This is a genomic window from Saccharopolyspora montiporae, assembly GCF_015209505.1.
Classification (GTDB): domain Bacteria; phylum Actinomycetota; class Actinomycetes; order Mycobacteriales; family Pseudonocardiaceae; genus Saccharopolyspora; species Saccharopolyspora montiporae.
The window spans coordinates 1-55198 of the sequence record NZ_JADEYC010000030.1; the positions used below are offsets into that span (position 1 = coordinate 1).

The following is a 55198-nucleotide window of genomic DNA, read 5'->3' on the forward strand; positions in this document are numbered from 1 at the left end:
GGATTCCGCGGTTGCGTCCGGTGACCTTGTTGTAGACCACGAGCACGATGACCGCACCGATCACCGAGCCGATCCACCCGGCGGGTGCGAACCCGCGGAGCCCACCGGTGAGCGCCCCGACCACCAGACCACCCACCACGGATCCGACGACGCCGAGCACGATCGTCATCACCAGGCCGATGTTGTCCTTGCCCGGGACAAGCGCTCGTGCGATGAACCCGGCGATGAGGCCGAACACCAGCCACCCGAGAATCGTGAAGAACATCCTCGAAAAACCACCTAACCGTGCTGGGAATGCTGCGGACCGCCCTGCACCGACGGCAGCGGCGGCGCACCGAATCCTGTCCCGTCCGGGGTGGCCGCAGCAATGACCGAGATCATCCGGGTGGGGTGAAACGCAGGCAGGTGCTCAGCGCAGCTCGCCGCTGCTGACCGTGAACTGCTCGATGAGCATCTGGTGGCGGCGCAGCCTGCGCGACTGCTCGGCCACGCAGCGCACGAGGATCACCACCACACCGCTGACCAGCAGCAGCAGTCCCATCGCCAGCAGTGCCACGAACATCGGCAGGCCGGCGGGCTGCTGCCAGGCCAGGAACGCGAGCAGGAACGCGATCGGCGACGCGCCCATGCACAGCGCGTAGACGAACACCGACAACCGACGCATCGCGAACGGGCTACGAGAGGTTCGCTGATCGCGGACCGGCCCCGGTTGTGCCGGGGCCCGGGAGCGGGACCGGTGGTCGCAGCGGTGGGCGCTGTCGTCCGGATACCGCGTGCGGACGCGGGTTCCCGAACCGGATTCGCCGTACACGCCAATCCCCTCTTTCGGCAGGCGCTGTTGATCAGCCCACATTTTCGCCGCGATCTCGGGATCCGGCCACTCGGGAACTTCAGATGGTGAACGTCCCGGCCCGGCGGCGGTCTTCACAACGGCGCGCCCCGCCAGCAGAGTGGTCTTGGCTTCCACCGCGCGGTGGGAGCCACCGAGCACGGGAGGCACGATGGCACCGGTCCGGCTGTCCGCGCAGGCCGAAACTCTCCTGATCACCCTCTACTCGCGAGCGCTGGACAGCCGGTCGCCCGAGCCGGTGCTCGGTGACCCGGCGGCCGCCGAGGCCGTGCACCGCATCGACTACGACTTCTCCCGGCTGCAGATCGGCACCGACGAAGTCGTGGGCACCGCGCTGCGCAGCCGACCGCTGGATGCCTGGACCCGACGATTCCTCGACCGCCACCCCGACGCGGTGGTCCTGCACCTGGGTTGCGGGCTCGACGACCGGTACGGCCGCGTGCAGCCCGGGTCCGGGACCGACTGGTACGAGATCGACCTGCCGGAAGTGATCGAGCTGCGGTGCGAGCTCTACGGCGAGCAGGGCGACCGCAAGCTCGTCGCCGCCCCGGCCACCGGCACCGCAGCGCTGGACGCGGTCCCGGAAGACCGGCCGACGCTGGTGGTCGCCGAAGGCGTGCTGTTCTACCTGGCCGCCCGCGAGGTGCGCGAGCTGGTCACCGCGCTGGCGCAACGAATCGGGCGCGGCGAGCTGGTCTTCGACGCGGTCACCCCGCTCGGCAAGCGGCTCATCGGCCGCGGTGCGGCGGTTTCGGCGACCGGCGCCGTGCTCGGCTGGGCGCTGCGCGATCCGCGCGCACTGCCGTCCTGGCACCCGCGGCTGCGGCTGCTGGAGGAGAACCGGATCATGACCCCGGCCGCGCGCAGGCGGATGTCCGCCCCCTACCGCCGGGCCAGCGCCCTTCCGCCGCTGCGGCGGATGGTGCGGGTGCTGCGCTACGGCATCGGGTGAGCCCGATCAGCCGGTACCGGCGCGAACGACGGCCACCGGCGCGGGGGCGCGGTTGACCGCGGCGTGGCTGACCGACCCCAACAAGGCCCGCCGGATGCGGCCGCGGCCGTGGCTGCCTACCACGAGAAGGCCGCCGTCGGCCGCTTCGCGGAACAGCGCGGCCGCGGGCTTTTCCGGGGCGACTTCGCGGCGCACCACCACGTCCGGGTACTGCTCCCGATACCCGGCCAGGGCGGCGGCCACCACTTGCTCGGCTTCCTCGCGCACCTCGCCCCACGCGGTGTCCCAGGTACCCGTCTGCGCGAACGGCTCCAGCGGCAGATCGCTCCACGCGTGCACCGCGACGAGTTCCCGGTCGTGCCGCGCGGCGTAGTCGAACGCGAAGGCCACCGCAGCGGCGCTCACCGGCGACCCGTCCACGCCCACCACGACCGGCCCGGTGGTGCGCTGCGGATCGCCGCGCACGACGACGACCGCAGTGCTGGCCCGGCGGGACACCAGTTCCGCCGAGGTGGACCCGATCCCGGGCACCTCGTCACCGGACGGACCGCCCAGCACCAGCAGTTCCGCTTCCTCGGACAACGCACCGAGCTCGTGCGCCGGATCCCCGTTGCGGAGTTCGGTGCGCACGTCCAGTTCCGGGTCGATCTGGTGGCAGCTCTCGACCAGGTCGTCCAGCGCGCGGCGCAGCGCCTGCTGCACCGGTTCGGTGGTGTCATCCGCACCGGCCACGCGGATCGGCGTGAACTCCTCGAACGGCCAGGTGAACACGTGCACCAACAGCAGGTCGACCCCGCGGCTGGACGCTTCGCGGGCGGCCCACCAGACCGCCCTGCGCGAGGAATCCGACAGGTCCCACCCCACCACGATCGGCCTACCGCCGGCTGCCATCGGCTGCTCCCTCCGTACCACCCGCCGCACCCATGGTGGACCGCCCGCGGGAGCCCGGCAGCGCGGATCGGACCGGGTGGTCACCGGTCCGCGGGCAGCCCGGAACGGGGCGGTGCGGGCACACTGGTGCTACGAGCAGTCACGGGATGCGGAGCGCACATGAGAGCAACTGTCCCGCTGGGACGCATCGCGGGGGTCCGGGTCGGCCTGCACTGGAGCGTCGCCGGAATCATGCTGCTGGTCGCGGTCGGCCTGGCCGCCTACCAGCTGCCCGCGGTGTTCCCGGGGCATTCGGCGCCGGGTTACGCGCTCAGCGGGGTGCTGGCCGCGGTGCTGCTGATGCTGTCCCTGCTCGGGCACGAGCTCGCGCACGCGATCGTCGCCCGGCGCAACGGCGTTCGGGTCGCCGGGATCACCCTGTGGCTGCTGGGCGGTGTGGCCCGGTTGCAGGACGAGGCGCGCACGCCGGGCGCGGAGTTCCGCATCGCCGTGGTGGGACCGGCCGTCAGCGCACTGCTCGGGGTCGTGTTCGGCGGTGCGGCATGGGCGGCGATCCAGGTAGGCGCGGGACGGCTGGCCGCGGCGGTGCTGCTGTACCTGGCCGTGCTCAACGTCGCGCTGGCGGTGTTCAACCTGGTCCCGGCCGCACCGCTGGACGGCGGCCGCGTGCTGCGGGCCGGTCTGTGGCGCTGGACCCGGGACCGGACCACGGCGTCGGTGTGGTCGGCGCGCGCCGGTCAGGGCCTGGGCGGACTGCTCGTCGCCGCCGGGGTGGTCCGCGCGTTCACCAGCGGTGTGGACGGCGTCTGGTGGGTGCTGATCGGGATGTTCGTGCTCACCATCGCCGGTGGTGAGCAGCGGCAGGCCCGCCTCGGCGAGAAGCTCGCCGGCATCCGGGTGGCCGAGGCGATGGACCGGGACGTGCCGACCGTGGACGCGGGGCTGACCGTGGACCGGTTCCTACGCGAGCGGGTCTTCGAGCGCGGCCCGGCGAGTTTCGCCGTCAGCAACGGGAACGAACTGCTCGGCGTGGTGGGCGTGCGGCGGGCTCGCGCGGTCCCGCAGCGCGCGCGGAGCACGACGACGCTGGCCCGGATCGCCACCCCGCTGCCCGAAGTCGGCACTGCTGCCCCGGACGAACCACTGTCCGCGGTCATGCCGCGGCTGGCGGGTGCCGACGAGCGGGTGCTCGTGTTCGACGGCGCAGTGCTGGCCGGCTCGATCACCCCGGCCGAGCTGGACCGCGCGGCCGGATTCACCGGCCCGCAGGCCACGTCCGGCCCGAGCACCCCGCCCCCGGAGGACGACCGCCCGCCGCCTCCGGACTGGTGGTACCCGGGTCGCGGGTGAGCGGTCACCCCCGCACCAGGCGGGGCGCGGCGAAGCGGGACGAGGTCGCCGCCGCGCAGAGCACCGCCGGGTCCGCGCGGGGCACCGGAAGTCCGGCCGCGGCGAACATCCCACCGGCGTCGAGGTCCAGCAGCCGTCCGCGGCGCAGCGACCAGGGCGGATGGGCCACCGCCACCCGCAGCAGCCTGCCGGCGTACCAGCGCGCGAACAGCCGCCACCGATCCGTGGTGAAGTGCTCGTGCGCGCCGGGTCCGGCCGGTCCGCCCGGCACGACGCGCAGCCCCGAGCGCAGCGGATCGCCCGCGCAATAGGCCAGCACGCCCTGCTCGTCCGCGTGCTGCACACCGCTCCCGCGGGCAGGCAACCGCCCCAGCAGCCGGGCCGCGCGCGCCGGGGCGGTCCGGGACAACCCGGCGGCCAGGAACACCAGCCCGCGCCGCCCGGACCGGTCCACGCAGTAGGTGCGCAGGTTCATCTCCGCCAGGCCCGGTTCGCGCAGCACCGGCAGGCCGAGCACGCGGGCGCAGCGGATCCGCAGGCACACCAGGCCGATCCACGCGGCACCGGCGCTGAGGTCCGGCCGCGTCCCGGGTGGCAGCAGCGGCCCCACGAGACCCGGATCGCACGGCCAGTGCACGAAGACCGGGTCCTCCCACAACATTTCGGCCACCGGGTGCTGCACCGGATGCGGCGGTGCCGGCGAGACGGGTTCCGGCGGCTGCGCGGTCACGACCCGGCGCGCAGCAGCGCCGCGTACAGCGTCAGGCCCGGTCCGAAGGCCAGCGCGACCAGGTTCCCGGAACCGGCCTCACCGCAGCGCACCATCCGCTCGACGATCAGCGGCAGCGTCGCCGAGGAGCAGTTCCCGTGCTGGGCCAGCACCTCCCGGGAGCGGACCAGCGCGGAAGGCCCCAGTTGGAGGGCGTTCTCGGCGGTGTCCAGGATCCGCGGTCCCCCCGGGTGAACCGCCCAGCCGTGCACATCGCGGCGGCTGAGGCCGTTGCGCGCGAGCAGCCCGTCGACGACCGGGACGAGGTGTTCGCCGAGCACGTCCGGAACCGCGGGCGACAGCCCCATCCGGAACCCCGCATCGGTGATGTCCCAGGTCATGTGCCCGGTGGTACCGGGATCGGTGCGCGCGGTGACATCGGCCAGCGCGAGTTCACCGGTCCGCGGACGGGCCGGCCGGAGCACCACCGCGACCGCGGCGTCCCCGAACAGCGCGTGCGAGACGATCTGGTCGGTGTCGGCGGTGGACGGCTGCAGGTGCAGCGAGGTCAGTTCCAGGCACAGCACGACGGCGGTGCGGCCGCGGGCGATGACGAAGTCCGCGCCCCCACCCAGCGCGGGGACCGCCGCGTAGCAGCCCATGTGTCCGATCAGCAACCGCTGCACGTCGTCCCGCATGCCCAGCTCGGCCGCGATCCGGATGTCCACCCCCGGGGTGGCGTAACCGGTGCAAGTGGCGACGGCGAACATCCCCGCCTCGTCCGCCGGTATCGCCGCGTCGTCCAGCGCCGCCGCCACCGCGCGGGCACCGAGCTCGGGCGCAACCTGGGCGTAGCGGTGCATCCGCGCGCCGGTGGTCCAACCGGAGACGTCCTCGTGCAGCGGGTTGGCCACGACACTGCGCCGCCGCACACCCGCGGACTCGAACAACCGCCGTGCGATCCGGTTCCCGGCGAAGTGCCTGCTGAAGAACCCGTCCCAGAGCTCGTCCTGCTCGGCGCCGCCGTCCGGCACGGCGGACCCGATCCCGGCCAGCACGGCGGTCACCAGCGCGCCTCGGCATCCGGGTCGCCGTCCAGGACCGCCACGCCGAGCCAGTCCGCGCACACGTCAGAGGTGGCCGGTTGCAGCGCACCGCAGCGGGCATCCCGGAAGATGCGCTCCAGCGGATGCCCACGCCGTCCCGCACCGGCACCGGCGGCTTCCAGCAGCGAGGAGGACACCTCGGCGGCGGTGTCCCCGGCGACCAGCTTCGCCCGCCAGACCCAGCGGTTCGTGCCCGGCGCACCGGGTTCGGCCGAGACCCGCCGCGCGGCCTCGCGCACCACCGCTTCCGCGGCGGCGACCGCCGCTTCGGCGCGCCCGACCCGCGCGCGCACCGCCGGGAGCTCGTGCAGGCCGCGTTCGGCCAGGTGCGTGCTCGCGGCCTGCACCGCGGCGCGGGCGACCCCGGCGTACACCGCGGCGTACGAGGCCACCAGCCACTGCGGCATCATCTGCGCCAGCGGCAGCACGACACCCTCGACCCCGCCGAGCAGCGCCGAGGCCGGCACCCGGACGTCGAAGTGCACGTCATGGCTCCCGGTGGCCCGCATACCCAGCGAGTCCCAAGTCGGCTCGACGCGCACCCCGGGCCCGTGCGGCACCAGGAAGTAGGACACGGCCGGTTCGGCACCGGCGTCCTCCCGCGCGGTGACCAGGTAGGCGTCCGCGTGCCCGGCCCCGGAGACGAACGCCTTGGCACCGGTGATGCGGTAGCCGTCCGCAGTGCGCGCGAAGCTGGTCCGGGTGTGCGAAAGCCGGGATCCCGCACCGCGTTCGCTCATCGCCACCGCGTACAGCGACCCGGCGGCGGCGCCGGCCAGCAGCCGGTCGCGTTCCGCGCCGAATCCGTCCGCCGCACCCAGGTCGGCCAGCAGGTCGTGCCCGGCCGCGGCCAGCGCACCGGTGATCGACGCGTGCATGTTGAAGATCAGCGCCGTGGACCCCGAACCCGCGGCCATTTCACCCGCCACGGCGGCGTAGTCGGCGAACGAGGCGCCGAGACCGCCCAGTTCCTCGGGCACCATCAGCCCCAGCAGCCCGCAGCCGCGCAGCTCGCGGAAGTCCTCCGCCGGGAAGCTGCCGGATGCGTCGTGCTCCTGCGCGCGCTCGGCGAAGCCGGGCGCCAGCCCGCGGGCGAGATCGGCGGCGGCGCAGGCCGGTTCCGGGAAGGCGCGCGGCACGGTCACGGCCCACCGCCCGCCGGCGCCGGGGATTTCCGCCCCACGCCCTGGAACAGCACGGCGGTGGACCCGGTCGGGCGCATCCGCACGTGCTCGCCGCGCCCGACGAAGAACGACGCGAGATCGCCGAAGTCCGGGCGGATACCGCGCAACGCGAGCGGAACCCCGTGCAGCGCCGCCTCGGTGACGAGGGTGGCCCGGTCCACGAGCAGCGCCGGATCGTGCACTCCGCGCGGAGCCAGCCCCGGAATCCGCTCGGCGAGCCCGATCGCCAGCAGGCGGCACCGCGCGGTCGCGGCCAGCGAGTCCAGGACGAGCACGCCGCCCGGGCGCAGCAGGCGGCACGCCTCCGCGATCACCCGCGGCAGGTCGGGCACGTGCTCCAGCACCTCGCCGGCGACGACGCAGTCGGCGCTGCCGTCGGCGAGCGGCGTGTCGGCGACGTCCGCGAGCACCGGGCGCACCCCGCGTTCCCGCGCGTGGCGCAGCGCGCTGGTACTGGTGTCGACGCCGACATGCAGGTGCCCCCGCTCCGCGATCCGCGGCGCCAGCAGGCCCGCTCCGCAGCCGAGGTCGACGAGCACGCTGCCGCGGCGGCGGGCCTCGGGGACCAGTGCGGCGCGGGATGCGGCCAGCCAGTGCAGCATGGCGAAAACACCGCGCGGATCCCACCACTGGTCGGCGAACACCTCGTACAGCTCCGGATCGCCGCGCCGGACGGTCCTGCCGGGGCGTGCCATGCGCCACAGGCTGGCACACTCCGCCGGATGCGGCATTCCGCGGTGGTGGCGCTGATCCGGGCAGCGCACCCGGCCCCGTGCGCGGTGGTGGCTGCGGTGGCCGGCGGACTCGCGGCCCTCACCGGCCGGGCACCGGGCGGTGTGCTGCTGGTGGTCACCGCGGTGCTGGCCGGGCAGTTGTCGGTGGGTTGGCTCAACGACCTGGTGGATGCCGAGCGGGACGCCGCCGCGGACCGGAGCGGCAAACCCCTGGCCGCCGGCGAGATCCCGGCCGGTTCGGTGCGGGTGGCGATCGGCTGCGCCGCCGCGGCCGCGGTGCTGCTGTCGCTGCCCTCGGGGCTGCCGGCCGCCGTCGCGCACACCGCGGCACTGGTCTCGGCCTGGTACTACGACCTGGACGGCAAGTCCCGCCCGTGGTCGGTGCTGCCCTACGCGGTCTCGTTCGGCCTGCTGCCGGTCTTCGTGCTCTGGGGCGGTGCCCGGCCGGTGCCGTGGTGGCTAGTGCTGGCCGCGGTCCTGCTGGGGTCGGCCGCGCACTTCGCCAACGCACTGCCGGACCTGCGGGACGACCTCGCGGCCGGTGTCCGCGGACTGCCGCACCGCCTCGGCCGGCCGGGCAGCACCGCCGCGGCCGCGGTGCTGGTCCTGGCGGCCTCGGCCGTGCTGGTGCTCGCCCCCGGCCGGGTGACCCCGGCCTCGTGGACGATGTTGGCGCTGACCGCGCTGGTCCTGGTCGCCGGGGGTCTGCTCGCGCGCCGGTCGGGATCGCGCGCCGCCTTCCACGCGGTGCTGGTGGTCGCGGTACTGGACGTCCTGCTGCTCCTCGCGCGCGGCGGCTGATCCCACCCGATAGCGGTTTCTGATCGCCCGACCGGAGGATCATGACTTGCTCGCGCCGATCATGGATCGTTCGATGCGGAAGGCCGGTGATCAACCGGCTGCCGCGTTGCGGGGCGGAGCGCGGCCGAACCCCGAAGGGAACGCTCATGACCCGTCTTTCCCGAGCTCTGGTGCTGGCGCTGCTGACCGCGGGCGGCCTGTTCGGCCCCGTGGTGCTCGGCGCTTCGGTGCGGGCCGACCGGTAAACCGGGCGCTCCGGGCCCGCGGCGCCCCGTTGAGCCGCCGCGGCCCGGTGCACGCCCCGGCACGCTCAGGCAGCCGCCGGCGGCGCGAGGTGTTCGGCGAGCTCGGTGAAACCGGTGACGGCGAGATCGCTGGTCACGTCCACCGCCCGGTCGGGCAGACCGTGCGGGCCCTTCTCCAGCGGGCGTTCCAGGAACGCGGTGCGCAGCCCGACGGCGCGCGCCCCTTCGATATCCCAGTGGTGCGCGGCGACCAGCAGCATCTCGTCCGGGCGCACGTCCAGCAGCCGCGCCGCGGTGCGGTACACGTGCGGATCCGGCTTGTACGTTCCGGCCAGTTCGGCCGACAGCACGGCGTCGACCGGCAGTCCCGCGTGCTTGGCCAGCGTGGTGAGCAGCGCATATCCGCCGTTGGACAGCGCCGCCACGGTGCGGTCCGCGCGCAGCCGTTCCAACCCGGGGCCCACGTCGGGCCACGGCGGCAGCCGGTGCCAGGACCGGACCAGCTCGCGCCGTTCCCGGTCGTCGAACAGCTCACCGACGTCGAACCGGTCCAGCAGCTCGTCGAGCGATTCCCGGTGCAGCCGGTCGAGGTTCACCCACTCCCGGCGACCGCTGCGCACCGCACCCAGCGCGGGGTGGTAGCGCTCGCGCCACGCGTCGGCGAAGGCCCACTCGTCCACGGCCGCACCGCGCCGCGCCGCCGCTGCCGCGACGGCGCGGGCGACCCCGGTGCGCCAGTCCACAGCCGTGCCGAAGACGTCGAACGCGACGACCCGGACCCCTTCCACCGGCATGGGCACCTCCCGTGTCCCCTGCCATCATCCGCACGCCCGGCGGGCGGGCAATCCGCCCGCCGGGCGATGCGCCGGTCACTTCCGGTCGCACTCGCCACCGTCGTCGGCTCTGCGGGACTCCTCGCGCCGGATGCGCTCAGCGGTCTCGCTGGGCAGCACGAAGAAGCGCTCGGCGTCCCCGTGCTCGCTGCCCGTGCTCTCGTCGGCGGAAGGATTGCCCTGGTAAGCCATCAACCTCGTCCTCTCGGTTGGTGGTCGGCGCCGGATACGGCGGTGTCGCGAGCAGGTTCGCTCGCTGCCTCCTGAGGGACAGCCGAAACCGGCTGCGATGACGCATGTTCCGGCTACCAGGGAAAACGACCGGCGGATGCGGATCAGCGAAGGGCGTGATCACCGCTGGTGACCACATCACGCAGCACGGCCGCCACGCCGTCGAAGTAGCGGGTGATGCTGTGCTGCGCGGCCGGGGTGTCCGGGTAGCGGGCCGTGATGCCGAGACCGCCGTGCGTGCGATTGACCCACAGGTTCGCCTTGTCGCCGTACGACATCCGGACCAGCGTCCGGGCGTTCCAATCGGCCCAGTCCCGCGCACCGGGGATCTCCCGCATATCCAAATAGGACACGAAGGAGAACACGTCCGGCGAGTGCCGCTGCAGGTCCAGTCCGAGCACGTCCACGACCTTGGCGAACGGGACCTTCGCCACCCGCATCGCCTGCCGGGCCGAGCTCTGCGCCGGCGCGAGCACCTCGCTGAGCCGCCGAGCCGCGGACAGATCGATGCGCACCGGACCGGCACCCACGTACCAACCCATCGACGCCGACCACTCCGGGCTCGCGCGGGTGTGGAACGGCGAGACCACCCGGTAGACGTCGTCGCCGCGCAACTCGCGCGCCACGACCGCGGACGCCGCCAGCACGCCGGCCAGCGCGCTGCCGCGGTGGTGGCGGCAGAACCGCTCGAACTCCTCGGCCTCGACCTCGTCCAGCAGGTGGCGGCGAGCTCCGGTGTGCGGCAGCAGCTCTCCGTCCCCGACACCGAGTTCGAGCGGGAATCCGGGCAGGTTCCCCCCGCATTCGTCGATGAACGCGTCCCACTCGCCGACCGCCGGGTGATCGCGGTCGACGTCGCGCGCGGCGTCGCGCTCGGCCCTGCTGAACGCGACGTAGCTGCCCGCCGACGGAACCCGGGGCGCTCTGCCGCGCAGGCAGTCGGCGTAGAGGACGTGCAGTTCGTGCGCGGTGGCCAGCACCGAGTATCCGTCCACATTGGAATGGTCGTAGGCCACCAGCACCGTGGTCCCTTCGGCGCGCTCCAGGGTCTGCACGGTGAAGTTCGGCCAGCGCGTACCGTCGGTGGCCGCGTCCAGCCGCTGCTGCACGGTTCCGGTGATGTCGTCCTCGGGCAGCAGTTCGCCGACCTTGGTGTCCTCGATGCCGACCCGACCGGCCGGTGCGGTGAACCGCTGCATGTCCGGGCCCGTTCCGCGCAGCGTGCTGCGCAACGTCTCGTGCCGGTCGACCCAGGCGCGCAGGGCCGCGCGGAACGCCTCCTGGTCGAGTTCCCCGGCGATCTCGAAGCCGACCCCGAGCCAGGCGGGCGTGCGGATGCCGCGTCCCTGGAGGCTGGCGATGCCGCGGAAGTGCCATTCCTGGTTGTAGGTGGGCGGAGCCTCGTCGCGGACCTCCCCGGACGCGGCGGTCAGCTCCGGCGCGCGGGGGGTCCACTCCCGCAGCAGGCCGGGGGCGAGCGGGTATTCGTCGAGTTCGGTCATCTCCACGCGGACATCACCACTCCTGCGCGCACGGGGGTGCTGCGGGCGGTCATGCCCGCTCCTGCATCAGCTCGGCGATGTCGCCGACGGTGGCGACGTGCTTGAGCTCGCCTTCGGTGATGGCGATACCGACCTCCTCCAGGGCCACGGACAGCTCGACCATGGCCAACGAGTCCAGATCGATGTCCTCGGGGGTCGCTTCCGGCGCGATACCGTCCGGCGCTATTCGGATCCGGTCGACGAGGATCTCGTGCAGCGTCTGGAACATTCCGGTTCTCCACTCGGGGTGCGGGGCTGGTTCGCGCGGACCGCCGCGGGCAGCTCCCCGCGGCGGTCCGCGACCACTCTGACGTCACCCGGGCGAACCCCTCCAGGAACCGGACCCGGTTCCACCTGAATGAGTGATCATGAACCCGAAAAGTTCGATTTTCCGTTCCGCTGAGGCGGTTTGCTCGGTCCACAGTGGCCAGTTCCGCGGAATCCGGAAGTCCGGCGGCTACTCCGGAAGCTCGACGTCGATCACCCGGACACGGCGCCGACCCTCCGGCGCGTCGAACTCGACCAGCCGGCCCGGGCGGGCACCGGACAGCGCCAATCCGAGCGGGCTGTCCGTGGTCAGCGAGCGATCCTCGGCCCCGGGCGGCACCTCCTCGGTGATGCCCACGACGTCGAGCACCTGCACGTCGCCGCCGCCGAACCGCAGGGTCACCCGCGTCCCCGGGCGGATGCCCTCCACCGGCGGGTGCCCACCATCGGCCAGGTGGTGACGCAGCAGCGCGATGCGGTCGTCCAGGTCGACCAGCTCGTCCCCGGCCTCCAGCGCCCGCGAGGCGTCCCCGCGATCGCCCTGGTCACCGCCCTGGGTCAGCTCGTCGACCAGCTCCGCGCGCCTGCTCCGCAGCCTGCGCAGCTCCTCGTCCACGCGGCCGCGCGCCGCGCCGGACAGATCCGGTTCGGACTCCGATCCCGTGCCACCCATCTGCGCACCTCCGTCCCGGCCGGTACCGCCGCGACCCGGCGGCGCGGCCAGTATCTGCTCCGGCACGTCCGTCGGCACGGGGAGCGGGCAGCGTGCCCAGGGCCACACCCCGCCGACTGGCGATCAATCGAACGCCAGTTCTAGCATCTGCGGTGTCGTCGGTGGCGCGGGGAACGCACCGCTCGGCCCGCGGGTCGGCCACTGCACCCGGCGCGGCCCGCTGCGGTCCCGCCCCGGCACCCGGCCGGGGCGGGACCGCCATCGGCAGCCGGCGTCACACCGGTGTCCCCGCGTGGTCATGCGCCCGGTACGCGCGGCGGCTACCGTCCGCCGCGCAGAGCAACCCCGATCTCCCGGAGCCGATGGTGCACAAGCAGCAAGCAGGCGAAGTGGTGGCGCAGGCGCGCGTGCGGGCGGGTCTGACCTGGGCGCAGATCGCCGAACGGCTGGGCAAGCCCGAGGTGTGGACGACCGCGGCGCTGCTGGGTCAGCACCCGATGAGCCCCTCCGACGCGGCCGCCGCGGCCGAACTGCTCGACCTGGGCGCGGACGTCGTCGAGGCCCTGCAGCGCCAGCCCTACCGCGGCTCCGGCGAAGCGGTCGTCGCGGACCCGACGATCTACCGGTTCCACGAGGCGCTGCAGGTCTACGGACCCGCCCTGAAGGAGCTCATCCACGAGAAGTTCGGCGACGGGATCATGAGCGCCATCAACTTCCGGATGCAGGTGGAGCGGGTGCCGGATCCGGAGGGCGACCGCGTGGTGGTGACGTGGGACGGGAAGTTCCTCGACTACCGCTGGTGATCCGCCTCGTCGCCCAGCTGCTCGCGGAGGCGGAACTTCTGGATCTTGCCGCTGGGCGTGCGCGGCAGCTCGCCGACCACCTCCAGCCGTTCCGGCCAGTACGGCTTGGCCACGCCCTTCGCGGCGAGGAACCGCTGCAGCTCGGCGAAATCCGGTTCCGGCTCCCCGGGTTCGGGCACGACGACCGCGCAGGCCCGCTCCTGCAGCCGCGGATCCGGCACGCCCACCACCGCGGCGGCCTGCACCGCGGTGTGCTCGTGCAGGACGTCCTCCAGGTAAGCCACCGGGATGTTCTCCCCGCCGCGGATGATCACGTCCTTGGTGCGGCCGCTGATGCTCAGGTAGCCGTCCTCGTCGATGGCGGCCAGATCACCGGTGTCGAACCAGGCCCCGTCGAACGCATCGCGCGTGGTGTCCGGGCGCCGCGCGTAGCCGACGAACAAGAACGGGCCGCGCACCTGCAGCCTGCCCTCCGCGCTGGGCGGCAGCGGCCGTCCCCGGGCGTCCACGACCCGGATGCGCATGCCCGCCAGCGGGATCCCGTCGCGGGTGGCGGTCTTGTCCTCGTCGTCTCCGGGCACGCCGATGGTCACCAGCGCGTTCTCGCTCTGGCCCCAGCCGCTGAGCACATCGGTCGCGGGAAGCTGCTCCCCGGCCTGGCGCACCAGCGGGCGCGGCACCGGCGCCCCCATGCAGCAGAAGCGGCGCAGCGCGGAGACGTCGTGCCGGGCCAGGTTGTCCGCACTGAGCAGGTCGTGCAGGAACGGCGTGGCCGCCGAGGTGTGCGTGATCCCGCGCTGCTCGATCAGCTCGACGAACCGCTGCGGGTCCCAGACCTCCTGGTAGACGCCGGTGGCACCGAACTGGACGGGCAGCCGGGCGCCGTAGAGGAACCCGGTCAGGTGGGCGAACGTGGAGGCCATGTGCAGCACGCTGTCGGAGTCGACCTCGACCCGCTGCGCCATCGCCCGGTTCGCGGCCACCAGCGCGTTGTGCGTGTGCATCACGCCCTTGGGCTCACCGGTGGTGCCGGAGGTGAAGATGAGCAGCGTCACCTCGTCCGGGTCTGGCCGCAACCGAGCCAGCTCGGCGGCCGGGTGCTGCCGTTCCCACGGGGTGGCCAGGAACTCCTCCCACGATGTCCTGCCGGGACCGCTCTCCCCGCCGACCACCAGCAGGTGCTGCAGGTCGGGCAGGTCCGGGCGGAGCCGCTCGACCATCGCCGGGTGGTCGAAACCGCGGAACTCGTCCGGCACGACCACGATCCGCGATCGCGCCAGCTGCAGCGCGAACCCGACCTCGCGGTCGCGGTGGATCGGGATGAGCGGGTTGCTGACCGCACCGATGCGGGTGCAGGCGAAGTGCAGCACCAGCCACTCGATGCGGTTGGGCAGCTGGAAGGACACCACGTCACCGGCACCCACGCCCAGTTCCAGCAGACCGGCCGCGCAGCGGTGCACCTGCTCGGCCAGCTCGCGGTAGGTCGTGCTGCGGTGCTCGTCGACCGCCGCGAGCTTGTCCGGGACCCGCGCGGCCCAGGCATCGAGGTGGTCGGTGCTGACCTCGCCGGTCCAGTGGCCCTGCGCGGTGTGCTCGCCGATGCGCTCGGCGGTGAGGTTGGTCTCGAACGCCATCGTCGCGCCCCGTTTCAGCTCATGGTCAGGCCGCCGCTGACGCTGACGGTCTGCCCGGTGATGTACTGGGCCTCCGCGGAGGCGAGGAAGGTGACGGCGCCGGCGAGGTCCGCCGGGTCGCCCAGTCGCCGGAACGGGATCGCCTTGGTCAGCGCCTGGCGCAGTTCCGGCCGGTCACCGCCGATCGAGTTGAACAGCTCGGTATCGGTGGGGCCGGGGCACACGCAGTTGACGTTGATCCGGTGCCGGGCCACCTCGCGGGCGATGGTCTTGGTGAACGAGATGACCCCGCCCTTGGCGGCCGAGTACACGGCTTCGCCCGAGGAGCCGACGCGGCCGGCGTCGGACCCGATGTTGACCACCGCGCCGCTGCCCTGCTCCACCATGTGCCCCAGCACGGCCTTGGTGGTGTGCAGCGTGCCGAACAGGTTGATCGCCACGATGCGGTCCCAGTCGGCTTCGTCGCTGTCCACGAAGGGCGCGGCCTTGTCCCAGCCCGCGTTGTTGACCAGCACGTCGATCCGGCCGAACCGGTCGGTGACCTCCTCGACCGCGGCCTGCACCGAATCGCGGGAGGTCACGTCGGCGCGCACGCCCATCGCCGGTTCGCCGATCTCCTTCGCGGTGGCCGCGGCGGTGTCCGGGTCGATGTCGGCGATCACGACCGTCGCTGATTCCGCGGCGCACTTCTCGGCGATGGCGCGGCCGATCCCGCGCCCGGCGCCGGTGACCACGGTGACCTTGTCCTGCAGTCGTCCCATTCCTGACTCCTCGACGTATCCGCGGACCTGCGCACGGTCCGCCTGTTTCCGGTTCACGGGGCGAGCTCGCGGCCGAGCCTGTCCCGGGCGATCACGAGCTTCATGATCTGCGCGGTGCCGTCGCCGATCTGCAGCCCGAGCACGTCGCGCAGCCGCTGTTCCACGGGCAGATCGGTGCGGTAGCCGAACTGGCCGTGCAGCAGCAGGCAGTTCTGGATGACCTCGAACGCGGTCTTCGGCGCCCACCACTTGCACATCGCCGCTTTCGCGGTGTGCGCGAGCCCTTCGTCGGCCAGCCACAGCGTTTCCCGGCACAGCAGGCGCGCGGCGGTCAGCAGCGTCTCGGACTCGGCGAGCGGGAAGGACACGCCCTGGAACGCGCTCAGCGGACGGTCGAACGCTTCGCGCTCGGACACGTACCGCCAGGTGTCGTCCACGGTCAGCTGCGCGAGACCGGTGCACTGCAGGCCGATCAGCGCTCTGCTGAAGTCGAAACCGCGCATCACCTGGGTGAATCCGCACCCTTCGGCACCGATGAGGTTGCCCGCGGGCACGCGCACGCCGTCCAGGTGCACGGCACCGCGCTCGACGGCGCGGGTTCCCATGTCCGCGTACGACTCCCGGGTCACACCGGGCAGGTCCAGCGGGACGAGGAAGGCGCTGATCCCCTTCGCCCGGCGCTGGTCGTCACCGGTGCGCGCGAAGACCACCGCGGCGGAGGCGGAACCGCAAAACGACAGGGATTTCACCCCGTCCAGGACGTAGTGGTCCTGCTCGCGGCGAGCGGTCAGCCGCGGCATGCCCGCATCCGATCCGGCGTGCGGCTCGGTGAGCCCGATGCCCACCACGTGCTCGCCCGCGCAGATGCCGGGCACCCAGCGCGCCGCCAGGTCCGCGGGCGCCTCGGTGGCCAGGATCTGGCCGACGAGCGAACCGACGACCTGCAGGTAGGAGACGGAGAAGTCCCCCTTGGCGATCTCCTCGACCGCGATGCCCGAGCTGAGCCGCCCGGTCCCGCGACCACCCAGCTGTGCGGGCAGCTCCGGGGCGATGAACCCGTGCTCACCCATCTCCCTGCGCACCTCGGGCTCGACGGCGCCCGCCCGCTCGCGGGCGCGGTATCCGGGCGCCAGGCGCTCCGCGGCGAACCGGCGCGCCCGTTCGGCCAGTTCGGCCTGTTCGGTACTCACTCCGAAATCCACACCTGCTCCCGGGTTTCTGCTCGGCGGGTCGGTCGTCCCGGGCGGATCACGCCGGCGCCGGATAACCGGTGAAGTCCGGCTTGCGCTTCTCGGCGAAGGCACTCGCGCCTTCCTGCGCCTCGGTGGAGTCGGTGAACAGGTGCAGCGCCGACATGGCCATGTTGGACAGGCCCGCCTGGTGGTCGGTGTCGGCGTTGAACGACTGCTTGAGGAACTTCAGCGCCGTGGGGCTGTTCGCCGCGATCTCGGCGGCCCAGGTGCGCGCCTCGTCGAGCAGCTGGTCGGCCGCGACGACCCGGTTCACCAGTCCCCAGCGCTCGGCGGTCTCCGCGTCGTACTGCCGGCACAGGTACCAGATCTCGCGGGCCCGCTTCTCCCCGACGATCCGCGCGAGGAAGGCGGACCCGAATCCGGCGTCGAAGGAACCGACCCGCGGCCCGGACTGGCCGAACCGGGCGGTGTCGGCGGCGATGGTCAGGTCGCAGAGCACGTGCAGCACGTGCCCGCCGCCGATCGCGAGCCCGTTCACCGCGGCGATGACCGGTTTCGGGATGTCGCGAATCAGCTTGTGCAGGTAGCCGATCTCGAACATGCCGCTCTCGGTCGGACCGTAGTCCCCGGTTTCGGCGCGCTGCTTGACGTCACCGCCGGTGCAGAACGCCTTCTCCCCCGCACCGGTGAGGATCACGGTACGCACGCGCTCGTCGGCCCAGGCCGTGCGCAGCGCGGAGATGAGCTCCTCGACGGTCTTGCCGCGGAAGGCGTTGTAGCGCTCCGGCCGGCTGATGGTGACCACCGCTGCGGTGTCCTGCACGGCGTACTCGATATCGGTGTAACCGGTCATCGATGACCTCTCCCCTCGCCGTTTCCCGCTCGCGTTCCGGGTCGCGGGTCGTTGTCGAATCCGAATTCAGTTACGATGAACATCGGTTCATCGTGAGTGAATGCTGATTCACACCGACCCCTGTGTCAAGGGCCACCGCCCCCGCCGGGAACGCGGGGCGCGGACCGGTGTGAACATGGATCCACTCGTGCTGAACAGCCGTTCACCGACCGGATGGAGTGCCGAGATGTCCTCACCCGCCCGATCCCGCGGCAACGACCCGGGCGAAGCCGCCCGCGCCGCACGGGCCGCCTGGCGCAGCAGGCAGCTGCTGGACGCCGCGGCGACGCTCATGGAGCGCGAGGGGTTCCAGGGCGTGTCCATGCAGGCCCTGGCCGAGGAGGCCGAGGTCAGCGTCGGGCTCATCTACCGGTACTTCGGCGGCAAGGACGAGCTGCTGCTGGCGGTGATCGTGGACGTGCTGGACACCATCTCCACCCGGGTGCCCGAGGCCGTGGCCGCAGCCGGGGACGACCCGGTGGAGGAGGTGGCCGCCGCGTTCCGCGCCTACTGCGAGGTCGTCGACGAGCGCAGGCACGCGGCCGTGCTGACCTACCGGGAGAGCCGCGCGCTGAGCAGCCAGGGCCGGGTGAAGATCAAGGCGATGGAGGTCGCCAGCACCGAACCGCTGCGCGCGGCGCTGCACCGGGGCACCGCGGCCGGCCTGCTGGTCGACCTGGACGCCGACCTGGTGGCGCACGACCTCGTGCTCATGGCGCACGGCTGGGCGCTCAAGCACTGGTACCTGGAGCAGAAGCTCGACCTCGGCGAGTACGTGGCCAAGCAGACCGCGCTGCTGCTCGGCTCGCTGGTCGAACCCCGCCGCAAGCGGCAGTACGCGCACCTGCTGCACCCGCACTGATCCCCGGGTCTTGCGCAGGTACACCGCAGCGGGCCAGGATCATCGGCGGCGCCGGGCACCTGGTGCCGAGCGGAGCACCGGGAGGACCGTTGACCGACCTGTTCGACCTGACCGGGCATGTTTCGGTGATCACCGGCGGGAACTCGGGGATCGGTTTCGGCATGGCCGGAGCGCTCGCCGCCGCAGGTGCCCGGGTGTGCCTCTGGGGCACCAATGAGCAGCGCAACAGCGACGCCGCGGCGACGCTGTCCGCCGCCGGTGCCGATGTCCTCGCGCTGCGCTGCGATGTGGGCGACGAACAGCAGGTCGAGGACGCGATGTCGCGCACCGCCGACCACTTCGGCCGGATCGACTCGTGCTTCGCCAACGCCGGGATCGGTTCCGGCGGAACGCGTTTCACCGAGACCAGCGCGGAGGAATTCCGCCGCGTGACCCGGGTCAACCTGGAGGGCGCGTTCAGCACGCTGCGCGCCGCGGCCGCGCGGATGGTCGAGCAGGGCGAGGGCGGCAGCCTCGTGGCGACATCGAGCCTGGCCGCCAAGCAGGGCCCGCCGCGCGGGCAGGCCTACGCGGCCAGCAAGGGCGGCGTGGTGTCCATGGTCAAATCGATCGCGATGGAACTGGCCAAGCACGACATCCGCGCCAACGCCGTGCTCCCGGGCTGGGTCAGCACACCGCTGGCGGATCCGATGCTGCAGTCCGAGGGATTCCAGCGCCGCGTGCTGCCGCGGATGCCCGGCGGCCGGTGGGGAACGCCCGACGACTTCGGCGCGATCGCGGTCTACCTGGCCAGTCCGGCCAGCGCCTTCCACACGGCGGACGCGATCACCCTCGACGGCGGCTACGACGCGTTCTGAGCGGGTCCGCTCAGGACGGTTGCCCCACCGCTGCGTCCGCACCGCTGCCCAGCAGCAGCTCGCAGGTCTTGGCCCGCTTGTAGAACAAGTGGGCGTCGTGTTCCCAGGTGTAGCCGATCCCGCCGTGCAGCTGCAGGCCGGTGGCCGCGGTGCGGAACGCCTCCGCTGCCGTGCAGGTGCGGGAAAGCGCGGCGGCCTCCGGGAGCCGGTCCGGATCGTGGTCGGCGGTCCAGGCGGCGTAGCGCAGCACGGCGCGCGCCTGCTCGCAGGCGCTGTGCATGTCCGCACAGGCGTGCTTGACGGCCTGGTATGACCCGATGGGGCGGCCGAACTGCACGCGCAGCCGGGCATAATCGACGGTCATCTCCAGCATCCGGTCCATCACGCCGACCTGCTCGGCGCTGACCGCCACCGCCGCCCGATCCCGCGCCGCGGCGAGCACAGCGGCGGGATCGGCGGTGTGCAGTGCCTGCGCCGGGGACGCGCGGAAGTCCAACCGCGCCATGCCCCGGGTCGGGTCGAGGGTGCGCAGCCGCGTGCACCCGAGATCGCTCGCGGACACCGCGAACCAGCCCGCGCCCTCCGCGGTCGCGGCGTAGACGAGCACGACGTCGGCGGCGTCACCGGACAGCACCGGAGCCGCCGAACCGGTCAGCTGCCAGCCGGACTCCTCCCGGGTGGCGCGGACCTGCTGCGCGGACGATCCCCACCGGCCCGTGTCGTCCGCGACGACCACCGCGGCCACCTGCTCGCCCGCGGTGAGCGCGGCCAGCAGCGCCGGATCCGGCTCGTCGAGCGCGAGCAGCACGTCGGTGGCGAACACGCCGGAGGCCAAGAACGGGACCGGCGCCACCGACCTGCCCAGTTCTTCCAGCAGCACGCTGCGCTCCACCTGGCCCGCCCCGGAACCGCCGTGCTCGGCGGGCACCGCCAGTCCGGTGAGCTCCTGCTCGGCGGCCAACCTGCGCCACAGCCGCCGGTCCCAGGTCTGCTCGCCGTCCACGACCTCGCGCACCCGCGCGGAGCCGGCGTGGTCGGCCAGCAGCGCGCGCACCGAGTCGCGCAGCTGCTGCTGTTCGGGATCCAGGACCAGCTGCATGCCGGTTCCTCCTCGCACTCGTGCGGTCTCGCCGTCGTCAGCTGGCCTGGGTGCCGATCCGCAGTTGCCGGAACGGGACGTCGCGGTCCACCCGGGGTTCGGCGGGCAGACCGAGGATCCGGTCGCCGATGATGGTGCGCTGCACCTGGTTGGTGCCACCCGCGATGCTGGAGGCCGGGGTGGCGTTGACCGCCACCGCCAGCGCTTCGGCATCCGCGTCGTCGGCCGCCCAGGCGGTGAGCCCGGCGCCGCGGATCAGCCCGGCGACGTGCACCGCGCGCCAGAGCAGTTCGGCACCGGCGAGCTTGGCCACGGATCCGGCCGCACCGGGTGGGTTCCCGGCGTCGGCGAGCTGGTTCATCCGGGTGTTGTACAGGGCGAGGCTGCGCTCGGCGGCGTGCAGCGCGGCCAGTTCCCGGCGCACCGCGGGATCGCGGTCCCGGCCGGTGCGGTGTGCCACCTCGGCGAGGTTGCGGTGCGCCAGCGGGTCGTAGCGCGGCCGGGCGGATCCACCGATGGAGACCCGCTCGTGGCCGAGCATGGTGACCGCGGCCGCCCACCCGGCGTTCACCTCGCCGACCACCGCATCGGTGGGCAACCGGACCTCGTCGAAGTGGACCTCGTTGAACGGTGCGCGCCCCGTCATGTCGCGCAGCGGGCGCACCTGCACGCCGGGCGCGCGCATGTCGACGACGAACATGGTGATCCCGCGGTGCTTGGGCACGTCCGGATCGGTGCGCGCCAGCAGCGCGCCGAAATCCGCGTGCTGGGCACCGGACGTCCACACCTTCTGCCCGGTGACGACCCACTCCGCCCCGTCGCGCACCGCGCGCGTCTGCAGCCCGGCCACGTCCGAACCGGCTCCCGGCTCGGAGAACAGCTGGCACCACACCTCTTCACCGCGCAGCAGCGGCGGCAGGTAGCGGGTCTTCTGCTCGGCGGTGCCCAGGTCGGCCAGCGTCGGACCGCACATGCCCATGCCGATCATGAACAGCGAGGTCGGCAGGTCGAAGGAGGCGGCCTCCTCGTCGAAGATCTGCTGCTCCGCGGCGGACAGACCCTGTCCGCCGAACTCGGCCGGCCAGGTGATCCCGACGAAACCCGCCTCGTGCAACGCCTTCTGGAAGCGCTTGGCGGTGCGCACCTGCTCCTCGTCGGATTCGGAACCGTGCGGTGGTGCGTTCGCCGCGAGCCACTCGCGGGCTCTGCTGCGAAACCGGTCGGCCGCTTGCGCCATCGGATCCTCCGTCCTCGCACCGGCCCCGGCGCCGGACACGAACGGTCAGTCCTGACTCTAAGCGATCGCGGTGGGTGTTGACGAGACCTCGCGGGCGGATCCGCCGAACCGCCCCGCCGGTTACCCTGCTGCCCGTGGACCGGACACCAGCCGACGCCCGCAGCCGCAGCGAGCGCTCCGCCGACAGCCGCGCGTTGATCCTGGACGCCGCGGTGGACTGCCTGGTCGAGCTGGGGTACTCCGGTTCGTCCACTGTGGCCATTCAGACCAAGGCGGGGGTGTCGCGCGGCCGACTGCTGCACCACTTCCCCTCGCGGGACGAACTGCTCGTCGCCGCCGCCCAGCACCTGGCCGCACACCGGCTGGCCGAGACCGAGCGGCAGGCGGCCGAGCTCCTCGCCGAGCAGCCGGAAGGGCGGCAGCGCGTGGACCGCTGCGTCGAGCTGCTCTGGGACACCTTCCGCGAACCTCCCTTCTGGGCCGCGATCGAGCTGTGGACGGCCGCGCGCACCAACCGCTCGCTGGCCCGGGCCCTGCACCCGCAGGAGCGCCGACTGCGGACCTCGATCCGCGCGGTCGCCGACCGGATCTGGGGCCCGGCGGTCTGCGCGCACCCGAACTACGAGCTGTTGCGCGAAACGCTGTTCACCAGCATGCGCGGTGCCGCCCTCCCGCACGCCTTCGACGACCGCCCGCACAGCACCGATCCGCACCTTGCGGTGTGGAAGGAACTGGCGCACCGGCTGCTTTTCGCGGAGTGACCGCCGCCACGCGCGCTTTGCTCGGACGCGGTGCGCGGTGGAGCATTGCCGCGTGCCCGAACAGCTATCACCGCTCGAAGCGCCGAAGTGGGCGCTGGACCGCTTCCTGCAGCTGACCCCGGCCGCGGACGGCTGGACCGCCGACGTCCCGCCGTCCTGGGCCCCCACCGGCGCCGCGCACGGCGGTGTCCTGTTCGCCATCGCCATCACGGCCATGCGCCGCGTCTCGCCGCACCCCGACGTGCTCACCGCCACGGCGCACTTCCTGCGCCCCACCGCACCGGGCCCCGCGCAGGTCACCGCGGAACTCGTCCGCGGCGGCGGGGCGCACGCCACCGTGCAGGCCACGATCGTGCAGGACGGCAAGGAGACGCTGCGCGTGCTGGCCGTGTTCGGCGTGCTGCCGGACGATCCGCCGCGCAGCGAACTCGTCCCGCCGACCCTGCCGCCACCGGAGGAGTGCGCCCCCGCGCTGGGCTCCGAGCTGCAGGCCGGCGCGGACGCCACCGACTACGGATCCAGCCTGGACGTGCGGGTCGATCCCACCGTGGGCTGGCTCAACGGCCGGCGAGCGGGGAACGCGGAGATCACCGGGTGGTGCCGCACCAGCGACGAGCGCCCGCACGACGACGCGTCGTTGGCGTTGTTCGCCGACGCCTTCCCGCCCCCGGTGTTCGATGTGCTGCCCGCGTTCTACGTGCCGACGCTGGAGCTGACCCTGCACGTGCGCGGGCGCGCGACGACCCCGTGGCTGCTCGGCCGGTTCACCACCCGGGCGATCAACGAGCCGTACCACGAGGAGGACGGGCTGCTCTGGGACGGCGCGGGCAACCTCGTGGCCATGTCCCGGCAGTTCGCGCTCACCCGGACCTGATCGGCGCAGTCGGCTGCTCCGGGTGGCGCAGTCGGGCGTGCGGCGGGACGACGCCGCACGTTCGGCCGGGCCTGCGGACCCGAACTCGGGCATATCCTCTCCGGATCCACCGGGATGCACCCGGTAACCAGAGACGGAAGGACCGGTCCCGATGCCGACCGACGGGCCGAACGCGCGCAAGATCCCCCGCGACACCGCCGACGTCGAATGCCCGATCAGCCGCGGCGGCTCAGGCGAGTGGCAGGTCACCGGGCACGCCGCGGCGCGGACCGTGCTGCGCAGCACGGACACGGTGCAGGCCGGGCTGGGTGTGGAGACGGTGGAGAAGATGCCGGGCCGCATCCGCCGCCCGGTGCTCTACCGCGACGGCCCGGAGCACCGGGAGCACCGCAGGCAGACCGCCCGCTACTTCACGCCCAAGCGGGTCGACGAGCACTACCGGCCGATCATGCACCGGGTCGCCGAGGCGCAGCTGGCCGAGCTCACCCGCACCGGTTCGGCCGAACTCTCCGAGATGAGCTTTCACCTCGCGATCGAGGTCGCCTCGGCGGTGATCGGGCTCACCGACAGCAAGCCGGGCATCCGCGACCGGCTGGAGCGGTTCTTCCCGGAAGAGTTCGGCACACCGGGGTTCACCAGCCTGCACGGGCTGTACTGGATCCAGCGGCAGCTGACCAACTGGCTGGGTGTCTACCTGGGCGATGTGCGGCCGGCGGTGCGCGCCCGGCGCCGCGCGCGGCAGGACGACCTGATCTCACACCTGCTGGACGAGGGCTGCTCGTCGGCCGAAATCCTGGGCGAGTGCATCACGTTCGCCGCCGCGGGCATGGTGACTACCCGGGAGTTCGTCAACCTGGCGGCCTGGCACCTGTTCACCGATGCGGACCTGTTGGCGCACTACCGAAACGCCGATGAGCCCGGCAGGCTGGCGGTGCTGCACGAGCTGCTGCGCCTGGAGCCGGTGGTCGGCCACCTGCGCAGGCGCACCACCGCGGAGATCGAGGTGCCCTCCGCCAACGGGCCGGTGACGGTGCCCGCGGGCGAGATCGTGGACATCGCGGTGGGCGATGCGAACACCGATCCGGACGCGGTCGGTGCGCGGGGGCACGAGGTCTGCCCCGGGCGCGAGCTGGCCGGATCCGCCGCCGCGCAGGGCATGTCGTTCGGCGATGGCGCGCACAAGTGCCCCGGCGCGAGCATCGCGATCCTGGAGACGGACGTGTTCCTGCGTGGCCTGTTCGCGGTGCCCGGGATCCGGATGCGGTCCGAACCGCGGGTGTCGTTCAACGATGCGATCGGCGGCTACGAGTTGCGCGGCATGGTCGTGGCCACGTCCTGACCGTTCCGCGAGGCGGAGAACGCGAACCGGCCGCCGGTCCTGCGGATCGGCGGCCGGTCACCGGTGCAGGGGCAGTCCCCCGACTACGCCCGGGTCGTCACGCGGCGAGCCCGAGAGCGTCGAGCACCGCGCCGACGGTGGACAGCACATCGGCCAGGAGGCTGTCCAGGACCTCGGCGATCGGCGCGATCTCGACCGCGTTCGCGGGCATCGCCAGCGCGATCAGCATCACCGGGACCGCCGCGGCGGCCACGGCCACGCGGCGGGCGTTGTTCCCGCCTGCGGTCATCGACTGCTCATCCGTTTCTACCTGCACGCCATCCTCCTTGTGTTCGTGCCGCGTCGATCAGCGACGCCCACAGGCTTGCGCCTTTCGTCCCCATCGACAAGCCGTTTAACGTCGACTTTTCGAACCCGAAACGACCTTCCGCAACGCGGTTCCTCGCCGCATTCCGCCGCCGCGGATCCCACCCGGGCGCACCGGGAATTCCGGTCGTCCTGCCAGCAGGGAACCGGATTCAGCAGACGCTGCGGGCACCGGCGGTTCCCGCAGCGCAAGAACGAATTCCGCACCATCTCCGGACACCCGGCGAAACCACGCCGAAACAACGGCAGAACGATTCCGCTCCGCAGGAACCCCCGCATTCGGCCGCCCCGGGATGCATTTCCGCGCCGCGGGCCTTTCCGGTCGAATGCGCGCGCTCATCCGGCGGCAGGAAGACATCCGCCCGCGCGCCCCGGGACGCGTCCGGTTCCCGCATCGGGGACGATCCGCAGCGCGGGCGGCACCGTGTGGCACATTTCGCATCCGCGGCACGCCGGGAATGCGCGGCGCGGCACGCGGTGTCGGCCCGGGTGGAACCGCTCCGGATCGGGGCGGCACAGGCAGGCGACATGTGGGAGCTATCGATGGCCAAGATCCTGTTCGCGATGACCGGTACCGACCAGTGGACGCTCGCCGACGGGACGAAGCACCCGACCGGGTTCTGGGCGGAGGAGTTCACCGCCCCGTACGAGGTGTTCCGCGAGGCGGGACACGAGATCACCGTGGCCACCCCGGGCGGCGTGGTGCCGCCGGTGGACGGCGGGAGCCTGGCCGCGGAGGCCAACGGCGGGCAGGACGCCGCCGACGCGATCCGCGCGGTGCTGGACTCGGCCGCCGAGCTGCACCGGCCGATCGCGCTGGAGGACGCCGACGTCGCCGAATACGACGCGGTGTTCTACCCGGGCGGGCACGGGCCGATGGAGGACCTGGCGGTCAGCGCCACCTCCGGCAGGCTGCTCACCGATGCGCTGGACTCGGGCAAACCGCTGGCCGTGGTCTGCCACGCGCCGGCCGCGCTGCTGGCGGCCGAACGCGCCGACGGGACCAACCCGTTCACCGGCTACCGGCTCACCGCGTTCACCAACGCCGAAGAGAGCCAGGTCGGCCTGGCCGACAAGGCGCGCTGGCTGGTGCAGGACCGGCTCGTCGAGCTCGGCGCCCGGTTCGCCGAAGGGCAGCCGTGGGAGCCCAACGTGGTGGCGGACCGCAACCTGTTCACCGGGCAGAACCCGGCGTCGTCCCGACCGCTGGCCGAAGCCGTCACCGACGCGCTGAGCTGACCGCGCAGGGCGCCCCGTGCCGGCTCGTCGACGGTGGGCACGGGGCGCCGCAACACGGCCCCGGCGCTTCCCGACCACCCGGAGTAGGGCGACTAGAGTTGGCGCACCAGCGACCTCAGCCCTACCCGACGTTCCGGAGCTGCCCGCGTGTCCACCGATTCCTTCGTCCACCTGCACGTGCACACCGAGTTCTCGATGCTGGACGGTGCCGCCAAGCACGACGCGCTGTTCGCCGAGGTCGCCCGGCTGGAACAGCCCGCGGTGGCGATGACCGACCACGGCAACATGTTCGGTGCGCACAGCTTCTACACGCACGCCACCAAGGCCGGTATCAAGCCGATTATCGGCATCGAGGCGTACGTGGCGCCGGCGAGTCGTTACCACAAGAAGCCGGTGTTCTGGGGGCAGCGGGCGACGACCGGGAAGAAGGAAGCCGACGAGTACGGCGAGACCGGTGATGTCTCGGGCGCGGGTGCCTACACGCACATGACGATGCTCGCGCAGAACTCGACCGGGCTGCGCAATCTCTTCACCCTCTCGTCGCTGGCGTCCATGCAGGGCTTCTTCCGCAAGCCGCGGATGGATCGGGAGCTGATCGCCGAGCACGCGGAGGGCATCATCGCCACGAGCGGGTGCCTGGCCGGCGAGGTGCTGACCCGGTTGCGGCTCGGTCAGAAGCAGGAAGCGATGCAGGCCGCGTCCGACTACAAGGACATCTTCGGTGCCGACCGGTTCTACATCGAGGTCATGGACCACGGCATCCAGATGGAGCGCAACATCCGCACCGACCTGCTGGACATCGCCCGGCAGCTCGGTCTGCGCACGGTGGCCACTAACGATTCACATTACGTGACCGCCGATCAGGCCGAGCAACACGACGCGCTGCTGTGCCTGCAGACCAAGTCGATGCTGGCCGACACCGACCGGTTCAAGTTCAACGGTGACGGCTACCACATCAAGTCCTCGGCGGAGATGCGCGAGTACTGGGACGCCGAGGTCCCGGACGCAGCGGACAGCACCTTGCGGATCACCGAGATGGTGGAGGGCTACGAGGAGGCGTTCGCGCCGACGAACCGGATGCCGCAGGCCAAGGTGGAGGCCGGCCGCACCGACGTCGAGGTGCTGCGCGACGAGGTCGAGGAGTTCATCCCGGCCCGGTTCCCGGACGGCAGCTTCACGCAGGACTACCGCGACCAGCTCGAATGGGAGCTCAAGGTCATCACCGAGAAGGGGTACTCCTCGTACTTCCTGGTGGTCGGCGACATGATCCGGTGGGCGAAGAACAACGGGATCCGGGTGGGTCCGGGCCGCGGCTCGGCGGCGGGCGCGCTGCTGTCCTACGTGCTGCGCATCATCGACATCGACCCGCTGAAGCACGGGCTGCTCTTCGAGCGGTTCCTCAACCCGGAGCGCGACTCCCCGCCGGACATCGACATCGACTTCGACGAGCGCAGGCGCGACGAGGTCATCGAATACGCGAAGGAGAAGTACGGCGAGGAGTACTTCGCCAAGGTCATCACCTACGGCACGATTAAGACGAAGGCAGCGTTCAAGGACGCCGCCCGGGTGCACCTCGGGCAGCCGGGTTTCCAGCTCGCCGACAAGTTCAGCAAGGCGTTGCCCGCGCCGATCGCGGCGAAGGACATCCCGCTGGCCGGGATCACCGATCCGGAGCACGAGCGCTACCCGGAGGCCGCCGAGGTCCGCGCGCTGGTCGACAACGACCCGCAGATCCGCAAGATCTTCGACACCGCCCGCGGTCTGGAAGGCCTGATCCGCAACGCCGGCGTGCACGCGTGCGCGCACATCATCAGCCGGGAACCCCTGCTGGACGTGCTGCCGCTGTGGAAGCGCGGCGACGGGGAGATCATCACCGGCTGGGACGGTCCGCAGTGCGAGGACGTCGGCCTGCTGAAGATCGACATCCTCGGGCTGATCAACATGACCACGATCGACGACGCCGTGCGCATGGTGAAGGCCAACCACGGCATCGACATCGAACCGCTGGACATCCCGCTGGACGATGCCGCCACCTACGACCTCCTCGCCCGCGGGGAGAGCCTGGGCGTGTTCCAGCTGGAAGGCGGCGGGATGCAGTCGCTGCTGAAACGGCTCCAGCCGACGGGCTTTTCGGACATCGTGGCCGCGAACGCCCTGTACCGGCCGGGTCCGATGGACGTGAACGCGCACCTGGACTTCGCCGACCGCAAGAACGGCAAGAAGCCGGTCGAGCCGATCCACCCGGAGCTGGACCAGCCGCTGGAGAACGTCCTCGGTGAGACCTACGGCCTGATCGTGTACCAGGAGCAGGTCATGGCGATCGCGCAGCGGGTCGCCGGGTACAGCCTCGGGCAAGCCGACCTGCTGCGCCGCGCGATGGGCAAGAAGAAGAAGGAAGTGCTGGACCAGGAGTTCGAGCGCTTCCACGCCGGGATGGCCGAGCGCGAGTACAGCAAGGAAGCCATCGACCAGCTCTGGGCCACGGTTCTGCCGTTCGCCGGGTACGCGTTCAACAAGTCGCACGCCGCGGCCTACGGCCTGGTCACGTACTGGACCGCGTACCTGAAGGCGCACTACCCGGCCGAGTACATGGCGGCGCTGCTGACCGCCAACGCGCACAACAAGGAAAAGACCGGCGTGTACCTGTCCGAGTGCCGCCGGATGGGCATCCGGGTGCTGCCGCCGGACATCAACGAATCCGTCGTGGAGCACACCGCGGTGGACGGCCGCATCCGGTTCGGAATGGGCGCGATCCGCAACGTCGGTACGCACGTGGTCGAGTCGATCGTCAAGACCCGGGAGCAGAAGGGCCGGTTCGCCTCGTTCACCGACTTCCTGGACAAGATCGATATCGCCGCGTGCAATAAGCGGGTGGTCGAATCCCTGGTCAAGGCCGGTGCTTTCGACTCGCTCGGCCAGACGCGCATGTCGCTGATCCAGCACCACGAGTCCGCGGTGGAAGCGGTGATCGGCCTCAAGCGGCACGAGGCGATGGGCCAGTTCGACCTGTTCGGCGGCGATGACGCCGCAGGTGCCGAGGAAAGCTCACCGCTGGCGCACCTGCAGTTCACCCCCGACGAGTGGCCGCGCAAGCAGCTGCTCGCCTACGAGCGGGAGATGCTGGGCCTGTACGTGTCGGCGCACCCGCTGGACGGGGCCGAGCGGTTGCTGCGGCCGTACCAGGACACCACCATCGCCAACCTGGTCGGCGGCGAACGGGAGCCCAGCGGCGGCAAGGCGGACGAGGTCAAGATCGCCGGGATGATCTCCGGGGTGCAGCGGCGGGTCAACAAGAACGGGCAGCCCTGGGCGATCATCACGCTGGAGGACTTCGACGCGGGTGTCGAGGTGCTGTTCTTCCCGAAGTCCTACGAGGTGTTCGCGGATTGCCTCGTCGAGGACTCGGCCCTGGCGGTCAAGGGCCGGGTGAACGAGCGCGAGGGCGAGATCAGCGTGTTCGCGTCGGAAGCCGTGCCGGTGGACATCGCCGCGGCCGAGCACGCGCCGGGCTCCGAACCCCCGCTGGTGCTGCGCGCCGCTCCCCGCTCGGTCAACCGGGACACCGTCGCCGAGCTGCGCAGCACGCTCGGTGCGCACCGCGGGGAGACGCCGGTGCACGTCCAGGTCGGGTCCACTCGGCTGGAACTCCCGGACTGGCCGGTGACGGTGTGCCCCGAGCTCGTCTCGGAACTCAAATCGGTGCGCGGCTTCGTGGTCGACCGCGCCGGCACGGCGTAAGCACGCGGAGCGCCCGCCCCCGGCAGCTCGGGAGCGGGCGCTCCGCCGTGCGGCGAAACCTCAGAGGTCCACCGCACCGGCCTTCACGTTGGCGATAAAAGAGGCCCACTGGTCTGCGGTGACGACCAGGCGGTCCTTGCGCTCCGGATCCTTGGTGTCCTGGACGCCGGCGAAGCCGGGCACGAAAGCTGTCTCGACGCAAGCGTTCTGGCCGCCGTTGCTACGGCTCGACTTGAACCAGTGTGCGCCGTCGAAGTTGGGGTTCATTTCTCGGTACCTCTCTAGCCGTTTCGGTACTCACCGTCCACCGCTTCCAGCAGCTTGAGCGACTCCTTCGGGCCGAGCGCGGCGGCTTGTACCCGGTTCCAGAGCCCACCGTAAGCCGCCACGGAGTCCTTGCCATCCAAGTATCGGGCATCGTCGTAGGACTCGATGTAGACGAACTCCAGGTCGTCGCCCCCCGGCGTAGGGATCGTGAGCAGGGTGAAGTCGAACGACATGTCACCGCCGAAGGTCTGAGCCCCGAACGGGATGACCTGGAGGTGGATGTTGTCCAGCAGAGCCATCTTCATCAGATAGGCGATCTGTTCGCGCATGACCTCGGCTTCGCCGATCTGCCTGCGCAGGCACGACTCCGAGAGGACGAACGAGGCGTTCGGCGGGCTCTCGCGAGTAAAGATCGTTTGCCGCTCTTGGCGGGCCTTCACTCGCGCATCGAGTTCGTCACCATCGGCTCGCGGCGTCGCTGCGTGCAGCGCCCGGATATACGCCTCCACCTGAAGGATCCCTGGAATGATCTCGTTCTGGATCTGACGAATGTCGTTGGCATCCGTCTCCAGGTCGACGTACTGGCGGAACCACTCGGGGAACGCTGCCCGGTAGCCGCTCCACCGACCCCGCGCGCTGCGCGTCCGGGCGAGCTCGACCATCCATTGCTTGTGCTCCTCGGTGTCGCCGTATTCGTGAAGCAACAGCAGCAGGTCGCCTTTGGTGATTCCGCTCTGCCCGAGTTCGAGACGGCTGATCTTCGTCGGCGCGCAGTCGAGGATCTTCGCTGCGTCGGTCAACTCCAGACCTGCAGCCGTACGTGCGTGCCGCAGCTCGTTGCCCAGTTGCAGACGCCGGACTGTCGGTGTCGCCATCCAAGTCCCTCCCCGGTGTGCCGGGGACTGATTATCGATCACGCCGCCTCTCCTCTGACGATCACCCTATCGAAGCATGGTCGTCAGTAGGAGTGCGGATTTAGGGTTCTGTTTACGAACGACATACAGAGCAGGACAGCTGAAATGGGAGCGAGCCGCACGTCGCATCAACTCCTGCACAGCGGGTGACCTGCCCGGACGGAAGTGACGATGGGATGCGCACGAACCGCACGATTCGCCAAGCGGCACACCGCTTTCCAGGCGATGCGCTGATGGTTGCGGCTTACCTCGTGCTGGACCCGCCCGCACGGCACGCCCCCGGCCGGTGCGGGCGGCCCCCGGCCCCGACGACCCGGACCGGCCCCGGCCAGGTCGTCGGGGCCGACGGCGGGACGCGCCGATGAGCCGAATCATCCTGGCACGCCTGCACTCCAGCACCGATCACCGGGTGCACAGCTTCGACGCGCACCAACACGGCGACGGAACCCGCACAGCGCTCTGCGGCTTCACCGCGCACCACTCGGCCCTGGAACCGCTCCCGCACATCACCGGCATGGGCTGCGAACTCTGCATCCTCGCAACACCGCTCGACGAACAGCCCACCACCGAAACGACCCCACCCGACGACGACCCGACCAGCGCGACCGTCTACGCGGTCGGGCTGCGCGGCGAACTCCGCTGGCACGACGTCCCCGAACACCCGCTGATCCACCACCACGCGGGCCGCGAAGTCGTCCTCGCCGAATGCGGCTCCATCGGCTTCCTCGTGTTCGGCATTCCACCCGAACGCTACGAACGCTGCCCCGACTGCCCGAGTCCCGGATGAACCGGACACGAGGTGGTCCTCCCCGATCAGCGCGGGGTTTCTCGTTCCTCCGCTGCCGATTCAGACCAGGAAGGAGAACAGCGGGGAGCCCGGGGAGATCTGCTCGATGTGCAGCGGGCTGTCGTCCATGCGCTTGCGGAGGCCGTCGATCTCGTCGGGGTGGTCCAGTTCGATGCCCACCAGGGCCGGACCGGTCTCCCGGTTGTTCTTCTTGACGTACTCGAACGCGATGATGTCCTGGCCCTGCTCCAGCACCTCGTCCAGGAAGTGCCGCAGCGCGCCGGGTTCCTGCGGGAACGTGACCAGGAAGTAGTGCCGCAGGCCCTCGTGCAGCAGCGAGCGCTCGACCACCTCGCCGTAGCGGCTCAGGTCGTTGTTGCCGCCGGAGACCACGCACACCACCGGGCCCTGCGGCCTGCGGCGCATCGGCATCCGCAGCGCCGCGCTGGCCAGCGCCCCGGCGGGTTCGGCGATGATCCCGTCGGTCTGGTACAGGTCGATCATCTCGCTGCACACGGCACCTTCCGGCACCGCGACGATCTCGTCGACCAGATCGCGCACCACCTCGAAGCCGTGCGCGCCGACCCGGCCCACGGCAGCGCCGTCGACGAACGTGTCCACCTGCTGCAGCGCGACCGGGGCGCCCTCGTCCAGCGCCGCGCGCATGCTGGCCGCGCCCGCCGGCTCGGCACCGATCACCCGCGTCTCCGGGAAGTGCTCCTTGATCCAGCACGCGATCCCGGCCAGCAGCCCGCCACCGCCGACCGGCACCACCACCGTGTCCAGCGCGCCGTCGTGCTGCTCGGCGATCTCCAGGCCGACCGTGCCCTGACCGGCGATGGTGCGCGGATCGTCGAACGGGTGGACGTAGACCGCGCCGGTCGAGGCCGCGTCCTGCTGGGCGGCCACGCTGGTCTCGTCGAACGAGCTGCCCACGATGTGCAGCTCGACGTGGTCCCCGCCGATCTGCGCGATGCGCTTGCGCTTCTGCCGGGGCGTGTTGGCCGGCAGGTAGACGCGACCGCGGATGCCGAGCTCGCGGCAGCTCAGCGCCAAGCCCTGCGCGTGGTTCCCCGCGCTGGCGCACACCACGCCGCTCTCCCGCTCCTCGGGAGCCAGTGCCGAGATGAGGCTGAACGCCCCGCGCACCTTGTACGACCGGCACAACTGGAGGTCCTCGCGCTTGAGCCCGACCGGGGCGCCGAGTTCACCGGACAGACGGGTGCTGCGCTCCAGCGGGGTGCGGTGCACCACCTGCCGGAGCCGGGTGGCGGCGCGGACGATCGCGGCCGGGTTGAGCTCTTCGGACACCTGGCGATCCTAATGACCGGGCCCACAGCAGCACCTGGTGGGGCGGGAGCGAACCGGCGACACGACCACCGAACACGCCTGGACCGCGCCGTGGACCGGACTAGAGTGCGCCCATGGCGGATTCACGGCGCAGCGTGCCGGGTACCGACCGGGTGCTCGGCGAACCGGACATCGCGGCCACGCTCCCGGTGCTCGGGGTCGAGCTCGTCAAGCGGGCCGTGCACACCGCGCAGCAGCGGGCGCGCGACGGTGAGATCGAGCCCTCGGCGGTGGTCGCCGCGACGCTGGCCGAACTGCCGCCCTCGGCATCCAGCGTGCGGCGGGTGCTCAACGCGACCGGTGTGCTGCTGCACACCAACCTGGGCCGGGCCCCGCTGTCCGACGCGGCCATCGGCGCGCTGCGCGAGGCGGCCGGCGCCACCGATGTGGAACTGGACCTGGACAGCGGGCGGCGCGGACCGCGCGGTGCCGCCGCAATCGCGGCGCTGCTGGACGCGGCCCCGCGGGCGGGCGCGGCGCACGTGGTCAACAACGGGGCCGCGGCGCTGTCCCTGGCCGCGACCGCGCTGGCGCAGGACAAGGAGATCGTGCTCTCCCGCGGCGAGATGGTCGAGATCGGCGACGGCTTCCGCATCCCGGAGCTGCTCACCGCGACCGGCGCGCGGCTGCGCGAAGTGGGCACCACCAACCGCGTGCAGCTGGACGACTACCGGCAGGCGCTGGGCCCGGACACCGGGTTCGTGCTCAAGATCCACCCGTCGAACTTCGTGATCAGCGGCTTCACCTCCGAAGTGCCGGTGTCGGCGCTGCGCGAGCTGGGCGCACCGGTGGTCGCCGACATCGGATCCGGCCTGCTGCACCCGCATCCGTCGCTGCCCGGCGAACCGGACGCCACCAGCGCGCTGGCCGACGGGGCGGACCTGGTCATCGCCAGCGGGGACAAGCTGCTCGGTGGTCCGCAAGCGGGCCTGCTGCTGGGTTCCGCGGACCTCGTGGACCGGTTGCGCAGGCATCCGCTGGCCCGCGCGCTGCGCGTCGACAAGCTCACCCTGGCCGCGCTGGAAGCCACGTTGCGCGGACCGCGCGGACCGGTCGAGGCGGCGCTGCGCCAGGACCGCGAAGTGCTGGTGCGCCGGGCCGAACGGCTCGCCGCCACGCTGTCCGCGGCCGGGATCCCCGCCGAGGCGCGGGAATCCGCCGCCGCGGTCGGCGGGGGCAGCGCACCCGGCCACGCGCTGCCCAGCGCCGCGGTCGCGATTCCGGAGCGCTGGGCCAAACCGCTGCGCACCGGGCAGCCGCCCGTGCTGGCACGCGTCGAGCAGGACAGCTGCCTGCTCGACCTCGCCGCGCTGCCCGCCGACGCCGACGGGGAGCTGGCCGACGCCGTGCTCCGGGCCGCCTGATGCGGGTCGTGGCCACGGCCGGGCACGTCGACCACGGGAAGTCGGCGCTGGTGCGGGCGCTGACCGGCATGGAACCCGACCGGTGGTCCGAGGAGCACCGGCGCGGCCTGACGATCGATCTCGGCTTCGCGTGGACCGAGTTGGGCGGTGTCCGGACCGCGTTCGTCGACGTGCCCGGGCACGAGCGCTTCGTGCCGAACATGCTCGCCGGAGTCGGGCCGGTGCCCGCGGTGCTGTTCGCGGTCGCCGCCGACGAGGGCTGGATGCCGCAGTCGACCGAGCACCTGGCGGCGTTGGAGGCGCTCGGCGTGCAGCGGGGGCTGCTCGTGCTCACCCGCTGCGATCTCGCCGATCCGGCCGCGGCGCTGCAGCAGGCACGCGAAGCGCTGGACGGCACCGGGCTGGCCGGTGCGGAGGCGGTCGCGGTCAGCTCGGCGACTGGGCACGGCCTGGACCGGCTGCGCACGCGGCTGGCCGGGTTGCTCGCCGAGCTGCCGCAGCCGGATGCGGACGCGGACGTGCGGCTGTGGATCGACCGCGCCTTCGGCATCCGCGGCGCGGGCCCGGTCGTCACCGGGACCCTGCGGGACGGCACGCTGCGCACCGGGCAACGGCTGGTGCTGCACGACGGGACCGACCGGCCCCCGGAGATCGCGGTGCGCGGGCTGCAGGTGCTGGGCGAGGACGCCGACGACGTGCGCGGGACGGCACGGGTGGCGGTGAACCTGCGCGGTGTCGACCTGGCGCAGCTGCACCGCGGACAGGCGCTGCTGGCCCCGCGGTGCTGGCCGAACGCGGCGGAGGCCGATGTGCGGATCGTGGGCGGCGCGACGGGCGATCTACCGCGGGAACTCGTGCTGCACGCCGGATCCGCCGCGGTGCCGGTGCGGCTGCGCCCGCTCGGTGCGGACACCGCCCGGCTGGCGCTGTCGACACCGCTGCCGCTGCGCCCGGGTGATCGCGCGCTGCTGCGCGATCCCGGCGCGCACCGGGTGCCGGGCGGCGCCGTGGTGCTGGACGTGTTCCCGCCGCGGCTGTCCCGGCGCGGCGACGCGCACCGGCGGGCGCGCGAGCTGGACGGCATGCACGGCACCACCGATATCGCCGCCGAGCTGCGCCGCCGCCGGGTGGTCTCCGCCGACCGGCTGCGCGAAATGGGCCTGCACCCGCCGCACGAGGGCACGTGGCTCATCGACCCGCAGCACCGCGCGCGGCTCGCCGAACGGTTGCGCAGCCTGCTCGACGAGCACGCGCAGCGCCACCCGTTGCAGGAAGGGATGCCGGAGGAGGCGGTCCGCCGCGCCCTGGACCTGCCGGACGCGGCGCTGGTGCGGGCGGTGGCCGAGCAGGCCGGCAAGCAGGTGCGCGCCGGTCGGATCGGCTCCCCCGGCGGACTGCCGGAACCGGTGCGCGGCGCGGTCGACGAGCTGCGCCGGCAGCTGGAGGCCGATCCGTTCCAGGCCCCCACCGCCGAACGGCTCGCCGAACTCCGGCTCGGGCAGCGGGAACTCGCCGCCGCGGAGCGTTGCGGGCTGCTGCTGCGGGTGGCGCCCGGGATCGTGCTGCTCCCGGACGCCCCGGACCGCGCGCTGGAGCGGCTGGGCCCGCTACCGGGGCCGTTCACGCTCAGCAGTGCCCGGCAGGAACTGGGCACCACCCGGCGGGTCGCGGTACCACTGCTGGAACTGCTCGCGGCGCGGGGCTGGACGCACCGGCTGCCGGACGGCACGCACGAGATCCGCGCGCCGCGCTGAACCACCCGCACCGCGGGGCCTAAGGTGGGGCGCGAAGCGGGGCAGGGAGACGTCAGGGTGCCTGGTGGCCCCCACGGCCTTCAAAGCCGATGGCGCCGAGTACCTCGGTGCGGCGGGTTCGATTCCCGTCCGTCTCCGCCACTTCCACCCGCTGCGCGGATGCCGTCCGCGCGGGTCCGGTGCTTGAATGCGGCGCATGACGGTTCGATTGACCGAGTATGCGCGCGGCGGCGGGTGCGCGTGCAAGATCCCGCCGGACGAGCTGGAGGACATCGTCGCCGGTCTGCCCGCTGCGGGCACCGACGGGAGCGCCGCGGAACTGCTCGTCGGTCCGGTCGGCGGAGACGACGCGGCGGTGGTGCGCACCGGGGCGGGCGCATTCGTCAGCACGACCGACTTCTTCACGCCGGTCGTCGACGACGCCCGGGAATGGGGCGCGATCGCGGCGGCCAACGCACTGTCCGATGTGTACGCGATGGGCGGCGAGCCGGTGGTCGCGCTGAACCTGCTGGCCTGGCCGCGGGGGGTACTGCCGTTCGAACTCGCCACCGAGGTGCTGCGCGGCGGCGCCGAGATCGCCGCGGTCGCGGGCTGCCACATCGGCGGCGGGCACAGCGTCGACGATGCGGAACCCAAGTACGGGCTGGCCGTGACCGGACTGGTCGATCCGGAGCGGATGCTGCGCAACGACACCGCGCGCCCGGGACTCCCTCTGTCGCTGACCAAACCGCTCGGCATCGGGGTGCTCAACACCCGGCACAAGCGCACCGGCGAGCGGTTCGAGCAGGCGGTGGCGGCGATGACCGCGCTCAACCGGGACGCCGCGCGCGCCGCGGTGGCCGCGGGGGCCCGCTGCGCGACCGACGTGACCGGGTTCGGCCTGCTGGGCCACCTGCATAAGATGATGCGCGCCTCGGGGACCGCGGCGGTGCTGGATCCGTCCGCGGTCCCGTACCTGGACGGGGCGCGGCAGGCCGTGCGGGAGGACCACGTCAGCGGCGGGACCCGGCGCAACCTGGACTGGGTCCGGCCGCACCTGGACGCGGGCGGGGCCGCGGAGGAGGACGTGCTGCTGCTGGCCGACGCGCAGACCTCCGGTGGCCTGCTGGTGGTCGGCGAGGTCCCCGGCGCACCGGTCATCGGGCACGTATTCGAGCGGCCCGATCCCGCAGCGCCGACGATCACCCTGCGCTGAGCCCTGGCGTGACGAGTCGCACCTGCGCAGCACACCTTCGGGGCCTTGCGCCGGTACGGCCGCCGGGCACGCCCGTGCGGGCGGGACGGGCCCCCGCGAGGATGGGTCCGTGGATCCGCAACCCGGCGCCGTCGCCACGCCGCGGCCGGAGCACCGCCGCGAGCATGCCGCCGAGCGGCAGCCGGTCCGGTCCGCCGCGGACCGAGCCCGACCCGGCATCGACGGGACGTCCGGCCGTGCAGCGGCATGACGGCCGGCGGCCGCCCACCTTCGGGATCGAGGAGGAGTTCCTGCTGCTCGATCCGGAAACGTGCGCTCCGGCCGACCGGGCGGTGGAGGTGCTGGCCGGTGCCGGCCGCGGGCGCGGCACGCTGACCCAGGAGTGCACCCGCTTCCAGGTCGAGGCGGCGACCCCGGTCTGCCGGGGCGCCGAGGACGCCGGCGCCGAGATCGCATCGGCCCGCCGCGCGCTGGGCGGCTCGGCCGAGCGGCACGGACTGCGGTTGGCGGCGACCGGTTTCGCGCCGCTGGGGGTGCCCGCACCGGTGCCGGTGAGCACGAAACCGCGCTACCAGGCGATCGCGACCCGTTTCGGCCGGCTGCTGCACGCGCACACCGCCGCCGGATGCCACGTGCACGTGGGCATGCCGGACCTGGCCACCGCGGTCGCGGTCTCCGACCAGCTGCGCCCGCACCTGCCCGCCCTGCTGGCGCTGACCGCGAATTCGCCGTTCTGCCGGGGCAGGGACACCGGGCACGCCAGCTGGCGGCACGTCGTCTGGTCCCGGCTGCCGTCGGCGGGGCCGCCACCGCGGCACGGCAGCGTGCGGTCCTACGAGCGCGCGGTGCAGGTGCTGCTCAACAGCGGCGCCGCGCTGGATACCGGGATGGTGTACTGGTGCGCCCGGCCGTCGCACCGGCTGTCGACGCTGGAGGTGCGGGTCGCCGATACCGCGGGCACTCCGCAGGAGGCGCTGCTGACCGCCCTGCTCGTGCGCGGGCTCGCCGATGGCGCGCTGGGCCGGGTAGCGACCGGCCAGCCCGCGCCCGAGCTCCCGGACCAGGTGCTGCGCGCCGCGCTGTGGCGGGCGGCCCGGGACGGGTTGCGCGGCAGCGGGCTGCACCCGGCCACCGGCGAGCTGGTCCCGGCACGCCGGCTGCTGGACGAGACGGTCGCCGCCGCGCTGCCCGCACTGGAGCACTCGGGCGACGCCTCGACCGCACTGGCCCTGCTGGAAGCGGTGCTGCGCCGCGGGACCGGCGCCGACCGGCAGCGCGCGATGTTCGCCCGGCGCGGCCGGATGGCCGATGTGTTGCACCTGCTGGCCGAACAGACCCGCGACGGTCTGCCCAGCTGACCGCTCCCGGGTCGGGACCGCTAACCCAGGACCACGAGAACTGCGGGCGGCAGGGCGGCCAGGCCGGTGCAGAGCAGGGTGTTGACCACCACGTTGTCCCGGAAGACCGCCAGGAACTCGCGGATCACCGCGCTGGGCCAGTAGTAGCCCGCGGTGTGCGAACCGATCACGTGCCCGTCGACGCGTTCGGCCCGGGCCAGCATCGCGGCGCGGAACGCGTGGAAGCTGTTGGTGACGATCAGGCAGCGCGACCCCGGCTTGGTCCGCTGCATGATCTCCTTGCTGTACCGCAGGTTCTCCCGCGTGCTCGTCGAGGCGTCCTCCAGCACGATGTGCTGCTCGGGCACGCCGACGTCGATCAGGTAGTCGGCCATCGCGCGGGATTCGGCGACGTCCTCGCCCGGTCCGCGGCCGCCGGAGACGAGGATGTCCGCGCCGCGGCCACCGGATTCCCGCAACCGCCGGGCGAGGTCGAGCCGGCTGGCCAGCAGGGGCGGAACGGTCGAACCGAGCAGTCCGGACCCCAGCACCACGATGAAGTCCACGTTGCGGCGGGCGGGGATCCGGTCGTAGACGAGCGCGTACCCGACGAAGCAGGTGAACAGGAACGAGATGTAGCCGAGCACCAGACCCAGCGACAGCGCCAGCACGACCATCCCGACCGAGCCCGCCGCGATCGCCACGTAGACGAAGGCGACGTAACCGAACATGCCCATCCCGGCCAGCAGGGACAGCAGGTTGCTCAACCGCTTGCCCTCGCGGCGGAGCATGGTGATCCCGTTCACCACCAGGAACACCGCCAGCCCCGCGCACAGCAGCGGGATCGGCACGATCAGCAGCACCAGCAGGAGCCCGCCCAGCAGTGCCGATTCGGCGCGCACCTCGACGAGCAGCGCGAGCACGCCGAACCCGATGGTCAGCGCCAGGAACACGCCGTTGCGCAGCAACCGGCGTTCGAGGGCGAAGCTGACCAGGAAGCAGAGCGCGAAGAAACCCGCGATGATCACGAACAGGGACACGCCGCGCAGGCTAGCCGATCGCCGCGGCGCCCCGTGCGGGCCACCTCTCGGGCACCGCGCGAGCACTGTCCACTCAGGACTAGGACTGGTTCGGGGCCGGCGCGCACTCCGCGGGATCCCGGCCGAAGACCTCGTCCTCGCGGTCCGCACCGCGGATCGGGACCTCGCGCAGGAGGTGCACCGCTCCGGCCGCGACCCGGTAGGTCCGGAGGCCGCCGTCGAAGGTGCCCTGCTCGTTGCGCGCGGCGGACACGGCGTCGAGCACCGCGCCGGCGCCGCGGCCGGTGCAGCCGTAGGTGGACACGGCCCCCGCTCCCCCGCCTTCCGGGAGGCGCCACAGCTCGTCATCGGCCCCGCGCAGCGGGACCAGCCCGTGCTCGGGCGAGTGGGCCCACGCGGTGCGGGTGATCGTGTTGGCGCCCACCGACTCCGGCACGAGCACCTCGGCGCGGCCGTCGCCGTTCACGTCCACCGGCACCGGTGGCGTTCCGCGCGCGTTGCCGGGCACCTCGACGTCCAGCACCTCCTCGGCCATCCCGGCCCGCAGCAGCATCGTGGACTCCGAGACCTGCACCAGGCTCACCGCGTCCGGCCGACCGTCGCCGTCCAGGTCGGCGTGCACCGCGGGCTGCTGGGCCGCAGCGGGTGCCGCGGTGGCCAGCGCCAGCGCGGCCGCGGTGAGTCCGACGATTCCGGTCCGCTCCATGTCTCCTCCGGTGGTTCGGGCCCGGTGCGTCCCGGGCGGGCTTCCCCCTGGAAGACGTACCGGACCCGGCACCGGTTGCCCGGAGCGCCGGACACGTGCGGTCAGGACGCGGCGACCGGCTCCTGACCGGCGAACGGGATGCTGCCCGCATGCGGGACTTCCACCTCGCCCGCCGCCGGATGCCGCCACAGGCCCTTCTTCTCCAGCAGCGGCAGGACGCCCTCGCCGAACCAGTACGCCTCCTCCAGGTGCGGGTGCCCGGACAGCACGAACTCCTCGATGCCCACCGCGTGGTACTCCTGGATGCGCTCGGCGACTTCGGCGTGGCTGCCGACCAGCGCGGTGCCCGCACCACCGCGGACCAGACCGACGCCGGCCCACAGGTTCGGCGAGACCTCCAGGTCCGCGGTGGATCCACCGTGCAGGCCGAGCATCCGCCGCTGGCCCTCGGATTCGCTGCGCCCCAACCCTTCCTGCACCTGCTCGATGAGCGCGGGGTCCAGCGCGTCCAGCAGCCGCTGCGCTTCGGCCCACGCCTGCTGCGCGGTGTCCCGGCTGATCACGTGCAACCGGATGCCGAACCGGATCTCCCGCCCCTGCTCGGCGGCCAGTCCCCGGATCCAGCGCACCTTCTCCGCGACCTGCTGCGGCGGCTCGCCCCAGGTCAGATAGACGTCCACGTGCTGGGCCGCGACCCGCCCCGCCGCGGCCGAGGAACCGCCGAAGTACACCGGCGGGACCGGATCGGGGGTGCGCTGCAGTTCCGCACCGCTGACCGTGATGTGCGCGCCGTCGTGGTCGACCCGCTCCCCGGTCCACAGCCGGCGCACGACGTCGAGGAACTCGTCGCAGCGCGCGTAGCGCTGCTCCTTGTCCAGGAAATCCCCGTACGCCTGCTGTTCCCGGCTCTCCCCGCCGGTGACCACGTTGAGCAGCAGCCGCTTGCCGGAATGCCGCTGGAAGGTCGCCGCCATCTGGGCGGCCAGGGTCGGCGACAGCAGTCCCGGGCGGAACGCCACCAGGAACTTCAACCGCTCGGTCACCTCGGTCAGCATCGCCGTGGACAGCCAGGCGTCCTCGCACCACGCGCCGGTGGGGGTGAGCGCGCCGACGAAGCCGAGCTGCTCGGCGCTGCGGGCGATCTGGCCCAGGTAGCCCAGGGTTGCGGGTCGCTGCCCGCCCGCAGCGGTGGTGGGCAGCCCGTGCCCACCGCCGACGAGGTAGCGGCTGTCGCCGTAGGTGGGCAGGAACCAGTGGAATTGCAGGGACATGGTGCTTCCTTTCCAGGTGTCGGAAGGCGGCTGCGCGCTGCGGTCGGGAGGTGCGGCAGGCGCGGCCGCCGGGGCTCACGCCGTGCGGCCGAGCACCGCGTCGTGCGGGACGCCGTCCAGTGCCTTGTCGAACTGGGCGAGCACGTCCTGCAGCGGGACCGCGCTCTCCGCGCTGATCTCGACCCGGTCGGCGGTGATCGTGAGGTGCTTGTCCAGCAGGAAGAAGCTCTGCACGACATGCCGGGCACCGAGCGAGTGCACCACCGGCCGCAACCCGTAGTCGAGGGCCAGCACGTGCGCGGTGCTGCCACCGGTGGCCAGCGGGAGCACGGCCTTGCCGCCGAACCCGAACTGCGGGAGCAGGTCCAGGAACGTCTTGAGCAACCCGGAGTACGCCGCCTTGTACACCGGAGTAGCCAGCACGATGCCGTCGGCCGCGGCCACCTGCTGCACGGCCGCGGCGACCTCCGGATCGTCGGTATCCGCGCCCAGCAGGGGCTCGGCGGGCAACGCGCGCAGCCTGAGCTGCTCGGCCGCGCGGCCGGATTCGGTGATGCGGCGGGTCAGTTCGGCACCGACCCGTTCGGTCTTGGAGGTGCGAGAGGGACTTCCGGAGATGACCAGCACGTCGGACACTTCAGCGCTCCTGTTCTCTCGGGCGAACGGCGGTGGTTCAGCCGATCGCCGACAACTGCTGCTCGTAGCGGCGGTCGACGTAGTCCTCGAAGCGGAACCGGGTCGGCAGCACCCGCGCATCGAGGAACGCTCGGGCGAGCTGCTGCTGCGAGCGGACGAGTTCCCCGTCCATCGGCACGGGCAACCGGTGCCTGCGTTCGGCCGCCCGCCGGGTGACCTCGATCGGCAGACCGGTGTCCGCCGCCCACTCGCGGGCCCGCTCCTCCGGGTTGGCCGTGTTGTGCTGTTCGGCGCGGGCGATGCGGGCGACGAAGTCGGCGATGGCGGCGTTCTTGCGCGGGTCGCCGAGCGATTCCACCGCGGCCACGGTGAACTCGTAGCCGTTGGCGGTGCCCCGCCCGTCGGCGAGCACCCGCACGTCGGCCTCCAGTTCGGCCTGGGCGGTGTAGGGGTCCCAGACCGCCCAGGCGTCCACCTGGCCCTGGGTGAACGCGGAGAACGCCTCGGCGGGCTGCATGAACGACAGGTCGACGTCGTCCGGTTCGAGCCCGGCCCGAGACAGCATGTTGAGCACGTTGCCGTGCGCCGAGCTGCCCTTGGCCAGGGCGACCGTCTTGCCGCGCAGGTCTTGCACCGAGCGCAGCGGTGATCCGGCGGGCACCAGCAGCGCATCGGTGGCCGAGTTCTGCTCGCTGGCCGAGACGGCCTTGATCTTCGCGCTCGCCGCGGCACCGAACAGCGGCGGCGTGTTGCCCACGCCACCGACGTCGACCGCGCCCGCGGACACGGCTTCCACCAGCGGCGGCCCGGAGGTGAACGTCGACCACTCGATCTCGTACGGGGTGTCCAGCAAGCCCGCCGCGGCCAGCATGGACCGCTGGTTGCCCTTCTGGTCGCCGACCTGCAGCACCACGTCGGAGAGCTGCTCGGCCGGCACCGGCGGCGGCACCGGCGCGCGGGTGGGACCGGTGGTGACCTCGCCGCACGCGGTCAGCGCGAGGGCACCGACCAGCGCTGCGGCGATGCGCGGGACGTTGTCACGCAGCACCGGTGCTCACCCCCAGGTCGGAGAGCACCTGGGCGCGCAGGTCCGCGGTGGCCCCGCCCGCCGGGCGGTGGTGCTCGGCCGCGATGCGCCCGCCTTCCAGCACCAGGGTGCGATCGGCCAACGCGAGGGCTTCGTCCACGTCGTGCGTCACCAGCAGCACGGTCGGTCCGTGTTCGCGCCACAGGGTTCCGACGAGATCGTGCATGGACAGCCGGGTCAACGCGTCCAGGGCGCCGAAGGGTTCGTCCAGCAGCAGCAGATCGGGTTCGCGCACCAGGGCCCGGGCCAGCGAGACCCGCTGGGCTTCCCCGCCGGACAGGGTCAGCGGCCAGGAGTCGATGTGCCCGCCGAGGCCGACCTCCGCCAGGGCGCTGCGGGCGATCTCGTCGCGGTTCGGCCGGTTGAGCCCGAGCCGGATGTTGTCGCCGACCGTGCGCCAGGGCAGCAGCCGCGGTTCCTGGAAGGCCACGGACACCGCCTCGGGCACCTCGACGGCACCGTCGACGTCGGTGTCCAGCCCGGCCAGTACGCGCAGCAGCGTTGATTTGCCGGATCCGCTGCGGCCCAGCAGCGCCACGAACTCGCCCGCCCCGACGGACAGGTCGAGCCCGTCCAGGACCGCGCGCCCGTGGAAGCGCTTGACCAGACCGCGGACGTTCACCGGGTTCGCGTCTCGGGCCGCCACCGCAGCGCCCTCCTCTCCAGCCGCCGCACCAGCGCGTCGGTGATCAGGCCCAGGGCCGCGTAGATCAGTAGGCCGACGACGATGATGTCGGTGCGCAGGAACTCCCGCGCGTTGTTGATCATGTATCCGATGCCGTTCTCGGTGTTGACCTGCTCGCTGATGATCAGCGACAGCCAGGCGATGCCGAGCCCTTGGCGCAAGCCGATGAGCGTGCCGGGCAGCGCGCTGGGCAGCACCACGTGTCGGATCCGCTCGGTCCGGGTGAACCCGAGCACGCGGGAGGCTTCCAGCAGCTTCGGGTCGACCCCGCGGATCGCGCCGTGCACGTTGAGGTACAGCGGGAACACGACGCCCATCGCGACCAGCGCGATCTTGGGCGCCTCGCCGATGCCGAACCAGAGGATGAACAGCGGGACCAGCCCGAGGTGCGGCAGCGTGCGCAGCATCTGCAGCGGTGGGTCCAGCAGGTCGTCGCCCCACCGGCCGAGCCCGGCACACAGCCCAGCGCCGATCCCGATGAGCACGCCGATGGCCAGCCCGGCGAGCACGCGGCTGAGCGAGACGCCCAGGTGCGAGCCGAGCTCGCCGGTCAGCGCCAGCTCCCAGGCCGAACGCAGGATCACGTCCGGGGCGGCCAGCTTGTCCGGCGGCAGGACGCCGGTCCCGCTGGCCAGCTGCCAGACCACCAGGATCACCACCGGGCTGATCCAGCGGCGCAGGTTGCGGGGGCGCCATCGCCGGCCCGCGCGGACCTCCGACCCCGGCGCGCGGGGCCGCTCGGCGGCGGGCGCGTCGGGGGCAACGGACAGGGACATGGGATCGCCACCTCCTACGAGGCGCTTTGAAAACAAAGTCGATCGGGACAGTACAGTTTCATCCCGCCGCACGAACACCATCTCTCACGCACTAGGAACACACGTTCGTGCGCAGCGCACATCCGATTCGGCGACGGCCGCGCAACCCCCGATCCACCCCCGTCCTACGCACTGGAACGTCGTTGACCGACGCCCGCAAATCTGTACCGTCTCTATCGACTTTGTCGGAAAGCCGGGTCGGCCGGCACCCACGATGCGCAGGAAGAAGAACCACCCGATGGTCACGTTGATCCTCGTAGCAATCGCCGGATTCGTCGCGCAGCTCGTCGACGGTTCCCTGGGCATGGCGTTCGGGGTGACCGCCACCACCGGGTTGCTGGCGGTCGGCACCGCGCCCGCCGTCGCCTCCGCCTCGGTGCACCTCGCCGAGATCGGCACCGCCACCGCCTCCGGCATCTCGCACTGGCGGATGGGCAACGTCGACTGGCCCGTGGTGCGCTGGCTGGCCGTCCCCGGGACCATCGGCGGGTTCCTCGGCGCGACCTTCCTGGCCTGGCTGTCCACCGATGCGGCCGAACCCGTGATGTCCACGCTGCTCATCGCGCTCGGCCTGTACGTCCTGCTGCGCTTCACGCTCTGGACCACCCCGGTCCGCCCGCGCGGCATCACCAAGTCCGGGCGCCGCTGGCTGCTGCCGCTGGGGCTGACCGCCGGGTTCGTGGACGCCACCGGTGGTGGCGGTTGGGGCCCGGTCTCGACCACGACCTTGCTCAGCAGCGGTCGGCTCTCCCCGCGCCGCACGGTCGGTTCGGTGGACACCAGCGAGCTCCCGGTCTCGCTGGGCGCCAGCGTCGGCTTCCTCTACGCCCTCGGCGGCGAGGCGCTGTCCGCGACGGTCGTCGGCGGCCTGCTCATCGGCGGCGTGCTGGCGGCGCCGCTGGCCGCCTACCTGGTCCGGATCCTGCCCGCGCGAGTGATCGGCACCGGGGCAGGCGGGCTGATCGTGCTGACCAACCTGCAGGCGGTGCTGGACGCCGTCGGCGTTCCCGGACCGGCCCGCCTCGCGACCTCCGGGGTGCTGGCCGCCGGCTGGGTGGCGGCCGTGGTGTGGGCGGTGCGCACATCGATCGCCGAGCGCCGCGCGGCCCCGGACGAGGACGCCGAGCCCGCGGACGCGCACGAACCCGCGGGCGCCTGACGCCGGCCGCCCGGCGCCCCTGCCGCAGACCGCCTCCGGCCGCATACTCGCGGCCGGAGGCGGTCTGTTCGAGCAACCGAGGGGGACGCCCGATGTGCGCCTTGCGGACGGAAACCGTGGTGGCCGGCTTCGACGGGACCGAGGAGTCCCGCCGCGCTGTCTGGTGGGCGGCGGACGAAGCGCTCACCCGCGGGCAGCCGCTGCTGCTGGTGCACGCGTTCAGCATGCCGCTGGAAGAACTCACCCGGGTGCACCTGCCCACCGAGGAGTTCGCCTACGAGCCCGTCCGCGCGGCCGCCGAGCAGGCGGTGGTCGGGATGGCCGAGCAATGCAGGCGGACGCTGCCGGGGCTCGACGTCAGCACCAGCACGCACCTCGGACACCCGGCTTCGGTGCTCATCGATGCCGCCGTGGACGCCAGCGTGCTCGTGCTGGGCGCCCCGGAGCTCAGCCGGTTGCGCCGCGTCCTGCTCGGTTCCACGGCCGCCGAGGTGGTCCGCACGGCGCACGTGCCGGTCGTCGTGGTGCGCGGGGAACCGGCCGAGCGGGACGCGCCGCGCGCCGACCGGATCGTGGTCGGCGTGGACGGCTCGCCCACCAGCAGCCGTGCGACCGGTTTCGCCTACGACTACGCCTTCCGGCACGGCGCCGAGCTCACCGCGCTGCTGGCCTACACCGAGCATCCGCCCGATGCGCTGCCGCCCGATCGCGGCTGGACGGTGGACGCCGACGACGCCGAAGCCTCCCGCCGGGCGCTGTCCGAGGCGGTGGCCGGCTGGGCCGAGCGCTATCCGGACGTCTCGGCCCGGCACGACGTGACCACCGCCGGGCGCCCCGCCGAGGCGCTCATCGACGCCGCCGAGGGCGCCGATCTGCTCGTGGTGGGCACCCGGGGACGCGGTCCGCTGCGCACGACGCTGCTCGGCTCGGTCAGCCACGCCGTCGTGCACTACGCGCCCGTTCCGGTCGCCGTGGTGCGCTGAACCGCGCCCTGCACTGCGAATCCCGTGCCGCAGCACGTCTTTCGCGCTGCTTCGTTCCCGAAAACCGCGCTGTTGACCGCGGATCACCGCCTTGGTAAGAACGTGCGGAGGCGGCGGCTTCCCGGGAGGCGAAGTGGAACTCACCGCGTACACCGACGACGTGCTGCCGCGCACCGGCGAGGCGACGCTGATCGCCCGGGTGCACGATCCGGGCGCGGGCGGCCCGTGCGTGGGTGCGGTGCGCGAGGACCACGTCGTCGACCTGACACCGATCTGCCCCACCGTCAGCGATCTGCTGGAACGCGGCGACGCCGCCGAACTCGCCGGCTGCGCACGGACGTCGCGGAGCTGGCCGCTAGCCGACCTGCTCGGCGGCACGCTGCGCGGCGACCGGTCCGCGCCGCGGCTGCTGGCCCCGGTGGACCTGCAGGTGCTCAAGGCGGCGGGGGTGACCTTCGCCCGGTCGATGCTGGAACGCGTGGTGGAGGAGCGCGCCGCCGGCGACCCGCGGCAGGCCGAACGACTGCGGGCCGAACTCGCCGACCTGCTCGGCGGCAGCCTCTCCGGTGTGCGCCCCGGCTCGGAGCAGGCCGAGCAGGTCAAGCAGGCGCTTCTCGAACGCGGGATGTGGTCGCAGTACCTGGAAGTCGGCATCGGCCCCGACCCGGAGGTCTTCACCAAGGCACCGGTGTTGTCCGCGGTGGGCACGGGTGCGCAGATCGGCGTGCTGGCCCGTTCAGCGTGGAACAACCCGGAACCGGAGCTGGTGGTGGTGGCCGACTCCCGGGGACGACCGGTGGGCGCCTCGCTGGCCAACGACGTCAACCTGCGCGACTTCGAGGGCCGCAGCGCGCTGCTGCTGACCGAGGCCAAGGACAACAACGCCTCCTGCGCCCTCGGGCCGTTCCTGCGGCTGTTCGACGAGCGGTTCGGCCTGGACGAGGCCGCCGGCGCCGAAGTGCGGTTGCGCATCACCGGCACCGACGGGTTCCAGCTGGAGGCGGTCAGCCGGGTCGGCGAGATCAGCAGGCATCCGCGCGAACTGCTCGGCCACGTGCACGGACGCCACCACGCCTACCCGGACGGGTTCGCGCTGCTGACCGGCACCATGTTCGCCCCGACCGAGGACCGGGACGCGCCGGGGCAGGGCTTCACCCACCACCGCGGGGACGTGGTGGCCATCTCGGCGCCCGAGCTGGGCTGCCTGGTCAACGAAGTCACCAGCGCGGAGGACGCGCCCGACTGGTCGTTCGGCATCCGGGACCTGATGCACAACCTCGCCGCGCGCGGGCTGCTCTGACCGGAACCGGTCAGCCCGCCGCGCCGACGGCGGTTCCGGTGCTCAGGCCGTGCGCGCGAGTGCCCAGCCGGTAGCCGGGTGCTCCGTGCTCGATCCAGTCCAGCTCGACGAGCTGGACGAGGATCCGGAACACTGTGGAGCGCGGCAGGCCCGAGTCGCGGGTGACCTCGGCCAGCGTCAACCAGCTCGTCCGCCCCGGGAAGACGTCCAGGATCAGCGTCATCCGCTCGACCACCGAAGGCGGTCGGCGGGTCCCGCCGGCGCGCAGTCCGTTCGCCGCAGTCATGACACCTGCCTCCCGGTTCGCTCCCCCGAGCGGACAATGCCTTCTCTGAAAACCTAGCACTTGCTCGGTGTCCGGAAAAAGGACTGCACAGCGGGTAATTCGTTGACACCGACGTTCATCTCGGGTTACCTGGACTATGCCTGCTAGGCATATGCGCACCCGGACGGCCGCAGCGACGCGACCGTCCCCGCACCCGGGAGGCCGGCGAGTGCACCGGACACCGACCGCACGACCCCGCTCGCCACGGACCGCGTCAGCCCCTGCGTCGCAGATCCCCCGGACTCCGCCGCGCGGCCCGCGCCCGGCGCCGCGCGCTGCCGCGCTTGGCCGCCACCCGGTCGAGATCGGCCAGCATGCCGTCGATCCGGTCGCGCTCCTGCTCGTAGTACCGCTCCGACCAGCGCAGCACCATTTCCGGGTAGGCCCAACCGGGTTCGCGGGACGCGCCCTCGGCATCGGCACCGGCCGCCGCGCGCAACTCCTCGGCGTGCCCGCGGTGCTCCAGGAGCATCGCCCGCAGTTCGGCCGGATCACCGAGGTGACCCAGCCACATCCGCAGCATCACGCCGTGCTTGAGCACCGCCGGTTCCACCGGGGATTCGCCCGCCCACGCCGCCGCGGCCTTCTCGCCTTCCGCCGTGATGGAGTACAGCCGCTTGCCCCGGACCTCGTCGCGCTCCACGACCCGCGATGTCGCGTACCCGTGCACCTCAAGCCGGCGCAGCTCGGTGTAGATCTGGCTGTAGGACGGGGCCCAGTAGAAGAAGCGCAGGCTCCAGTCCGCCCACTTCTTGAGGTCGTACCCGGACAGCTCCTCGCCGAAGGACAGCAGTCCGAGCACGGCCCAGCTCGTCGTCCGCAGGTCCGGCAGCGGCGCGGGGTTCTCATCGTCGGCCATGCGCGCACGATACCCCCGAAGCACCGCACCGCCGGAGCACCGGATTCCGGAATTCACCTGTATGCCAACGGATCCCCATTGGAGGCGCGATGTTCGACGACGAGATCGCCCGGTTCCTGGAGGTGTTGGACCGGGGCTTTCCCCCGGTGCACGAGATGACTCCGCAGCAAGCGCGGGAAGCGGTGTCCGCGCGGCGCGCCGACCGAGCCCCCGAACCGGTGCACGAGGTGACCGAGCATCAGCTGTCCACACCGGACGACGGACCGCTGCTGCGGGTGTACCGACCGCACGGCGAACCGGGCGCACCGGCGGTGGTCTTCTGCCACGGCGGCGGATTCGTGCTCTGCGATCTGGATTCGCACGACGCCTTCTGCCGCTGGCTGTGCCGGACCTGCTCGGTCGTCGTGGTCTCGGTCGGCTACCGGCGCGCTCCCGAGCATCCCGCCCCGGCCGCCGCCGAGGACGCCTACCGGGCGCTGCGGTGGACGGCGGAAGAATGCGCGGGCATCGACGCCGACCGGATCGCGGTGGCCGGGGATAGCGCGGGCGGCAACCTCGCGGCGGTGAGCTGCCTGTTGGCCCGCGAGCGTTCCGGTCCGCGTCCGGCCGGCCAGGTGCTGCTCTACCCGATGATCGACCCGAACTGCGACACCGCCAGCCAGCACCGCTACGCCACCGGCCACTTCACCACCCGAGCCGCCCTGCGCTGGTACTGGCACCAGTACCTCGGCACCGCCGCACCGCCCGAACCGCAGTGCGCGGTGGCGCCGATGCGCGCCGCGCAGCACACCGGATTGCCGCCGGCGGTCGTGGTCACCGCCGGGCTCGATCCGCTCAGCGACGAAGGCCGCGCCTACGCCGCGACCTTGCGCGCCGCCGGTGTCCCGCTGGTGCACCGGCACCACCCGGACCTGTTCCACGGTTTCGCCACCGTCGAGGGCTTGGACGCCGCCTCCTGCGCGCGCGAGCTGCTGGCCGCCGATGTGCGCGATCTGTTCGACCGGCGAACCGCGGAGGTGGTCGCATGACCGGCGCCGACACCGACATCCTCATCATCGGCGCGGGTTTCTCCGGGTTGCGCGCGATGCACGCCGCGACCCGGGCCGGCCTGTCGGCGACCGGTGTCGAGTCCGGGCGCGGCGTCGGCGGGACCTGGTACTGGAACCGCTACCCGGGTGCGCGCTGCGATGTGGAGAGCATCGACTACTCGTACTCCTTCGACCCGCAGCTGCAGGACGAGTGGGAGTGGAGCGAGCGCTACGCGACCCAGCCGGAGATCCTGGCCTACCTGGAACACGTCGCCGACCGCTACGACCTGCGCCGCCGCTTCGAGTTCGGCACCACGGTGCTGGCTGCGTCCTTCGACGGGGTGCGCTGGTCGGTGCGCACCGACGGCGACCGGGAGTACCGCCCGCGATTCCTGTTGTGCGCAACGGGAAGCCTGTCCATACCGTCGGTTCCGGATCTGCCCGGCCTCGACGGTTTCGCCGGGCGGACGCTGCTCACCGCTCGGTGGCCCGCGGAGGAGGTCTCGTTCCGCGGCGAGCGGGTGGGGGTGATCGGCACCGGGTCCAGCGGGATCCAGTCGATCCCGCTCATCGCCGAGCAGGCCGCCGAACTCACCGTGTTCCAGCGCACCGCCAACTACAGCGTCCCGGCCGACAACCGGCCGTTCAGTCCCGCGGAACGCGCCGAGATCCGGCGGATGTACCCGCGGCGCCGCGCCGATTCGGCCTACAGCCCGGCGGGAACCCCGCACGAGGCCTACCCGGCCGATGCGCTGGCGATCGACCAGCGGGAACGGGACAGCGCCTTCCAGGAGCGCTGGTCGGCGGGCGGGGTGCTGTTCGGCAAGACGTTCCCCCGGCAGACCACCGACGAGCGGGTCAACGCGCTGGCCCGGGAGTTCGCCGAGACCAAGATCCGGGCGACGGTGCGCGATCCGCGGGTGGCCGCGGACCTCGTACCGGACGACCACCCCATCGGGACCAAGCGCATCTGCACCGACTCCGGCTACTACGAGACCTTCAACCGCGACCACGTCCGGCTGGTCAACCTGCGCCGCGAACCGCTGGAGGCGGTCACGCCGACCGGGGTACGGACCGCGGCCGGGGACTACGAACTGGATTCGCTCGTGCTGGCAACGGGTTTCGACGCGATGACCGGCGCGCTGCGGCGGATCGACCTGCGCGGCCCGCGCGGCGACCGGCTGCAGGAGGCGTGGACGGGCGGACCCGTGAGCTACCTCGGCCTCGCCGTGCCCGGACTGCCGAACCTGTTCTACCTCACCGGGCCGGGCAGTCCGTCCGTGCTGGTGAACATGGTCACCGCCGCCGAGCAGCAGGTCGACTGGCTGGTCGGGCTGGTTCGGCACTGCCTGGACGAGGGCATCGACGAGGTGGAGGCCCGCGCCGACGCGGCGCAGCGCTGGACGCGGCACGTGGACGAGGTCGCCGAGCGGACCCTGTTCCCGCAGGCGGCCTCCTGGTACACGGGCGCGAACGTGCCGGGCAAGCAGCGCCGGTTCATGCCGTACCTGGGCGGTTTCGGCGCCTACCGCCGAGCGTGCGAGCAGGTCAGCGCCGAGGGGTACCCGGGATTCGTGCTCACCTCGCGGGGTGCCCGGTGACCCCCGGGCCGCTGGTCGACCTGACCGGGAAGGTCGCGCTGATCACCGGTGCGGCGCGCGGGCAGGGCGCGGCCGAGGCGGAGCTGTTCGGCGAACTCGGCGCGCAGGTGGTACTCACCGATCAGGATCCGGCGGGCGCCGCCCTCGCCGACCGGCTGGGCGGGAGCTTCCACGAGCTGGACGTCGCCGCGGAGCAGGACTGGGACCGGGTGGTGCGGCGTGTGCTCGCCACGCACGGACGGATCGACGTCCTGGTCAACAACGCGGGCATCTACCGCACGGGGTCGCTGGGCGACTGGGCGGAACCGGACCTGCGTCGGTTGCTGGACATCAACCTGCTCGGACCGATCCTGGGCATGCGCGCGGTGCTGCCCGCGTTTCCCGCGGCCGGCGGGGCGATCGTCAACGTCGCGTCGATCTCCGGGCTGCGCGGGCACGGCGGCGCCCTGCCGTACGCCTCGTCGAAGTGGGGACTGCGCGGTGCGAGCCGCTCGGCCGCCCGCGAGTACGCGGACCGGCACGTGCGGGTCAACTGCGTGTGCCCGGGTTCGGTGGACACGCCGATGATCGACGCCGCCGCGCTGGACCTCGCGCACCTGCCGATCCCCCGCAGCGGGGAGCCCGGCGAGGTCGCCGGCCTGGTCGCGTTCCTGGCCAGCGACGCCGCCGCCTACTGCACCGGTGCCGACTTCGTCGTGGACGGCGGGGCGACCGCCTGAGACGTCAGCGGAACATCGCCGCGAGGTCGCCGGGCAGCTGGGCGATCGTCGTCTCGACCTGCCTGCGCGGCGCCCACTCGCGGATGGTGTGCAGCACGGCCTTGACCTCGGTCTCCACCTCGTCCTCGTCCACCGAGCCGATCTCGCCGCTGACCTTGTCCAGGAACTCGTGCGCGTCGAACCGCTGCGCCTTGCCGGAGTGCCGGGTCAGCGATGGCTCCAGGTTCTCCGGCAGGCCGGATCCGAGCTCCTCGGCCTGGCGTGCGGTGAGCCGCTCGCCCAGCGCGGAAACCGTGGCCCGGCAAGCGCGTTCGGCGTCCGCCGTGGACTTCAGATCAGCTTGGGCCTGGACGTCGCGGACGAAGCTCCGCATTTCGGCGTCCGGGGAATCCGGGAAGGTCATGACGCCTCCAACTCCCACGTTCGGCTGCGTCCCGCGAAGCCGGTGCGCGGCGCTCCGCCGGTGCCTGCACGGCCCGCCCCGCCTACCCGGCACGCGCACCGGGTACACCTGGAGGGCGCACGCACCGGTCAACCGTGCGCGGTCACCGGCATCGGGATCTCGAAGTGCACGGCCGGACTGTACCGCGGATCGGTGCGCCCGTCGTGGACCTCCTTGCCGATACCGCGCCAAAACGGTTCCGCGCCCTCGATCGCGGTGTTGGTGTGCAGGTAGATCGACTCGTAGCCGGGGGCCTGCGCGATGAACCGGCAGGCCATGTCCACCAGGGTGCGGGCCAGCCCGTTGCGCCGGTGCTCCGGGCGCACGTACACGCGGAAGATCTGCGCCGTGCTGCCGGACGGGTAGCGCTCGGTCAGCCACGGGGGGTGCGGCGGGCTCTTCGGCCCGTCCGCGCGCACGGCGGCGGTACCGACGATCTCCCCGGCGCGCTCGGCCACGAACAGCTCCTGGCGCGGATCGTCGAAGTACGCGCCCTGCATGTCGATCACGTCGCGGTGCCAGTCGGCGACGTAACCGTGCCCCATCACCTGGTAGAAGGTGTCGAACATGACCGACCGCGCGCCGTCCGCGTCCGCCGGTCCGGCGACCCGCACCACGTACTCGCCAACGGCGCATTCCTCGATCACGGCCACAGTTGCCTCCCGGCTGTGTTGCAAGCGGTGTGCTGTTGAGCAGATTCTGCAACAGGACCATCGGCGGCACCGCGCGGGGACCGCGGGGCGCGCCGGCGCACGACGAAAGCCGGTGCCCCCGCGGTTCCCACGTTCCGCGGAGGCACCGGCTCGCTGCCCGCGCCCGGCCGCACCGGGAGTGAGTGGTGCGGCCGGGCACGGAACCTCGGTCGAGGTGGTCAGCCCAGGGTGGGCCGGACCTCCTTCGTCGCCGTGATCATGTTGCGCAGCGCGGTTTCCACCTCGGCGTAGCCGCGGGTCTTGAGCCCGCAGTCCGGGTTGACCCACAGCCGCTCGGCGGGCACCGCGGCCAGCGCCGCCCGCAGCAGGTCGGTGATCTCGGCCGCCTCCGGCACGCGCGGCGAGTGGATGTCGTAGACACCCGGCCCGACGCCGCGGCCGAAGCCCACCTCGTTGAGGTCGTCGAGGACCTCCATCCGGGAGCGGGCGGCCTCGATGCTGGTGACGTCCGCATCGAGGTCGACGATCGCGTTGATCACGTCACCGAACTCGGAGTAGCACAGGTGGGTGTGGATCTGCGTGGCGTCCGCGATCCCGGCCGTGGCCAGCCGGAAGGACTCCACCGCCCACTCCAGGTACTCCTTGTGCTGCACCGCGCGCAGCGGGAGCAGCTCGCGCAGTGCCGGCTCGTCGACCTGCACCACGCCGATGCCCGCTGCCTCCAGGTCGTGCACCTCGTCGCGGATGGCCATGGCCACCTGCTTGGCGGTGTCGGCCATCGGTTGGTCGTCGCGGACGAACGACCAGGACAGGATGGTCACCGGGCCGGTGAGCATGCCCTTGACCGGCTTGCCGGTCAGCCCCTGCGCGTAGGTGGCCCAGTCGACCGTGATGGCCTT

The 55198-nt window shown here is 72.4% G+C and carries 56 protein-coding genes and 1 tRNA gene (1 of these 57 cut by a window edge); 23 read left to right on the top strand and 34 right to left on the bottom strand.

From position 1 onward, the window contains the following. A partial coding sequence (locus tag IQ251_RS16040; RefSeq protein WP_193929413.1) for a GlsB/YeaQ/YmgE family stress response membrane protein occupies positions 1-265 on the bottom strand: 265 nt, incomplete at its 3' end. Positions 266-409: 144 nt separating this feature from the next. Beyond that, positions 410-664, bottom strand: coding sequence for a hypothetical protein (locus IQ251_RS16045; RefSeq protein WP_193929414.1), 255 nt, complete (start codon positions 662-664; stop codon positions 410-412). Positions 665-1001: 337 nt separating this feature from the next. On the opposite strand from IQ251_RS16045, the gene IQ251_RS16050 reads away from it, so the two are divergent. Continuing rightward, positions 1002-1802, top strand: coding sequence for a class I SAM-dependent methyltransferase (locus IQ251_RS16050; protein WP_193929415.1), 801 nt, complete (start codon positions 1002-1004; stop codon positions 1800-1802). Positions 1803-1808: 6 nt separating this feature from the next. Here the strand turns inward: IQ251_RS16050 and IQ251_RS16055 are convergent, their stop codons facing one another. Then, complete coding sequence (locus tag IQ251_RS16055; RefSeq protein ID WP_193929416.1) at positions 1809-2693, bottom strand: universal stress protein; 885 nt, start codon at positions 2691-2693, stop codon at positions 1809-1811. A gap of 159 nt (positions 2694-2852) precedes the next feature. On the opposite strand from IQ251_RS16055, the gene IQ251_RS16060 reads away from it, so the two are divergent. Beyond that, on the top strand, positions 2853-4043 hold the full coding sequence (locus IQ251_RS16060) for a site-2 protease family protein (protein WP_193929417.1): 1191 nt from the start codon (positions 2853-2855) through the stop codon (positions 4041-4043). Between the two features lie 4 nt (positions 4044-4047). Here IQ251_RS16060 and IQ251_RS16065 read toward each other — a convergent pair whose 3' ends face one another. From IQ251_RS16065 to IQ251_RS16080, 4 genes are all read right to left on the bottom strand, one after another. Next, on the bottom strand, positions 4048-4704 hold the full coding sequence (locus tag IQ251_RS16065) for a DUF2071 domain-containing protein (protein ID WP_228047190.1): 657 nt from the start codon (positions 4702-4704) through the stop codon (positions 4048-4050). Between the two features lie 65 nt (positions 4705-4769). After that, a complete protein-coding gene (locus tag IQ251_RS16070) occupies positions 4770-5819 on the bottom strand; it encodes a type III polyketide synthase (protein WP_370591437.1) in 1050 nt (349 codons plus the stop codon). Then, positions 5816-7003 (bottom strand): acyl-CoA dehydrogenase family protein, encoded by a 1188-nt coding sequence (locus IQ251_RS16075; RefSeq protein WP_370591438.1) that lies wholly within the window; start codon positions 7001-7003, stop codon positions 5816-5818. Before IQ251_RS16075 ends, IQ251_RS16070 begins: the two co-directional genes overlap by 4 nt. Then, positions 7000-7737, bottom strand: coding sequence for a methyltransferase domain-containing protein (locus tag IQ251_RS16080; protein WP_193929419.1), 738 nt, complete (start codon positions 7735-7737; stop codon positions 7000-7002). Before IQ251_RS16080 ends, IQ251_RS16075 begins: the two co-directional genes overlap by 4 nt. 27 nt (positions 7738-7764) lie before the next feature. On the opposite strand from IQ251_RS16080, the gene IQ251_RS16085 reads away from it, so the two are divergent. Then, positions 7765-8577: a UbiA family prenyltransferase gene (locus tag IQ251_RS16085; protein WP_193929420.1), complete on the top strand. Its 813-nt coding sequence runs from the start codon at positions 7765-7767 to the stop codon at positions 8575-8577. A gap of 310 nt (positions 8578-8887) precedes the next feature. On the opposite strand, the gene IQ251_RS16090 is transcribed toward IQ251_RS16085, so the two are convergent. From IQ251_RS16090 to IQ251_RS16110, 5 genes are all read right to left on the bottom strand, one after another. Further along, positions 8888-9616 (bottom strand): haloacid dehalogenase type II, encoded by a 729-nt coding sequence (locus IQ251_RS16090; RefSeq protein ID WP_193929421.1) that lies wholly within the window; start codon positions 9614-9616, stop codon positions 8888-8890. Between the two features lie 75 nt (positions 9617-9691). After that, positions 9692-9847, bottom strand: coding sequence for a hypothetical protein (locus tag IQ251_RS16095; protein WP_193929422.1), 156 nt, complete (start codon positions 9845-9847; stop codon positions 9692-9694). Between the two features lie 143 nt (positions 9848-9990). Then, entirely contained in the window at positions 9991-11388 is a 1398-nt protein-coding gene (locus tag IQ251_RS16100) for a condensation domain-containing protein (protein ID WP_193929423.1), read from the bottom strand. A 49-nt stretch (positions 11389-11437) separates the two neighbouring features. Then, entirely contained in the window at positions 11438-11656 is a 219-nt protein-coding gene (locus IQ251_RS16105; RefSeq protein WP_193929424.1) for an acyl carrier protein, read from the bottom strand. 228 nt (positions 11657-11884) lie between these two features. Continuing rightward, on the bottom strand, positions 11885-12367 hold the full coding sequence (locus IQ251_RS16110; RefSeq protein WP_193929425.1) for a GreA/GreB family elongation factor: 483 nt from the start codon (positions 12365-12367) through the stop codon (positions 11885-11887). 362 nt (positions 12368-12729) lie between these two features. Here IQ251_RS16110 and cynS point away from each other — a divergent pair, with 362 nt between their 5' ends. Beyond that, a complete protein-coding gene (gene cynS / locus IQ251_RS16115; RefSeq protein ID WP_193929426.1) occupies positions 12730-13170 on the top strand; it encodes a cyanase in 441 nt (146 codons plus the stop codon). Here cynS and IQ251_RS16120 read toward each other — a convergent pair. The 4 genes from IQ251_RS16120 to IQ251_RS16135 are packed head-to-tail and all read right to left on the bottom strand — an operon-like array spanning position 13158 to position 17611. Further along, entirely contained in the window at positions 13158-14804 is a 1647-nt protein-coding gene (locus IQ251_RS16120; RefSeq protein ID WP_193929427.1) for an AMP-binding protein, read from the bottom strand. The genes cynS and IQ251_RS16120 overlap by 13 nt on opposite strands. Before the next feature lie 14 nt (positions 14805-14818). Continuing rightward, the gene (locus IQ251_RS16125) at positions 14819-15565 is read right to left on the bottom strand and encodes an SDR family NAD(P)-dependent oxidoreductase (RefSeq protein ID WP_193929428.1); all 747 of its coding nucleotides are present in this window, start codon (positions 15563-15565) and stop codon (positions 14819-14821) included. A gap of 53 nt (positions 15566-15618) precedes the next feature. Then, on the bottom strand, positions 15619-16755 hold the full coding sequence (locus IQ251_RS16130; protein WP_370591439.1) for an acyl-CoA dehydrogenase family protein: 1137 nt from the start codon (positions 16753-16755) through the stop codon (positions 15619-15621). Positions 16756-16813: 58 nt separating this feature from the next. Beyond that, positions 16814-17611, bottom strand: a complete 798-nt coding sequence (locus tag IQ251_RS16135) for an enoyl-CoA hydratase-related protein (protein ID WP_193929430.1) — start codon at positions 17609-17611, stop codon at positions 16814-16816. A 226-nt stretch (positions 17612-17837) separates the two neighbouring features. Here IQ251_RS16135 and IQ251_RS16140 point away from each other — a divergent pair, with 226 nt between their 5' ends. Together IQ251_RS16140 and IQ251_RS16145 are read left to right on the top strand one after the other, a co-directional pair. Then, positions 17838-18512, top strand: a complete 675-nt coding sequence (locus IQ251_RS16140; protein WP_193929431.1) for a TetR/AcrR family transcriptional regulator — start codon at positions 17838-17840, stop codon at positions 18510-18512. 89 nt (positions 18513-18601) lie between these two features. After that, positions 18602-19369, top strand: a complete 768-nt coding sequence (locus IQ251_RS16145) for an SDR family NAD(P)-dependent oxidoreductase (RefSeq protein ID WP_193929432.1) — start codon at positions 18602-18604, stop codon at positions 19367-19369. A gap of 10 nt (positions 19370-19379) precedes the next feature. Here the strand turns inward: IQ251_RS16145 and IQ251_RS16150 are convergent, their stop codons facing one another. Then, a complete protein-coding gene (locus IQ251_RS16150; protein ID WP_193929433.1) occupies positions 19380-20468 on the bottom strand; it encodes an acyl-CoA dehydrogenase family protein in 1089 nt (362 codons plus the stop codon). 37 nt (positions 20469-20505) lie between these two features. Then, on the bottom strand, positions 20506-21705 hold the full coding sequence (locus IQ251_RS16155; protein ID WP_193929434.1) for an acyl-CoA dehydrogenase family protein: 1200 nt from the start codon (positions 21703-21705) through the stop codon (positions 20506-20508). Between the two features lie 134 nt (positions 21706-21839). Between IQ251_RS16155 and IQ251_RS16160 the strand changes: the two genes are divergently transcribed. From IQ251_RS16160 to IQ251_RS16170, 3 genes are all read left to right on the top strand, one after another. Further along, positions 21840-22466 carry a TetR/AcrR family transcriptional regulator gene (locus tag IQ251_RS16160; protein WP_193929435.1) on the top strand — a complete coding sequence of 209 codons (627 nt, stop codon included), beginning with the start codon at positions 21840-21842 and terminating at the stop codon, positions 22464-22466. Positions 22467-22518: 52 nt separating this feature from the next. Then, positions 22519-23340 (top strand): thioesterase family protein, encoded by an 822-nt coding sequence (locus IQ251_RS16165; RefSeq protein WP_193929436.1) that lies wholly within the window; start codon positions 22519-22521, stop codon positions 23338-23340. Between the two features lie 151 nt (positions 23341-23491). Next, the gene (locus IQ251_RS16170; RefSeq protein WP_193929437.1) at positions 23492-24679 is read left to right on the top strand and encodes a cytochrome P450; all 1188 of its coding nucleotides are present in this window, start codon (positions 23492-23494) and stop codon (positions 24677-24679) included. A gap of 97 nt (positions 24680-24776) precedes the next feature. On the opposite strand, the gene IQ251_RS16175 is transcribed toward IQ251_RS16170, so the two are convergent. Further along, entirely contained in the window at positions 24777-24995 is a 219-nt protein-coding gene (locus IQ251_RS16175; RefSeq protein WP_193929500.1) for a hypothetical protein, read from the bottom strand. A gap of 593 nt (positions 24996-25588) precedes the next feature. Here IQ251_RS16175 and IQ251_RS16180 point away from each other — a divergent pair. Together IQ251_RS16180 and dnaE are read left to right on the top strand one after the other, a co-directional pair. After that, positions 25589-26284: a type 1 glutamine amidotransferase domain-containing protein gene (locus tag IQ251_RS16180; RefSeq protein ID WP_193929438.1), complete on the top strand. Its 696-nt coding sequence runs from the start codon at positions 25589-25591 to the stop codon at positions 26282-26284. A 147-nt stretch (positions 26285-26431) separates the two neighbouring features. Continuing rightward, on the top strand, positions 26432-30022 hold the full coding sequence (dnaE, locus tag IQ251_RS16185; RefSeq protein WP_193929439.1) for a DNA polymerase III subunit alpha: 3591 nt from the start codon (positions 26432-26434) through the stop codon (positions 30020-30022). A 60-nt stretch (positions 30023-30082) separates the two neighbouring features. Here the strand turns inward: dnaE and IQ251_RS16190 are convergent, their stop codons facing one another. Together IQ251_RS16190 and IQ251_RS16195 are read right to left on the bottom strand one after the other, a co-directional pair. Next, entirely contained in the window at positions 30083-30289 is a 207-nt protein-coding gene (locus IQ251_RS16190; RefSeq protein ID WP_193929440.1) for a DUF397 domain-containing protein, read from the bottom strand. Positions 30290-30303: 14 nt separating this feature from the next. Continuing rightward, complete coding sequence (locus IQ251_RS16195) at positions 30304-31164, bottom strand: helix-turn-helix domain-containing protein (protein ID WP_193929441.1); 861 nt, start codon at positions 31162-31164, stop codon at positions 30304-30306. Positions 31165-31564: 400 nt separating this feature from the next. On the opposite strand from IQ251_RS16195, the gene IQ251_RS16200 reads away from it, so the two are divergent. Beyond that, on the top strand, positions 31565-31990 hold the full coding sequence (locus IQ251_RS16200) for a hypothetical protein (protein WP_193929442.1): 426 nt from the start codon (positions 31565-31567) through the stop codon (positions 31988-31990). Between the two features lie 60 nt (positions 31991-32050). Here the strand turns inward: IQ251_RS16200 and ilvA are convergent, their stop codons facing one another. Continuing rightward, positions 32051-33301, bottom strand: coding sequence for a threonine ammonia-lyase IlvA (gene ilvA / locus IQ251_RS16205; protein WP_193929443.1), 1251 nt, complete (start codon positions 33299-33301; stop codon positions 32051-32053). Positions 33302-33414: 113 nt separating this feature from the next. Between ilvA and selA the strand changes: the two genes are divergently transcribed. From selA to IQ251_RS16230, 5 genes are all read left to right on the top strand, one after another. Next, positions 33415-34704 carry an L-seryl-tRNA(Sec) selenium transferase gene (gene selA, locus IQ251_RS16210; protein WP_193929444.1) on the top strand — a complete coding sequence of 430 codons (1290 nt, stop codon included), beginning with the start codon at positions 33415-33417 and terminating at the stop codon, positions 34702-34704. Beyond that, positions 34704-36458, top strand: coding sequence for a selenocysteine-specific translation elongation factor (gene selB / locus IQ251_RS16215; RefSeq protein ID WP_193929445.1), 1755 nt, complete (start codon positions 34704-34706; stop codon positions 36456-36458). Before selA ends, selB begins: the two co-directional genes overlap by 1 nt. 45 nt (positions 36459-36503) lie before the next feature. Continuing rightward, positions 36504-36599, top strand: a tRNA-Sec gene (locus IQ251_RS16220). Between the two features lie 46 nt (positions 36600-36645). Continuing rightward, the gene (gene selD / locus IQ251_RS16225; protein WP_370591440.1) at positions 36646-37653 is read left to right on the top strand and encodes a selenide, water dikinase SelD; all 1008 of its coding nucleotides are present in this window, start codon (positions 36646-36648) and stop codon (positions 37651-37653) included. A 236-nt stretch (positions 37654-37889) separates the two neighbouring features. Continuing rightward, positions 37890-39011 carry a carboxylate-amine ligase gene (locus IQ251_RS16230; RefSeq protein WP_370591441.1) on the top strand — a complete coding sequence of 374 codons (1122 nt, stop codon included), beginning with the start codon at positions 37890-37892 and terminating at the stop codon, positions 39009-39011. Between the two features lie 20 nt (positions 39012-39031). Here the strand turns inward: IQ251_RS16230 and IQ251_RS16235 are convergent, their stop codons facing one another. From IQ251_RS16235 to IQ251_RS19825, 7 genes are all read right to left on the bottom strand, one after another. Next, complete coding sequence (locus tag IQ251_RS16235) at positions 39032-40030, bottom strand: YdcF family protein (protein ID WP_370591442.1); 999 nt, start codon at positions 40028-40030, stop codon at positions 39032-39034. 79 nt (positions 40031-40109) lie between these two features. After that, positions 40110-40736 (bottom strand): FG-GAP repeat domain-containing protein, encoded by a 627-nt coding sequence (locus IQ251_RS16240; protein ID WP_228047178.1) that lies wholly within the window; start codon positions 40734-40736, stop codon positions 40110-40112. A 101-nt stretch (positions 40737-40837) separates the two neighbouring features. After that, a complete protein-coding gene (locus IQ251_RS16245) occupies positions 40838-42007 on the bottom strand; it encodes an LLM class flavin-dependent oxidoreductase (RefSeq protein WP_193929448.1) in 1170 nt (389 codons plus the stop codon). 75 nt (positions 42008-42082) lie between these two features. Further along, positions 42083-42643 carry an NADPH-dependent FMN reductase gene (gene ssuE / locus IQ251_RS16250; protein WP_193929449.1) on the bottom strand — a complete coding sequence of 187 codons (561 nt, stop codon included), beginning with the start codon at positions 42641-42643 and terminating at the stop codon, positions 42083-42085. 37 nt (positions 42644-42680) lie between these two features. Then, positions 42681-43691: an ABC transporter substrate-binding protein gene (locus IQ251_RS16255; RefSeq protein WP_370591443.1), complete on the bottom strand. Its 1011-nt coding sequence runs from the start codon at positions 43689-43691 to the stop codon at positions 42681-42683. Then, positions 43681-44376, bottom strand: coding sequence for an ABC transporter ATP-binding protein (locus IQ251_RS19820; RefSeq protein WP_370591444.1), 696 nt, complete (start codon positions 44374-44376; stop codon positions 43681-43683). The genes IQ251_RS16255 and IQ251_RS19820 overlap by 11 nt, the downstream gene beginning before the upstream one ends. Next, the gene (locus IQ251_RS19825) at positions 44349-45191 is read right to left on the bottom strand and encodes an ABC transporter permease (RefSeq protein WP_228047180.1); all 843 of its coding nucleotides are present in this window, start codon (positions 45189-45191) and stop codon (positions 44349-44351) included. The genes IQ251_RS19820 and IQ251_RS19825 overlap by 28 nt, the downstream gene beginning before the upstream one ends. 253 nt (positions 45192-45444) lie before the next feature. On the opposite strand from IQ251_RS19825, the gene IQ251_RS16265 reads away from it, so the two are divergent. The 3 genes from IQ251_RS16265 (at position 45445) to IQ251_RS16275 (ending at position 48672) form a co-directional block, all read left to right on the top strand. Next, the gene (locus IQ251_RS16265; protein WP_370591445.1) at positions 45445-46389 is read left to right on the top strand and encodes a sulfite exporter TauE/SafE family protein; all 945 of its coding nucleotides are present in this window, start codon (positions 45445-45447) and stop codon (positions 46387-46389) included. A 92-nt stretch (positions 46390-46481) separates the two neighbouring features. Then, positions 46482-47372 carry a universal stress protein gene (locus IQ251_RS16270; RefSeq protein WP_193929450.1) on the top strand — a complete coding sequence of 297 codons (891 nt, stop codon included), beginning with the start codon at positions 46482-46484 and terminating at the stop codon, positions 47370-47372. A 133-nt stretch (positions 47373-47505) separates the two neighbouring features. Next, positions 47506-48672 (top strand): fumarylacetoacetate hydrolase family protein, encoded by a 1167-nt coding sequence (locus IQ251_RS16275; RefSeq protein ID WP_193929451.1) that lies wholly within the window; start codon positions 47506-47508, stop codon positions 48670-48672. 10 nt (positions 48673-48682) lie between these two features. On the opposite strand, the gene IQ251_RS16280 is transcribed toward IQ251_RS16275, so the two are convergent. Continuing rightward, on the bottom strand, positions 48683-48958 hold the full coding sequence (locus tag IQ251_RS16280; protein WP_193929452.1) for a helix-turn-helix domain-containing protein: 276 nt from the start codon (positions 48956-48958) through the stop codon (positions 48683-48685). Positions 48959-49211: 253 nt separating this feature from the next. Beyond that, the gene (locus IQ251_RS16285) at positions 49212-49856 is read right to left on the bottom strand and encodes a PadR family transcriptional regulator (protein ID WP_193929453.1); all 645 of its coding nucleotides are present in this window, start codon (positions 49854-49856) and stop codon (positions 49212-49214) included. A gap of 89 nt (positions 49857-49945) precedes the next feature. Between IQ251_RS16285 and IQ251_RS16290 the strand changes: the two genes are divergently transcribed. From IQ251_RS16290 to IQ251_RS16300, 3 genes are read left to right on the top strand one after another with little or no spacing between them, the layout of a single operon-like run. Beyond that, positions 49946-50884: an alpha/beta hydrolase gene (locus IQ251_RS16290; RefSeq protein ID WP_193929454.1), complete on the top strand. Its 939-nt coding sequence runs from the start codon at positions 49946-49948 to the stop codon at positions 50882-50884. Next, on the top strand, positions 50881-52485 hold the full coding sequence (locus tag IQ251_RS16295; RefSeq protein WP_193929455.1) for a flavin-containing monooxygenase: 1605 nt from the start codon (positions 50881-50883) through the stop codon (positions 52483-52485). The genes IQ251_RS16290 and IQ251_RS16295 overlap by 4 nt, the downstream gene beginning before the upstream one ends. Next, positions 52482-53204: an SDR family NAD(P)-dependent oxidoreductase gene (locus tag IQ251_RS16300; protein WP_370591446.1), complete on the top strand. Its 723-nt coding sequence runs from the start codon at positions 52482-52484 to the stop codon at positions 53202-53204. Before IQ251_RS16295 ends, IQ251_RS16300 begins: the two co-directional genes overlap by 4 nt. Positions 53205-53208: 4 nt before the next feature. Here IQ251_RS16300 and IQ251_RS16305 read toward each other — a convergent pair whose 3' ends face one another. From IQ251_RS16305 to metE, 3 genes are all read right to left on the bottom strand, one after another. Further along, on the bottom strand, positions 53209-53607 hold the full coding sequence (locus tag IQ251_RS16305) for a DUF2267 domain-containing protein (protein ID WP_193929456.1): 399 nt from the start codon (positions 53605-53607) through the stop codon (positions 53209-53211). A gap of 128 nt (positions 53608-53735) precedes the next feature. Further along, the gene (locus IQ251_RS16310) at positions 53736-54299 is read right to left on the bottom strand and encodes a GNAT family N-acetyltransferase (protein ID WP_370591447.1); all 564 of its coding nucleotides are present in this window, start codon (positions 54297-54299) and stop codon (positions 53736-53738) included. A 218-nt stretch (positions 54300-54517) separates the two neighbouring features. After that, positions 54518-55198, bottom strand: the 3' portion of a protein-coding gene (metE, locus tag IQ251_RS16315; RefSeq protein ID WP_193929457.1) for a 5-methyltetrahydropteroyltriglutamate--homocysteine S-methyltransferase. The gene runs 1608 nt beyond the window's last position; only the last 681 of its 2289 coding nucleotides appear in the window; the start codon falls outside the window, past its right edge — the gene reads right to left on this strand; its stop codon occupies positions 54518-54520.

Bases quoted from the DNA above. Each gene is read 5' to 3' on its own strand.
- IQ251_RS16045 (WP_193929414.1), bottom strand. From the start codon at position 664: ATGCGTCGGTTGTCGGTGTTCGTCTACGCGCTGTGCATGGGCGCGTCG.
- IQ251_RS16050 (WP_193929415.1), top strand. From the start codon at position 1,002: ATGGCACCGGTCCGGCTGTCCGCGCAGGCCGAAACTCTCCTGATCACC.
- IQ251_RS16055 (WP_193929416.1), bottom strand. From the start codon at position 2,693: ATGGCAGCCGGCGGTAGGCCGATCGTGGTGGGGTGGGACCTGTCGGAT.
- IQ251_RS16060 (WP_193929417.1), top strand. From the start codon at position 2,853: ATGAGAGCAACTGTCCCGCTGGGACGCATCGCGGGGGTCCGGGTCGGC.
- IQ251_RS16065 (WP_228047190.1), bottom strand. From the start codon at position 4,704: ATGTTGTGGGAGGACCCGGTCTTCGTGCACTGGCCGTGCGATCCGGGT.
- IQ251_RS16080 (WP_193929419.1), bottom strand. From the start codon at position 7,737: ATGGCACGCCCCGGCAGGACCGTCCGGCGCGGCGATCCGGAGCTGTAC.
- IQ251_RS16085 (WP_193929420.1), top strand. From the start codon at position 7,765: ATGCGGCATTCCGCGGTGGTGGCGCTGATCCGGGCAGCGCACCCGGCC.
- IQ251_RS16090 (WP_193929421.1), bottom strand. From the start codon at position 9,616: ATGCCGGTGGAAGGGGTCCGGGTCGTCGCGTTCGACGTCTTCGGCACG.
- IQ251_RS16095 (WP_193929422.1), bottom strand. From the start codon at position 9,847: ATGGCTTACCAGGGCAATCCTTCCGCCGACGAGAGCACGGGCAGCGAG.
- IQ251_RS16100 (WP_193929423.1), bottom strand. From the start codon at position 11,388: ATGACCGAACTCGACGAATACCCGCTCGCCCCCGGCCTGCTGCGGGAG.
- IQ251_RS16105 (WP_193929424.1), bottom strand. From the start codon at position 11,656: ATGTTCCAGACGCTGCACGAGATCCTCGTCGACCGGATCCGAATAGCG.
- IQ251_RS16110 (WP_193929425.1), bottom strand. From the start codon at position 12,367: ATGGGTGGCACGGGATCGGAGTCCGAACCGGATCTGTCCGGCGCGGCG.
- cynS (WP_193929426.1), top strand. From the start codon at position 12,730: ATGGTGCACAAGCAGCAAGCAGGCGAAGTGGTGGCGCAGGCGCGCGTG.
- IQ251_RS16120 (WP_193929427.1), bottom strand. From the start codon at position 14,804: ATGGCGTTCGAGACCAACCTCACCGCCGAGCGCATCGGCGAGCACACC.
- IQ251_RS16125 (WP_193929428.1), bottom strand. From the start codon at position 15,565: ATGGGACGACTGCAGGACAAGGTCACCGTGGTCACCGGCGCCGGGCGC.
- IQ251_RS16135 (WP_193929430.1), bottom strand. From the start codon at position 17,611: ATGACCGGTTACACCGATATCGAGTACGCCGTGCAGGACACCGCAGCG.
- IQ251_RS16140 (WP_193929431.1), top strand. From the start codon at position 17,838: ATGTCCTCACCCGCCCGATCCCGCGGCAACGACCCGGGCGAAGCCGCC.
- IQ251_RS16150 (WP_193929433.1), bottom strand. From the start codon at position 20,468: ATGCAGCTGGTCCTGGATCCCGAACAGCAGCAGCTGCGCGACTCGGTG.
- IQ251_RS16155 (WP_193929434.1), bottom strand. From the start codon at position 21,705: ATGGCGCAAGCGGCCGACCGGTTTCGCAGCAGAGCCCGCGAGTGGCTC.
- IQ251_RS16170 (WP_193929437.1), top strand. From the start codon at position 23,492: ATGCCGACCGACGGGCCGAACGCGCGCAAGATCCCCCGCGACACCGCC.
- IQ251_RS16180 (WP_193929438.1), top strand. From the start codon at position 25,589: ATGGCCAAGATCCTGTTCGCGATGACCGGTACCGACCAGTGGACGCTC.
- IQ251_RS16190 (WP_193929440.1), bottom strand. From the start codon at position 30,289: ATGAACCCCAACTTCGACGGCGCACACTGGTTCAAGTCGAGCCGTAGC.
- IQ251_RS16195 (WP_193929441.1), bottom strand. From the start codon at position 31,164: ATGGCGACACCGACAGTCCGGCGTCTGCAACTGGGCAACGAGCTGCGG.
- IQ251_RS16200 (WP_193929442.1), top strand. From the start codon at position 31,565: ATGAGCCGAATCATCCTGGCACGCCTGCACTCCAGCACCGATCACCGG.
- selA (WP_193929444.1), top strand. From the start codon at position 33,415: ATGGCGGATTCACGGCGCAGCGTGCCGGGTACCGACCGGGTGCTCGGC.
- selB (WP_193929445.1), top strand. From the start codon at position 34,704: ATGCGGGTCGTGGCCACGGCCGGGCACGTCGACCACGGGAAGTCGGCG.
- selD (WP_370591440.1), top strand. From the start codon at position 36,646: ATGCGGCGCATGACGGTTCGATTGACCGAGTATGCGCGCGGCGGCGGG.
- IQ251_RS16240 (WP_228047178.1), bottom strand. From the start codon at position 40,736: ATGGAGCGGACCGGAATCGTCGGACTCACCGCGGCCGCGCTGGCGCTG.
- IQ251_RS16245 (WP_193929448.1), bottom strand. From the start codon at position 42,007: ATGTCCCTGCAATTCCACTGGTTCCTGCCCACCTACGGCGACAGCCGC.
- IQ251_RS19825 (WP_228047180.1), bottom strand. From the start codon at position 45,191: ATGTCCCTGTCCGTTGCCCCCGACGCGCCCGCCGCCGAGCGGCCCCGC.
- IQ251_RS16265 (WP_370591445.1), top strand. From the start codon at position 45,445: ATGCGCAGGAAGAAGAACCACCCGATGGTCACGTTGATCCTCGTAGCA.
- IQ251_RS16270 (WP_193929450.1), top strand. From the start codon at position 46,482: ATGTGCGCCTTGCGGACGGAAACCGTGGTGGCCGGCTTCGACGGGACC.
- IQ251_RS16280 (WP_193929452.1), bottom strand. From the start codon at position 48,958: ATGACTGCGGCGAACGGACTGCGCGCCGGCGGGACCCGCCGACCGCCT.
- IQ251_RS16285 (WP_193929453.1), bottom strand. From the start codon at position 49,856: ATGGCCGACGATGAGAACCCCGCGCCGCTGCCGGACCTGCGGACGACG.
- IQ251_RS16290 (WP_193929454.1), top strand. From the start codon at position 49,946: ATGTTCGACGACGAGATCGCCCGGTTCCTGGAGGTGTTGGACCGGGGC.
- IQ251_RS16295 (WP_193929455.1), top strand. From the start codon at position 50,881: ATGACCGGCGCCGACACCGACATCCTCATCATCGGCGCGGGTTTCTCC.
- IQ251_RS16305 (WP_193929456.1), bottom strand. From the start codon at position 53,607: ATGACCTTCCCGGATTCCCCGGACGCCGAAATGCGGAGCTTCGTCCGC.